The 55,017-nt window shown below is 70.0% G+C and carries 55 protein-coding genes, 2 pseudogenes and 1 riboswitch (1 of these 58 only partly in view); of the genes and pseudogenes, 28 read left to right on the top strand and 29 right to left on the bottom strand.

The window, feature by feature from the left end; genetic code table 11:
- The 3 genes from ABZX79_RS32500 to ABZX79_RS32490 all read right to left on the bottom strand — a co-directional run.
- A protein-coding gene (locus ABZX79_RS32500) for a winged helix DNA-binding domain-containing protein (protein WP_355265804.1) crosses the window boundary here: on the bottom strand, positions 1 to 1,207 show its 5' portion. It extends 2 nt beyond the left edge of the window; the window shows 1,207 of its 1,209 coding nt (coding positions 1-1,207); the start codon lies at positions 1,205 to 1,207; the stop codon is cut by the window's left edge — 1 of its three bases falls inside, at position 1.
- 11 nt (positions 1,208 to 1,218) lie between these two features.
- A complete protein-coding gene (locus tag ABZX79_RS32495; RefSeq protein WP_355265801.1) occupies positions 1,219 to 2,100 on the bottom strand; it encodes an NAD(P)H-binding protein in 882 nt (293 codons plus the stop codon).
- A 66-nt stretch (positions 2,101 to 2,166) separates the two neighbouring features.
- Positions 2,167 to 3,072, bottom strand: a complete 906-nt coding sequence (locus ABZX79_RS32490) for a DMT family transporter (RefSeq protein ID WP_355265798.1) — start codon at positions 3,070 to 3,072, stop codon at positions 2,167 to 2,169.
- A 70-nt stretch (positions 3,073 to 3,142) separates the two neighbouring features.
- Here ABZX79_RS32490 and ABZX79_RS32485 point away from each other — a divergent pair, with 70 nt between their 5' ends.
- Entirely contained in the window at positions 3,143 to 3,751 is a 609-nt protein-coding gene (locus ABZX79_RS32485; RefSeq protein WP_355265795.1) for a helix-turn-helix domain-containing protein, read from the top strand.
- A 15-nt stretch (positions 3,752 to 3,766) separates the two neighbouring features.
- On the opposite strand, the gene ABZX79_RS32480 is transcribed toward ABZX79_RS32485, so the two are convergent.
- Positions 3,767 to 4,729 (bottom strand): LysR family transcriptional regulator, encoded by a 963-nt coding sequence (locus tag ABZX79_RS32480; RefSeq protein WP_355265792.1) that lies wholly within the window; start codon positions 4,727 to 4,729, stop codon positions 3,767 to 3,769.
- A 196-nt stretch (positions 4,730 to 4,925) separates the two neighbouring features.
- Here ABZX79_RS32480 and snpA point away from each other — a divergent pair, with 196 nt between their 5' ends.
- Entirely contained in the window at positions 4,926 to 5,570 is a 645-nt protein-coding gene (gene snpA, locus ABZX79_RS32475) for a snapalysin (RefSeq protein ID WP_355265789.1), read from the top strand.
- Between the two features lie 83 nt (positions 5,571 to 5,653).
- Here the strand turns inward: snpA and ABZX79_RS32470 are convergent, their stop codons facing one another.
- Together ABZX79_RS32470 and ABZX79_RS32465 are read right to left on the bottom strand one after the other, a co-directional pair.
- Positions 5,654 to 6,367, bottom strand: a complete 714-nt coding sequence (locus ABZX79_RS32470; RefSeq protein WP_355265786.1) for a DUF6304 family protein — start codon at positions 6,365 to 6,367, stop codon at positions 5,654 to 5,656.
- A gap of 48 nt (positions 6,368 to 6,415) precedes the next feature.
- On the bottom strand, positions 6,416 to 6,994 hold the full coding sequence (locus ABZX79_RS32465) for a dihydrofolate reductase family protein (RefSeq protein ID WP_355265783.1): 579 nt from the start codon (positions 6,992 to 6,994) through the stop codon (positions 6,416 to 6,418).
- A 139-nt stretch (positions 6,995 to 7,133) separates the two neighbouring features.
- Here ABZX79_RS32465 and ABZX79_RS32460 point away from each other — a divergent pair, with 139 nt between their 5' ends.
- A complete protein-coding gene (locus ABZX79_RS32460; protein ID WP_355265780.1) occupies positions 7,134 to 7,709 on the top strand; it encodes a TetR family transcriptional regulator in 576 nt (191 codons plus the stop codon).
- On the opposite strand, the gene ABZX79_RS32455 is transcribed toward ABZX79_RS32460, so the two are convergent.
- The 3 genes from ABZX79_RS32455 to ABZX79_RS32445 all read right to left on the bottom strand — a co-directional run bounded on the left by ABZX79_RS32455 (position 7,684) and on the right by ABZX79_RS32445 (position 10,970).
- Positions 7,684 to 8,298, bottom strand: coding sequence for a GNAT family N-acetyltransferase (locus ABZX79_RS32455; RefSeq protein WP_355265777.1), 615 nt, complete (start codon positions 8,296 to 8,298; stop codon positions 7,684 to 7,686). The two genes, ABZX79_RS32460 and ABZX79_RS32455, sit on opposite strands and share 26 nt — an antisense overlap.
- 131 nt (positions 8,299 to 8,429) lie before the next feature.
- Entirely contained in the window at positions 8,430 to 9,473 is a 1,044-nt protein-coding gene (locus ABZX79_RS32450) for a family 2 encapsulin nanocompartment cargo protein polyprenyl transferase (protein ID WP_355265913.1), read from the bottom strand.
- A gap of 84 nt (positions 9,474 to 9,557) precedes the next feature.
- Positions 9,558 to 10,970, bottom strand: a complete 1,413-nt coding sequence (locus tag ABZX79_RS32445; protein WP_355265774.1) for a family 2B encapsulin nanocompartment shell protein — start codon at positions 10,968 to 10,970, stop codon at positions 9,558 to 9,560.
- A gap of 250 nt (positions 10,971 to 11,220) precedes the next feature.
- Between ABZX79_RS32445 and ABZX79_RS32440 the strand changes: the two genes are divergently transcribed.
- A complete protein-coding gene (locus tag ABZX79_RS32440) occupies positions 11,221 to 11,811 on the top strand; it encodes an N-acetylmuramoyl-L-alanine amidase (RefSeq protein WP_355265910.1) in 591 nt (196 codons plus the stop codon).
- Positions 11,812 to 11,833: 22 nt separating this feature from the next.
- On the top strand, positions 11,834 to 12,940 hold the full coding sequence (locus ABZX79_RS32435; protein ID WP_355265771.1) for a 1-aminocyclopropane-1-carboxylate deaminase: 1,107 nt from the start codon (positions 11,834 to 11,836) through the stop codon (positions 12,938 to 12,940).
- Here the strand turns inward: ABZX79_RS32435 and ABZX79_RS32430 are convergent.
- Positions 12,919 to 14,517, bottom strand: a complete 1,599-nt coding sequence (locus ABZX79_RS32430; protein ID WP_355265768.1) for a Na+/H+ antiporter — start codon at positions 14,515 to 14,517, stop codon at positions 12,919 to 12,921. The genes ABZX79_RS32435 and ABZX79_RS32430 overlap by 22 nt on opposite strands.
- 47 nt (positions 14,518 to 14,564) lie before the next feature.
- On the opposite strand from ABZX79_RS32430, the gene ABZX79_RS32425 reads away from it, so the two are divergent.
- The 3 genes from ABZX79_RS32425 to ABZX79_RS32415 all read left to right on the top strand — a co-directional run bounded on the left by ABZX79_RS32425 (position 14,565) and on the right by ABZX79_RS32415 (position 16,506).
- Entirely contained in the window at positions 14,565 to 14,825 is a 261-nt protein-coding gene (locus tag ABZX79_RS32425) for a UBP-type zinc finger domain-containing protein (protein ID WP_355265765.1), read from the top strand.
- A 227-nt stretch (positions 14,826 to 15,052) separates the two neighbouring features.
- The gene (locus ABZX79_RS32420) at positions 15,053 to 15,466 is read left to right on the top strand and encodes an anti-sigma regulatory factor (protein WP_214977859.1); all 414 of its coding nucleotides are present in this window, start codon (positions 15,053 to 15,055) and stop codon (positions 15,464 to 15,466) included.
- A 110-nt stretch (positions 15,467 to 15,576) separates the two neighbouring features.
- A complete protein-coding gene (locus ABZX79_RS32415; RefSeq protein WP_355265907.1) occupies positions 15,577 to 16,506 on the top strand; it encodes an RNA polymerase sigma factor SigF in 930 nt (309 codons plus the stop codon).
- 40 nt (positions 16,507 to 16,546) lie between these two features.
- Here ABZX79_RS32415 and ABZX79_RS32410 read toward each other — a convergent pair whose 3' ends face one another.
- The gene (locus ABZX79_RS32410) at positions 16,547 to 16,978 is read right to left on the bottom strand and encodes a hypothetical protein (protein ID WP_355265761.1); all 432 of its coding nucleotides are present in this window, start codon (positions 16,976 to 16,978) and stop codon (positions 16,547 to 16,549) included.
- 73 nt (positions 16,979 to 17,051) lie between these two features.
- Here ABZX79_RS32410 and ABZX79_RS32405 point away from each other — a divergent pair, with 73 nt between their 5' ends.
- On the top strand, positions 17,052 to 18,020 hold the full coding sequence (locus tag ABZX79_RS32405) for a diacylglycerol kinase family protein (protein ID WP_214977853.1): 969 nt from the start codon (positions 17,052 to 17,054) through the stop codon (positions 18,018 to 18,020).
- A 318-nt stretch (positions 18,021 to 18,338) separates the two neighbouring features.
- The gene (locus ABZX79_RS32400; RefSeq protein ID WP_004937597.1) at positions 18,339 to 18,596 is read left to right on the top strand and encodes a WhiB family transcriptional regulator; all 258 of its coding nucleotides are present in this window, start codon (positions 18,339 to 18,341) and stop codon (positions 18,594 to 18,596) included.
- Positions 18,597 to 18,774: 178 nt separating this feature from the next.
- Here the strand turns inward: ABZX79_RS32400 and ABZX79_RS32395 are convergent, their stop codons facing one another.
- Both ABZX79_RS32395 and ABZX79_RS32390 read right to left on the bottom strand, forming a co-directional pair.
- Positions 18,775 to 20,241, bottom strand: a complete 1,467-nt coding sequence (locus ABZX79_RS32395; RefSeq protein ID WP_355265905.1) for a PAS domain-containing sensor histidine kinase — start codon at positions 20,239 to 20,241, stop codon at positions 18,775 to 18,777.
- A gap of 269 nt (positions 20,242 to 20,510) precedes the next feature.
- Positions 20,511 to 20,639: pseudogene (locus ABZX79_RS32390) on the bottom strand (TetR/AcrR family transcriptional regulator); the annotation flags it as partial.
- 2 nt (positions 20,640 to 20,641) lie between these two features.
- On the opposite strand from ABZX79_RS32390, the gene ABZX79_RS32385 reads away from it, so the two are divergent.
- Both ABZX79_RS32385 and nagB read left to right on the top strand, forming a co-directional pair.
- Positions 20,642 to 20,917 (top strand): SDR family oxidoreductase, encoded by a 276-nt coding sequence (locus ABZX79_RS32385; protein ID WP_355265757.1) that lies wholly within the window; start codon positions 20,642 to 20,644, stop codon positions 20,915 to 20,917.
- Between the two features lie 153 nt (positions 20,918 to 21,070).
- Positions 21,071 to 21,856 (top strand): glucosamine-6-phosphate deaminase, encoded by a 786-nt coding sequence (gene nagB, locus ABZX79_RS32380; RefSeq protein WP_355265754.1) that lies wholly within the window; start codon positions 21,071 to 21,073, stop codon positions 21,854 to 21,856.
- Positions 21,857 to 21,914: 58 nt separating this feature from the next.
- Here nagB and ABZX79_RS32375 read toward each other — a convergent pair whose 3' ends face one another.
- The 4 genes from ABZX79_RS32375 to ABZX79_RS32360 all read right to left on the bottom strand — a co-directional run bounded on the left by ABZX79_RS32375 (position 21,915) and on the right by ABZX79_RS32360 (position 26,756).
- Positions 21,915 to 23,453 (bottom strand): glycoside hydrolase family 3 protein, encoded by a 1,539-nt coding sequence (locus ABZX79_RS32375; protein WP_355265751.1) that lies wholly within the window; start codon positions 23,451 to 23,453, stop codon positions 21,915 to 21,917.
- An 8-nt stretch (positions 23,454 to 23,461) separates the two neighbouring features.
- Positions 23,462 to 24,343 carry a carbohydrate ABC transporter permease gene (locus tag ABZX79_RS32370; RefSeq protein ID WP_355265748.1) on the bottom strand — a complete coding sequence of 294 codons (882 nt, stop codon included), beginning with the start codon at positions 24,341 to 24,343 and terminating at the stop codon, positions 23,462 to 23,464.
- The gene (locus ABZX79_RS32365; protein WP_355265745.1) at positions 24,340 to 25,347 is read right to left on the bottom strand and encodes a sugar ABC transporter permease; all 1,008 of its coding nucleotides are present in this window, start codon (positions 25,345 to 25,347) and stop codon (positions 24,340 to 24,342) included. Before ABZX79_RS32365 ends, ABZX79_RS32370 begins: the two co-directional genes overlap by 4 nt.
- 110 nt (positions 25,348 to 25,457) lie before the next feature.
- Positions 25,458 to 26,756 carry a sugar ABC transporter substrate-binding protein gene (locus ABZX79_RS32360; RefSeq protein WP_355265742.1) on the bottom strand — a complete coding sequence of 433 codons (1,299 nt, stop codon included), beginning with the start codon at positions 26,754 to 26,756 and terminating at the stop codon, positions 25,458 to 25,460.
- 327 nt (positions 26,757 to 27,083) lie between these two features.
- Here ABZX79_RS32360 and ABZX79_RS32355 point away from each other — a divergent pair, with 327 nt between their 5' ends.
- From ABZX79_RS32355 to ABZX79_RS32325, 7 genes are all read left to right on the top strand, one after another.
- Positions 27,084 to 27,854, top strand: coding sequence for a GntR family transcriptional regulator (locus ABZX79_RS32355; protein ID WP_355265739.1), 771 nt, complete (start codon positions 27,084 to 27,086; stop codon positions 27,852 to 27,854).
- A gap of 142 nt (positions 27,855 to 27,996) precedes the next feature.
- Positions 27,997 to 30,216 carry a carbon starvation CstA family protein gene (locus ABZX79_RS32350; RefSeq protein ID WP_355265736.1) on the top strand — a complete coding sequence of 740 codons (2,220 nt, stop codon included), beginning with the start codon at positions 27,997 to 27,999 and terminating at the stop codon, positions 30,214 to 30,216.
- A complete protein-coding gene (locus tag ABZX79_RS32345) occupies positions 30,213 to 30,416 on the top strand; it encodes a YbdD/YjiX family protein (RefSeq protein WP_215130562.1) in 204 nt (67 codons plus the stop codon). The genes ABZX79_RS32350 and ABZX79_RS32345 overlap by 4 nt, the downstream gene beginning before the upstream one ends.
- A gap of 333 nt (positions 30,417 to 30,749) precedes the next feature.
- Positions 30,750 to 30,881, top strand: a riboswitch (cobalamin riboswitch).
- 140 nt (positions 30,882 to 31,021) lie between these two features.
- Positions 31,022 to 33,424, top strand: a complete 2,403-nt coding sequence (locus tag ABZX79_RS32340) for a ribonucleoside-diphosphate reductase subunit alpha (protein ID WP_355265732.1) — start codon at positions 31,022 to 31,024, stop codon at positions 33,422 to 33,424.
- Complete coding sequence (locus tag ABZX79_RS32335) at positions 33,424 to 34,440, top strand: ribonucleotide-diphosphate reductase subunit beta (protein ID WP_355265729.1); 1,017 nt, start codon at positions 33,424 to 33,426, stop codon at positions 34,438 to 34,440. Before ABZX79_RS32340 ends, ABZX79_RS32335 begins: the two co-directional genes overlap by 1 nt.
- 148 nt (positions 34,441 to 34,588) lie before the next feature.
- Positions 34,589 to 35,425, top strand: coding sequence for a hypothetical protein (locus ABZX79_RS32330; RefSeq protein ID WP_355265726.1), 837 nt, complete (start codon positions 34,589 to 34,591; stop codon positions 35,423 to 35,425).
- Positions 35,422 to 35,751: a hypothetical protein gene (locus tag ABZX79_RS32325; protein ID WP_355265723.1), complete on the top strand. Its 330-nt coding sequence runs from the start codon at positions 35,422 to 35,424 to the stop codon at positions 35,749 to 35,751. Before ABZX79_RS32330 ends, ABZX79_RS32325 begins: the two co-directional genes overlap by 4 nt.
- 18 nt (positions 35,752 to 35,769) lie before the next feature.
- On the opposite strand, the gene ABZX79_RS32320 is transcribed toward ABZX79_RS32325, so the two are convergent.
- Positions 35,770 to 36,378, bottom strand: a complete 609-nt coding sequence (locus ABZX79_RS32320; RefSeq protein WP_355265720.1) for an NAD(P)H-dependent oxidoreductase — start codon at positions 36,376 to 36,378, stop codon at positions 35,770 to 35,772.
- 166 nt (positions 36,379 to 36,544) lie between these two features.
- Here ABZX79_RS32320 and ABZX79_RS32315 point away from each other — a divergent pair, with 166 nt between their 5' ends.
- Positions 36,545 to 37,399 carry a helix-turn-helix transcriptional regulator gene (locus ABZX79_RS32315; RefSeq protein ID WP_355265717.1) on the top strand — a complete coding sequence of 285 codons (855 nt, stop codon included), beginning with the start codon at positions 36,545 to 36,547 and terminating at the stop codon, positions 37,397 to 37,399.
- Positions 37,400 to 37,615: 216 nt separating this feature from the next.
- Positions 37,616 to 38,584, top strand: coding sequence for a helix-turn-helix domain-containing protein (locus tag ABZX79_RS32310; protein ID WP_355265714.1), 969 nt, complete (start codon positions 37,616 to 37,618; stop codon positions 38,582 to 38,584).
- Positions 38,585 to 38,593: 9 nt separating this feature from the next.
- On the opposite strand, the pseudogene ABZX79_RS32305 reads toward ABZX79_RS32310, so the two are convergent.
- The 9 genes and pseudogenes from ABZX79_RS32305 to ABZX79_RS32265 all read right to left on the bottom strand — a co-directional run.
- Positions 38,594 to 38,987 (bottom strand): annotated as a pseudogene (locus tag ABZX79_RS32305) (D-Ala-D-Ala carboxypeptidase family metallohydrolase); the annotation flags it as partial.
- Between the two features lie 123 nt (positions 38,988 to 39,110).
- Positions 39,111 to 39,752 (bottom strand): peptide deformylase, encoded by a 642-nt coding sequence (gene def / locus ABZX79_RS32300; RefSeq protein WP_355265711.1) that lies wholly within the window; start codon positions 39,750 to 39,752, stop codon positions 39,111 to 39,113.
- Between the two features lie 70 nt (positions 39,753 to 39,822).
- Complete coding sequence (locus ABZX79_RS32295; protein WP_028811741.1) at positions 39,823 to 40,809, bottom strand: hypothetical protein; 987 nt, start codon at positions 40,807 to 40,809, stop codon at positions 39,823 to 39,825.
- Between the two features lie 115 nt (positions 40,810 to 40,924).
- Complete coding sequence (locus ABZX79_RS32290; protein ID WP_355265708.1) at positions 40,925 to 42,199, bottom strand: HD domain-containing protein; 1,275 nt, start codon at positions 42,197 to 42,199, stop codon at positions 40,925 to 40,927.
- A 148-nt stretch (positions 42,200 to 42,347) separates the two neighbouring features.
- Complete coding sequence (locus ABZX79_RS32285) at positions 42,348 to 43,754, bottom strand: HD-GYP domain-containing protein (RefSeq protein ID WP_355265705.1); 1,407 nt, start codon at positions 43,752 to 43,754, stop codon at positions 42,348 to 42,350.
- Positions 43,755 to 43,911: 157 nt separating this feature from the next.
- Positions 43,912 to 44,292: a mycothiol system anti-sigma-R factor gene (gene rsrA / locus ABZX79_RS32280; protein WP_355265702.1), complete on the bottom strand. Its 381-nt coding sequence runs from the start codon at positions 44,290 to 44,292 to the stop codon at positions 43,912 to 43,914.
- A complete protein-coding gene (locus ABZX79_RS32275; RefSeq protein ID WP_069927024.1) occupies positions 44,289 to 44,951 on the bottom strand; it encodes a sigma-70 family RNA polymerase sigma factor in 663 nt (220 codons plus the stop codon). Before ABZX79_RS32275 ends, rsrA begins: the two co-directional genes overlap by 4 nt.
- Positions 44,952 to 45,185: 234 nt before the next feature.
- Entirely contained in the window at positions 45,186 to 45,806 is a 621-nt protein-coding gene (locus ABZX79_RS32270) for an alpha/beta family hydrolase (protein WP_355265699.1), read from the bottom strand.
- A gap of 345 nt (positions 45,807 to 46,151) precedes the next feature.
- Positions 46,152 to 46,967 carry an SOS response-associated peptidase gene (locus ABZX79_RS32265; RefSeq protein WP_355265696.1) on the bottom strand — a complete coding sequence of 272 codons (816 nt, stop codon included), beginning with the start codon at positions 46,965 to 46,967 and terminating at the stop codon, positions 46,152 to 46,154.
- A 49-nt stretch (positions 46,968 to 47,016) separates the two neighbouring features.
- Here ABZX79_RS32265 and ABZX79_RS32260 point away from each other — a divergent pair, with 49 nt between their 5' ends.
- The 4 genes from ABZX79_RS32260 (at position 47,017) to ABZX79_RS32245 (ending at position 50,625) form a co-directional block, all read left to right on the top strand.
- The gene (locus ABZX79_RS32260; RefSeq protein ID WP_355265693.1) at positions 47,017 to 47,739 is read left to right on the top strand and encodes a M50 family metallopeptidase; all 723 of its coding nucleotides are present in this window, start codon (positions 47,017 to 47,019) and stop codon (positions 47,737 to 47,739) included.
- 103 nt (positions 47,740 to 47,842) lie between these two features.
- On the top strand, positions 47,843 to 49,186 hold the full coding sequence (gene aroA / locus ABZX79_RS32255) for a 3-phosphoshikimate 1-carboxyvinyltransferase (RefSeq protein ID WP_355265691.1): 1,344 nt from the start codon (positions 47,843 to 47,845) through the stop codon (positions 49,184 to 49,186).
- Between the two features lie 14 nt (positions 49,187 to 49,200).
- Positions 49,201 to 50,211, top strand: coding sequence for a ribosome small subunit-dependent GTPase A (gene rsgA / locus ABZX79_RS32250; RefSeq protein WP_355265688.1), 1,011 nt, complete (start codon positions 49,201 to 49,203; stop codon positions 50,209 to 50,211).
- Positions 50,212 to 50,301: 90 nt separating this feature from the next.
- Positions 50,302 to 50,625 (top strand): multidrug efflux SMR transporter, encoded by a 324-nt coding sequence (locus ABZX79_RS32245; protein WP_355265685.1) that lies wholly within the window; start codon positions 50,302 to 50,304, stop codon positions 50,623 to 50,625.
- Here the strand turns inward: ABZX79_RS32245 and ABZX79_RS32240 are convergent.
- A complete protein-coding gene (locus ABZX79_RS32240; protein ID WP_355265682.1) occupies positions 50,591 to 51,292 on the bottom strand; it encodes a TetR/AcrR family transcriptional regulator in 702 nt (233 codons plus the stop codon). The two genes, ABZX79_RS32245 and ABZX79_RS32240, sit on opposite strands and share 35 nt — an antisense overlap.
- A 152-nt stretch (positions 51,293 to 51,444) precedes the next feature.
- Here ABZX79_RS32240 and hisN point away from each other — a divergent pair, with 152 nt between their 5' ends.
- Positions 51,445 to 52,239, top strand: coding sequence for a histidinol-phosphatase (gene hisN / locus ABZX79_RS32235; protein ID WP_214978159.1), 795 nt, complete (start codon positions 51,445 to 51,447; stop codon positions 52,237 to 52,239).
- 200 nt (positions 52,240 to 52,439) lie between these two features.
- Entirely contained in the window at positions 52,440 to 52,853 is a 414-nt protein-coding gene (locus ABZX79_RS32230; protein ID WP_355265678.1) for a CBS domain-containing protein, read from the top strand.
- A 64-nt stretch (positions 52,854 to 52,917) separates the two neighbouring features.
- Here the strand turns inward: ABZX79_RS32230 and ABZX79_RS32225 are convergent, their stop codons facing one another.
- Entirely contained in the window at positions 52,918 to 54,387 is a 1,470-nt protein-coding gene (locus ABZX79_RS32225) for a catalase (protein WP_355265675.1), read from the bottom strand.
- A gap of 124 nt (positions 54,388 to 54,511) precedes the next feature.
- Here ABZX79_RS32225 and ABZX79_RS32220 point away from each other — a divergent pair, with 124 nt between their 5' ends.
- Positions 54,512 to 54,928 (top strand): Fur family transcriptional regulator, encoded by a 417-nt coding sequence (locus ABZX79_RS32220; RefSeq protein ID WP_215130520.1) that lies wholly within the window; start codon positions 54,512 to 54,514, stop codon positions 54,926 to 54,928.
- Positions 54,929 to 55,017 lie beyond the last annotated feature (89 nt).

Raw genomic sequence — 55,017 nt, 5'->3', positions numbered from 1 at the left:
AGGCGGTCCCGGTCAGCTCCTCCTCCAGCCACGTCTTGCCCCGCGTGCGCGCAGTCAGGCGTACGCCCGTCAGCAGCGGGGCAAGGCGCTCGGCCTCCGCGCGAACCGCTGCCTCGGCGTCCCGGCCCACGTCCTCCAGGTAGCGGCAGACGATCTCGCCCTTGGCGTCCTGCGCCCAGCCGCCGACGATCCGGCCGTTCCACCACACGGAGGGGCCGATGTTGCCCGCGCGGTCGAAGAGGCGGGAGGCGTGCTCGCCGAGGTACCAGTCGCGTTCGTGCCAGCCCATCGGCGTCGAGTCCAGGGCGGGCAGCAGCGCGGCCCACGGCTCGGGGGCGGGCGTCGGATCGAGGTCGTCGGGGAGCAGCAGGCCGGTGCCGCCGCCCTCCAGGTCGGCCTCGACCGTACCGAGTTCGGCCAGGGCGCGCTTGACCTGCGTCTTGCTCCAGCCCGTCCACCAGCGCAGATCGTCCGCCGTACCGGGACCGAACGCGCGCAGCCAGCGCCTGGCCAGGTCGGTCTCGGCCTCCTGGGTGTCCAGTTCGGCCAGGCCGTCCGGACACCACCGGGTCAGGGGTGACCAGCGGTACTGGTGGGAAGTCCACGATCCGCGCGGCCTGCCCCGTACCGCGAGCCCTTCGGCAGCGAGCAGGAGCAGCAGGCGGCTGGCGACCTTCTGGCGGCCTTCGTAGGACTTTCCCTTGGACAGTACGATCTCGGTGCTCAGCCGGGGGTCGGCGGCCGCCAGTTCCGCCGCTGTGACCTCGCCACCGGCCTCCAAGGCGTCGAGCGCGGCCCGCTCGGCCCCGGCGATCCATTCCTCGACGCCGGCCGCGTCGGCGGCGACCCCCGTCTCGGCCAGGAATCCCGCCAGGTTGCGGCGCTCGCGCACGGCCACCGCGCGCGAGCACGCCGCCTGGACGACGGGGGCGACGTCGAGGGAGGTGACGAACACCGTGCGGCGCATGCCGAGCAGCCGCAGCAGCGAGCGGTCCTCGTACAGCGCGCGTTCGACGTCCGCGACGCCGCCCGCCCGCATCCGTACCAGCGCGCCGAGATGGACGGACGACGGGTCGGTGCCGTGCAGCGCCACCAGGTCGCGCGCGACCTCCACCGGGTCGTCCGACCTCGCCTCCACGGCCAGCCGGTGCCGCCACGCCAGACGTGCCCTGCGCTCGTCCGTGTCCACCCGCATCCGCGTCGCCATGGTCACGGACCCTAACGGACCAAGTGCCGGTAGCTGTCCGGGTTTTCGCCGAGAAAGTCGGCGAAGGCGGTCGCCGGGCGGCCGGCGAGCGTGGGCACGGCGTCGGAGACGGCTTCCATCTCACCGTTCGCGATGGCCTCGTACGACGTCACCCAGCCCTGGACCTCCCACGGCTCGGCGTTGTACCGCTCCCGTGAGGCGTATGCCTCCTCAGGCGACTGTGGTACGTAGGTGATCTCGCGACCCGTGGCCCGGCTCAGCTCCGCCGCGATCTCGGCGAACGACAGGGCCTGGGGGCCGGTCAGCTCGTACGTGGCGCCGTCGTGACTGTCGAGGTCCTCCAGCTCGGCGAGGAGTACGGCGGCTGCCGCGTCCGCGATGTCCTCGTGCGCGACGGCCGAGACGCGCCCCTCACCGCCCGGTCCGCGGATCACGCCGTCCTTGCCGGTCATGGCGGGGAGCGCGGCCTGGTAGAAGCTGTCGCGCAGGAAGGTGTGGCGCACGCCGGTGTTGCGGATGTACTGCTCGGTGTGCCAGTGGTCACGGGCGAAGGTGAACGTCGCGTCCGGTGCGGCGCCCAGCAACGACACGTACACGATCCGCTCGACGCCGGCCGCGACGGCCGCGTCCACGGCGGTCTTGTGCTGGCGCACCCGGCCGGGGTTCTCGTGCGCGGAGACGAGGAAGAGCGTTCCGGCACCGTCCACCGCGGCGCGCATCGCCTGCGCGTCGCCGTAGGAGGCGGGCGGCGCCTTGACCGCGCCGGGCAGGTCCGGCAGGCGGGCGGGGTCGCGGCCGAGGAGGAGCTGGGAGACGCCGGCGCCGGAGAGACGGCGCGCGAGCTGGCCGCCGATCCGGCCGCTCGCTCCGGTGACGGCGATTGCTGGGGCCATGGAGGTGTCCTTTGCTGCTGCGTCGTGCGCTGCCTGACGGTCCGGTGCCGACCGCCCTCTACAGCGTCAATGGACCGCGGCCGGGGAGCATTCCTTCGTACGGCCATTGGCACCATCGCTGCGGACGATCACCACGGCGGCGAGGCAGACCACCAGACCGGCGGCGGTCTGCGGGCCGAAGGGCTCGCCGAACATCAGCGCGCCCCAGACCGCGGTGACCGGCGCCATCAGGAACATGAGCGTGTTGACGGCGGTCACCCCGGAACGCCGCAGGACGAGCCAGTACAGGCCGTACCCGCCGAAGGTGGCGAGCACCACGAGCCAGCTGATCGCGAGCCAGAACGACGGTTCGGCGGGCGGCAGCGCCGCTCCGGAGGCCGTCGCGAGGGCGGTGAAGACGACGGCGCTGGTGGCGCAGTGGACGGTCATCGCGACGGAGGGTGCGACCGGTGCACGGGAACGGCCTTCGAGGAACGTCGCCGCCACCAGGCAGAGCATGCCGAGGAACGCAATGGCGTACGCCCACGGAACGACGCCGTCGACGGCCCCCGCGTCGGCCAGCGTGACGGTCGCGACGCCCACCACGCCGAGGAACAGCCCGACCCACTGCCTGCGCGAAACGTGCTGGTGCAGGAGCGGACCCGCGAGCGCTCCCGCCAGGAGCGGCTGCGTGCCGTCGATCAGGGCGGTCGTGCCGCTGGAAACGCCCAGCTGGATCGCGTAGTAGACGGTGAGCAGGTAGCCGCTCTGGGAGAGCGCGCCTATCGCCGCCTGACGGAGCAGGTCGCGGGCCGTCAGACCGCGCCAGGCGGCCCTGGTGAGGGTGGCGGCGACGACGGCCAGGACGAGGCCGAGCGGCAGGAAGCGCCACATCAGGATCGTCACCGCGTCGGCGCTTCCCGCACCCAGCTTCGCGCCGATGAAACCGGAGCTCCAGCAGAGTACGAACGCGGCGGAGAGCAGGACGTTCATAAGGGGCCACCCCTCCCATCGGGTATACAGATCGGTCTACTCCCTTACGACTATACAGATCGGTATACTGATGGGCATGAGCAGCAGCACCGCGGAGCCCCGCCGCATCACCATGACCCCCGGCGCGCAGCGCGCCCTGGACGCCGCCTCGCGGCTCTTCTACGAGCGCGGCATCCATGCCGTGGGGGTCGACCTGATCGCCGCCGAAGCGGACGTCACGAAGAAGACGCTGTACGACCGCTTCGGCTCCAAGGAACAGATCGTCGTGGAGTACCTGGCCGCCCGTGACGAGCGCTGGCGGGCCTTCCTCGCCGAGCGGCTGAAGTCCGAACAGCGACCCGCGGAAAGGATCCTCGCCGTATTCGACGCTTCCCGGGCATGGATGGAGGAGCACAGCCCCAGGGGGTGCAGCATGGTCAACGCCCACGCCGAGATCAGCGATCCGTCCCATCCGGCGTACGCGATCATCACGGGTCAGAAGAAGTGGATGCTCGCGCTCTTCACCGACCTGGCGAGGGGCATCGACGGACACCGGAGCCGGGGCGGCGCCGACCAACTCGGGCGTACGCTCATGCTGCTCCACGAGGGGGCGCTCGTCGCGCACGGCCTCGGCATCTTCAAGGACCCGGTCGCGCACGCCCGCGAGGAGGCGAAGCGCCTCATCGGGACAGGCGCGTAACCCGCCCCCCGCACATCACGCCACCGCGCTGCCCGACAGCAGCGGGCTCTCGTTGCGCAGCAGCCACTGCCGGTACCCGGGTGCCCGCATCGCCGCGTCGCGGTACGCCGCCTCCAGATCGGCGTACACCGCTGCCGCCTCGGTGAATCCCGGCCGCGACACCAGCAGCAGCCGTACGGCGAGCGGGTCGCCGCGCAGGGGCCGGATCGCCATGTCGTCGCGCGGCCCGGACGTCGGCTGGCAGGGTGCGACGGCCTCGCCCATCACGATCAGGGACATGGCGGTGTGGTAATCGCCGCGCAGTACGGGCGGATTGAGGCCGACGGCGCCGAAGACGCGCTGCACGCCGTCCCATTCGCCGTCCACCGTAGGGTCGACCATCCACCGGTCGCCGGCCAGGTCGGCCAGCTCCACCACGGAACGGCCTGCCGCCGGATGGTCCCGTGACATCGCGATGAACTGCGGCTCCCGCTCGACCAGTACGCGCTGTTCGAGCCCGGCGGGCACCCGCAGCGCCGCCCCCTCCACCTCGTGCACGAAGGCGACATCGAGTTGCCCGGCCGCGAGCAGCCGGAGCAGCGTACGGGCCGATACGTCGACATGCAGGGAGGTGTCGGTCTCCGGCAGCCGCGTACGGAGCCTGCGCAGCCACCCGCCGATGACGCGGCTGGCGGTCGCTCCGATGCGCAGTTGCGGGCCTTCCGCGGAACGGGCCGCGGCCGCTCTCGTGTCGGCCACGAGAGCGCTCATCTGCTCCACGAGCGGACGCGCCCTGCTGAGCACCGATCGCCCCAGCGGCGTCGGCCGGCAGCCGGTGCGCTCGCGCGAGAACAGTTCGGCGCCCAGCGAGTTCTCGATGCGGCGAAGCTGCGTGGTCAGCGAGGGCTGGCTCATTCCGAGCGTACGCGCGGCCTTGTGCAGGCTGCCGGTGTCGGCGATGGCGCACAACGCACGAAGGTGCCTGACCTCGAGCTCCATGCCTCGACACTAAGGCGGGTCACTGGGGCCACACCAGACGTCATAAGCACAGGAATCACCTCTGATTCGAGCGGAGTTGGCCGAGGTGATGCGCTCGCGCTATCACCGGCTGACATCATCCGCGGCCGGCCAGCACGTCGGACACTCTCCCTACCCAACCGTTTGACATGAACGGAACGAGTAGGAGCCCCCCCACATGGCCACACGGAACCCCAGAACCCTTCTCGCCGCCGCCCTCGGCCTCGGCCTCGCCGCCGCGACCCTCGGCGCCGCACCCGCGACCGCGGCGCCTTCCGCCCCGCACAACTCGCACGTCTCGTACATCTCGTACGAGAAGTCCAAGGAGAACGCCGCCGCCAACAAGGCCTTCTTCGACGCCGTGAAGAAGTCGGTCGCCCACAAGCGCGCCGCGAACCCGGACGCGCTGGCCGTCACCGTCGTCTACTCCGCGGCGAACGCGCCGACCTTCCGCACCCAGATAGCGAGGAGCACCCAGATCTGGAACAGCTCCGTCACCAACGTGAAGCTCCAGGAAGGCTCGAACCCGGACTTCGTCTACCGCGAGGGCAATGACCCCCGCGGCTCGTACGCCAGCACCGACGGCCACGGCAGCGGCTACATCTTCCTCGACTACCGCCAGAACCAGCAGTACAACTCGACCCGCGTCACCTCCCACGAGACCGGCCACGTGCTGGGCCTGCCCGACCACTACTCGGGCCCGTGCAGCGAGCTGATGTCCGGCGGCGGCCCCGGCACCTCCTGCCAGAACGCCACCCCGGACCAGCGGGAACGCAGCCGCGTCAACCAGCTTTGGCAGAACGGCTTCGCGCCGGCCTCCTGACTGCCCCAGACCCCGCGCCTCAATCGCCGGAAGGGCCCCATAGGAGCCCGTCCGGCGATTGAGGCCCCCGGCAGCGGCCCTGGCTAGCCCACCGCCTCCGCGGCCACCGGCTCCTCCCGCACATAAGGAAACGCACCCCGGTACCCCGTCCCCGGGCCCTTCCCCGGCCGGCGCTCGAAGTCCGCGCACGCCCAGGTCTCCTGCACGAACCCGGACCGCACGTCCCACAGCCCAAGCAGCGCGTCCTTGCCCTCGGCCGCCCGGTACTCGTCCTTCGCACCCCGGAAGCAGGCAAGACTCCCGAACAGCCCGCCGGCCATCGGGTGGTAGTCGGAGAAGGCACACGAGATGCAGGCCCGCAGATACGCACCGGCCGGCAGCCGGCGTTGAATCACCGTCAGCGCGTGCTCGAAGTCGTGCTCCGCCCGCTCCGACTCGTACGCCGCCCCGTCGAAGTGCAGCGTCAGCGCCAGGTGTTCGCGATCAATCGCGCCTCCGGGAAGGGGCTTCCCGAGCGCGAGCAGGCAGCTCAGGGTGGCCCGGTGCACCCGTCCGTCGGCGTACACCGGCATCGGGATGTCCCACTCGAGTACGCAGTCGCACAGCGATCCGCCCGACAGCGCGAAACCCCCACCCTCGGACGGCGGCCCGGCCACCGGTTCGAGCGCGTCGAAGCTGTCGCCCTCGAAGTCGACTCCCCTGATGCGGGTGCGCAGCCGCTGCCCGTCCGCCGTGATGGTGACGGCGACGGAACCCTCGCGGTCGCGGTACCAGCCGGCCCATGGCTCTCCTGTCATGGGCCGGACTTTAGCCCGTTCGGGCGTACGCCCCGAACAGTCCCTCGCTCACCGCTTCTTGCTGTACGTCAGGACAATGGTCCCGTTGTCGAAGGTCCGGCTCGATTCGAGCGCGAAGTCGAGCACGCCGAACTCGGCGGAGAACACGGGGACGCCAGAACCGGTCGCGATCGGGTAGACCTTGAGGACCAGTTCGTCGATCTCCTCCAGCAGCTGCCCCGCGAGATGCGCCCCGCCCGCGAGGTAGATGCCGAGGCCGTCCTCCTGCTTGAGGTCGCGGACCTTGGCGGCGACATCGCCGGAGATGACTTCGACATCGGGGTCGATCGACTTGTCGACGCTGTTCGACACGACGTACTGACGCAGATGCTTGTACGGGCTCGTGATCCCGAGCTCCAGGGCCGCGTCGTACGAGGCGCGCCCCTGAAGCATCGTGTCGAAGTGCTTGTTCTCCAGGTCGTCCACGCCCAGGTGCTGTCGCGCATGGGTGGGGAGACAGTCCGGATACTCGCCGATGAGGAAGTCCTTCATGAAGGACTCGCTCAGTGGAAAGAAGTCGAAGGTGCCGTCGGGCGCCGCGATGAAGCCGTCGATGGACATACCGACGTAATACGTGAGCTTGCGCAAGCTGATCCTCTGTTTGGAAGACAAGGGGGGCGCGGCAGGGGGAAACGTGCACCCCCGCCCGCAACCACGACGGCTATAGTGCTTCACCTGTAGTGGTTGCGCAAGCCCCTTTTTGGAAAAGGGAGTTGGGAAGTGCCCGATGGTCCGTAATCCCGAGCGAAGGACCGCCCTGGTCGACGCCGCGATCGAGGTGCTCGCACGCGAAGGCGCACGCGGGCTGACGTTCCGCGCCGTCGACGCCGAGGCCGGCTGCCCGGTCGGCACCGCGTCCAACTACTTCACCGGACGCGACGATCTGCTCACCCAGGCCGGGGGCCACATCTACGTACGCATGACCCCCGACCCCACCAGGGTCGCCGAGGCCATGCGCCCCGCCCCCTCCCGCGAGCTGGTCACCGAGCTGATGCGCTGGCTCGTGCAGCGGCAGACGGACGAGCGCACCAGCTACCTCGCCATGCTCGAACTACGCCTGGAAGCCACCCGCCGCCCGGCCCTGCGGGCGGAGCTCACCGCCGCCGTCCGCGCCACGCTCGACGCCAACATCCGCTTCCACCTCGACGCGGGGCTGCCGGGCGAAGCCGACGACGTGCTGGTGCTGTATCTCGCCATGACGGGCCTGCTGCTCGAAGTCCTCACACTGCCCGGGATCCTCCCCGAGGACGAACTGGGCGCACTGGTCGAGAAGGTGGTCACCCGTTCGCTGCCGCCGGCATGACTCTCGGCTCGCGCCACATGGGCCACATGTGGGGACCGCCGGGCAGGTCGACCGTACGGCCGGTGAAAGCGAAGCCGAGCCGCTCGTACAGCTTGCTGCTCCGCTCGCTGCTCGCCTCCAGGTATGCCGGTACGCCGTCGCGGTCGCAGCGGTCGAGGACCGGCTGGATCAGCGCCGTGCCGAGCCCCTCGCCCTGGCGGTCCGGGGAGACGGCGATGAGCAGCAGATACTCATGAGCCCGGTCGTGCGGATGCGCTTCGCCCGTCAGCCGGCCGACGAGCTCGGCGCGTTCGTTGTCCGGATCGGCGGTCTCCCTCATCCGAGCGGGCGTGTCGTCCTCCTCCTCCGGCAGCCCGGCCGGCACCTGCAGCCAGAGGGCCGTGGCCGATCCGTCCTCGGTTACGTCGACCCGCCCCTCGCCCAGGGCCACGTCGAGGAAGACGCCGAGGAATGTGCCGTGCACGCGGGCGCGGTGGGCCCGGTCGGGGAAGACCCAGCTGCTCACCGGGTCGTCCATGAAGGCCGCGTCCAGCAGCCGTACGAGCGCCTCGCGATCGCTCGCCCCCGCCTGTCGTATCTCCACACCCACGGTCCGGCCTCTTCTCTCCAGGATCAGGCTCTGTCATCTGAACTGACCTGAGCGATCCTAGAGTTGACGCCGCGCGAGAGGGCGGGCGCCCAGGGTTTTCCCCGGACGCCCGCCGTCGTCAGCTCCCCCGGTCAGCGTGTTCTGCGGGTGACGAATTCGGCGAGCGAGAGCAGGTCTCCCGCCGCCGCCAGGTCGGGCACCGCCCGCGACAGATGGTGCACGGCCCGGGCCATCCGGTCCGCCGCGTGCCCCTGCGCCCAGTCCCTGCCGCCCGCCCGGTCGACGGCGTCGGCCGCGCGGTGCACGGCGGCCCCGTCCAGCGGACCCGCGTACAGGCCGGCGAGCTCGGCCGCGGCCTCGGTGTCCGACGTCAGCGCCGCCACCACCGGGAGGGACTTCTTGTGGGCCGCCAGGTCGGCGCCCGCCGGTTTGCCCGTGTGGGAAGGGTCGCCCCAGATCCCGATCAGGTCGTCGATGAGCTGGAAGGCCAGGCCGGCCTCCCTCCCGAAGGCGTCCATGGCCGCGACCTCCTCCTCGTCCGCGCCCGCGTAGAGCGCGCCGAGCGCGCACGCGCACCCGAGCAGGGCTCCGGTCTTGGCCTCGGCCATGGTCAGGCACTCGTCCAGCGACACCTCCCGCGGCCCCCGCCGCTCGAATTCACAGTCGGCCTGCTGTCCCGCACACAGCTCGATGACGCAGGCGGCGAGCCGCGCCGACGCCCGGGCGGCTGCCGGGTGCGGATCCTCGGCGAGCAGCCGCAGCGCGAGGGCGCACATCGCGTCCCCGGCGACGATCGCGTCCGGGACGCCGAAGACCGCCCAGGCGGTGGGCCTGTTCCTGCGGGTCGCGTCCTCGTCGATGACGTCGTCGTGGAGCAGGGTGAAATTGTGCGTGAGCTCCACGGCGGCCGCCGCCCGTACGGCCCGCTCCGGATCCCCGCCGAGCGCCTGGGTGGCGGCCAGGACGAGGGCGGGCCTGATCGCCTTGCCCGCCTGTCCCCCGTCCGGGGTGCCGTCGGCCTGTTCCCAGCCGAAGTGGTACATCGCGATCCGCCGCATGGAACCCGGCAGGCTCTCCACGCCCGTGCGTAAATGAGGGTTGACGACGCCGCGGGTCCGTTCGAGGAGGTCCGCCGAGTCGTGTCCCTCGGTGGCGGCCGCTTCCGCTCTGGTCATGGTCACGGTCACTTCCTCCAGGGTTGTGCTTGCACGGTGCCCTCCGGCCGGGGGCACGGACCCGCCTGGCGAGTGCCCGGCAGCTCAGCGCCACCTGCCGATCTCGACGTTCTCCAGGACACCGAGCGCGTCCGGCACCAGCACCGCCGCCGAGTAGTACGCCGTGACCAGGTAGCGGATGATCGCCTGCTCGTCGATGCCCATGAAGCGCACCGACAGGCTCGGCTCGATCTCGTCCGGAATGCCGCTCTGCTGGAGCCCGACGACGCCCTGCTCGGCCTCGCCCGTACGCATGCAGATGATCGAGGTCGTACGGGCGTCGCTCACCGGGATCTTGTTGCACGGGAAGATCGGGACGCCGCGCCAGGTGGGCACCCGGTTGCCGCCGATCTCGATGCTTTCCGGGTTCAGACCGCGCTTGTTGCACTCGCGTCCGAAGGCGGCGATGGCACGCGGGTGGGCCAGGAAGAGCTTGGAGCCGCGCCGCCGCGAGAGCAGCTCGTCCATGTCGTCCGGGCTCGGCACGCCGTCGTGCGGCTGGATGCGCTGCCCGTAGTCGCAGTTGTTGAGCAGCCCGAACTCACGGTGGTTGATGAGTTCGTCCTCCTGGCGCTCGCGCAGCGCCTCCACGGTGAGCCGCAACTGCTGCTCGGTCTGGTTCATGGGCTGGTTGTAGAGGTCCGCGACCCGGCTGTGGACCTTCAGCACGGTCTGCGCGACGCTCAGTTCGTACTCGCGCGGCGCCGCGTCGTAGTCGACGTACGTGTGCGGGACGACGGCCTCGCCGACGTGGCCCGCGGACAGGTCGATGGGCGCCTCGCCGTATTTGTTGGTGCGCTGGCGGGGCAGCGTCCGTACCCGCGTGAGGTGGTCGCGCAGCGATTCCGCCCGGTCGGCGAGCGTCAGCACGTCCTGCCGCGACAGGGTCAGGACGGTGCACGCGGTCTGCGCGCGGGCCGTGTACCCCCAGGTGCCGTTCTCCTCGACGAGGGCCTGGTCGCCGAGGTAGGCCCCGTCGGCGAGGACGCCGAGCACCGCCTCGTCGTCGTACGGGCCGTCGCCGACCTTCTCGATCCGGCCGTGCGCCAGCAGAAGGACCGTTTCGGCAGCGTCGCCGGCCGTTGCCAGCACTTCACCGGCCGCGTACTCGCGCTGTGCGCACCGCTGCGCCAGCTCGGCGAGCACCGCTTCGTCGCCGAAGGTGCGCAGCGCGGGCAGTTCGCACAGCTCGCCCGGGATGACCTGGACGCGGTCCCCGGTCTGTACGAACGTCACTCGCCCGTCGCCCACGGAGTAACTGAGCCGGCGGTTCACCCGGTACGTACCGCCCTGGACCTGGACCCACGGCAACATCCGCAGCAGCCACCGTGAGGTGATCTCCTGCATCTGCGGTGCGGACTTGGTGGTGGTCGCCAAGTTCCGCGCGGCGGCCGTACCGAGACTCTGCTGCGGTTGTGCCTGCTCTTCGCGGATCTCGGAACCTGCCTCGACCGACATCTGACTCCCTCTCGATCATGTGCTGCCTTGCGTCAAAAACCCTTACAGCGAGGGAGCCGGGGCGCCATTACACAAACGAGTGTGACTAGATCACCGGCGGGCGGGGCAGGTCGCACGGCCGCAAGGCCGAGGACCGGCGCGGAAGATGACCGAATCGGCTCGCACGCGACCCGAACAGGTGGTCGTGGCAGCGGAGTTCGGGTACAAGCAGCGGTACGAGATGATGCGCGACTCACCTAAGGAGGCGGCCATGGCCTCACCCATGTCCGCGAGCAGATTCCTCGACGTACTGAGAGACGAGGGCATCAAGGTCGTCCAGGTCGGCGACTGGCGTACACACAACCGCAACCACAAGGGCCCCTGGGGCCCTGTGCACGGCGTGATGATCCACCACACCGTCACCTCCGGCACGTCCAAGACCGTCCGAATCTGCCGCGACGGCTATCCGGGACTCCCCGGTCCGCTCTGCCACGGCGTGATCGCCAAGAGCGGCTCCATCCATCTGGTCGGGTACGGCCGCGCGAACCACGCGGGGCTGGGTGACGACGACGTACTGCGCGCTGTCATCGCGGAGAGGGCGCTGCCGCGCGACAACGAATCCAACACCGACGGAAACCGGCACTTCTACGGCTTCGAGTGCGAGAACCTCGGCAACGGCGAGGACCCGTGGCCGGAGGCGCAGCTCGAAGCGATCGAGCGGGCGGCGGCCGCGGTCTGCCGGCACCACGGGTGGAATTCGCGTTCCGTGATCGGCCACCTCGAATGGCAGCCGGGGAAGGTCGACCCGCGCGGCTTCTCGATGAACACGATGCGTGGGCGCATCCAGGACCGCCTGAATTGACGCCTGCGCCGACAATGGGTGCATGACCCACGAAGCGCTCGACCTCTCCCGCCTGCGGCCGCGGCTGCCGTCGCCGCTGTGGCAGGCCGAGGACGAGCGCTTTACCCGTCGGGGCGTACGGCTGCTGCTCAAGCGCGACGATCTGATCCACCCGGACCTGCCGGGCAACAAGTGGCGCAAGCTGGAGCTGAATCTGCGGGCCGCGGCGGGGCGTGCGGTGCTCACGTTCGGTGGCGCGTACTCGAACCATCTGCGGGCTACGGCCGCCGCCGGGCGGCTGCTGGGCTTCCCGACGATCGGCGTCGTACGGGGCGACGAGCTGGCCGGCCGGCCCCTGAATCCCTCGCTCGCCCGTTGCGTGGCGGACGGCATGCGGCTGCACTTCGTGGACCGGGCGACGTACCGGGCCAAGGACGACCCCGGGGTCCTCGACACCATCGTGGCCGAGGCCAGTGCTGCCGCTGCGCGGGGCCTTTTCCCCGACCCGCCCCTTCCCGAACTGGGGCAAGCCCCAGCCCCCAGACCACGCAGACGCCCTCCGGGCGTGTCCTCAAACGCCGGACGGGCTGGATTTGCCGCTCAGGAGCGGAGTCTGGGGCAGCGCCCCCACGCGGCGGAGCCGCAAAATGTCACAGCGGGGAGGGGCGCGGTGGGGGAGCTCTACCTCGTTCCCGAGGGCGGCAGCAACGCCCTCGCCGTCCAGGGGTGCACCGCACTCGGGCGGGAGTTGCGTGGGGTCGCCGACGTCATCGGGGTCGCCTGCGGCACCGGCGGGACCATCGCCGGGCTCGCGGCGGGGCTGGGGTCCGGGCAGCGCGCCATCGGGTTCCCGGTGGTGAAGGGCGGCTTCCTGGGCGACGAGATACGCTCGCTCCAGGGCGCGGCCTTCGGCAGCCCGGTCGGCGACTGGACCCTGGACGACCGCTTCCACTGCGGCGGATACGCCCGTACCACCCCGGAACTCGAAGCGTTCGCCGCGGACTTCGAGGACCGCCATGGCCTGCCCGTGGAGCGGCTCTACGTCGCCAAGATGCTGTACGGGCTCACCACCCTCGCCACCGACGGCGCCTTCCCGCCCGGCACCACCGTCGCGGCCGTCATCACGGGTCAGCCGGACTCCGCCCGGTAGGCCGCCGCCTCCTCCAGGTCCAGCCTGCGCATCAGGCTGCGCAGCATCTCGTCGTCGATGCGCCGCTGGTCCCGCAGCTCCACGAAGACTGACCGTTCCGCGGCGATCATCTCCCCAGCGAGCCGCCGGTACGTGTCGTCCGCCGATTCCCCGGTCTCCTCGTTCACCGCGCCCAGCCGTTCCCACACGGCGTTTCGGCGCCTCTCGAGAACGGTCCGAAGCCGGTCCGCGAGCGGCTGCGGCAGTGCGTTCCGGGGATCGGCCAGCAGCTCCTCCAACCGCGCCTCCGCGGCCGACGAAGCCTCGCTCTGGGCCTGAGCCTCGGCGAGCGTCTCGGCGTACACATCACGCTTGGGCAGCTTCAGCAGGCGGATGAGCGGCGCGAGAGTGAGCCCCTGGACGACCAGCGTGGCGATCACAGTCGTAAAGGTGAGGAAGAGGACCAGGTTCCGCGCGGGGAACGGTTCCCCGTGTTCCACGGTCAGCGGGATCGAGAACGCGATGGCAAGGGAGACGACCCCGCGCATGCCGGCCCAGCCGACGATCACGGGTGACGTCCAGGTGACACCCGGCTCGCGTTCGCGGATGCGCCGCGACATGATCCGCGGCAGATACGTCGCCGGGAAGACCCACACGAAGCGCACCAGCACGACCGCCACGAACAGAGCGGCGGCGTACCAGACGGCCCGACCGCCCCCATAGGGACCGAGTCCGCGCAGGACGTACGGCAACTGGAGCCCGATCAGAGCGAACACGACCGATTCGAGGATGAAGGAAACCATCTTCCATACGGCGTGTTCCTGGATCCGGGTCGCGAAGTCCACCTGCCAGGAGCGATGTCCGAGGTAGAGGGCGACGACCACGACCGCGAGCACTCCGGAGGCGTGTACGTGCTCGGCCGCGGCGTACGCCACGAAGGGGATGAGGAGGGAGAGAGTGTTCTGCAGGAGTGGCTCTCTCAGGTGCGTACGCAGCCAGTGCAGCGGCACCATCAGCAGCAGCCCGACCCCCACCCCGCCGACCGCCGCGACCGCGAACTCCGCGATCCCGCCGAGCCAGCCGATGCTCTCGCCGGCCGCGGCCGCCAACGCGACCTTGAAGGCGGTGATGGCGGTGGCGTCGTTCACGAGGGACTCGCCCTGGAGGATCGCGGTGATGCGAGGGGGCAGTCCGACGCGGCGGGCGATGGTGGTCGCGGCCACCGCGTCGGGCGGCGCGATGACCGCACCGAGGACCAGCGCGGAGGTGAGAGTGAGCCCGGGAACGACCAGATACGCGAAGTAGCCGACGATCACGGTCGCGAACAGCACATAGCCGACCGAGAGGAAGGCGACGGGTCTGATGTTCGCCCGCAGATCGAGGTACGAGCTGTCCACGGCGGCCGTATACAGGAGCGGCGGCAGCAGCAGCGGCAGCACGATGTCCGGGCTCAGGGTGTAGTCCGGCACGCCCGGGATGTACGTCGCCGCGAGCCCCGCGGCGACCAGCAGCAACGGCGCCGGTACGGGCGTCCTGCGGGCCACGCCGGCGACCACCGCACTGCCCGCGATCAGGACCAGCAGTGGCATTGCGTCCATCGGTTCCGGCCCCGCCCTGTCGGCTCGTGCGTCGTAACCTGGCAATCATGACCGAGTGCCCCCACGTCGCCGAGCTGGCGCACCCCGAGCCGGTCCCGCTGAGTGACACCTGCCCGGAGTGCCTGGCGGTCGGCAGCCATCCCGTACAGCTGCGGCTGTGCCTGGGATGCGGGCACGTGGGGTGCTGCGACTCGTCGCCGCACCGGCACGCGTCCGCGCACTCCAAGAGCGAGGGCCATCCGGTGGTGCGCAGCTTCGAGCCGGGCGAGAACTGGCGTTGGTGCTATGTGGACGGTTCGATCGTCTGACGCGTGGGTACGTCAACCCGGCGCCGGTAGTTTCCAATTGGGCGCCGCAGACCCCTAGCCACTGTGCGTACTCATGTGCTTACCATGAGTGACGGTCCCGGGTGGGACCCGGGCGACAGGGCAGAATGGATCGCGATAGCGTCACCGGCGAACGACGTACCGCGTGGCTCCGGGGGGATGCTCCCTCCCGGTCCCCCGAAAGAGCTTGTGCCACCTTGGAGGTGAGGGTGTCCCAGATCGCAGGCGAGCCCGGGACCCAGGACTTCGTGGAAGTCCGGCTGCCCGCTGCAGGTGCCTACCTGTCCGTGCTGCGTACGGCCACGGCCGGACTCGCGGCGCGCTTGGACTTCACCCTCGACGAGATCGAGGATCTGCGCATCGCAGTCGACGAGGCCTGCGCGATCCTGCTCCAGCAGGCCGTGCCGGGTTCCGTCCTCAGCTGTGTCTTCCGGCTCGTCGAAGATGCACTCGACGTCACGGTCTCGGCCCCCACCACCGACGGACGCGCTCCGGAGCGCGACACCTTCGCCTGGACGGTGCTCTCGGCACTCGCGGGCAAGGTCGACTCCACGGTCGCCGAGGACCGTACGGTCACCATCAGCCTGTACAAACAGCGCGGCGCGGGACCCGGGCCGGCGTGAGGAACGGGGACGGGCCGGTGCGTAACGAGGAGCTCAGCCCACAGACGCCCACGGGAGGGCGCGCGGTCCCGGCCGAGCCGGCCGAGCCGGCGACGCCCGCCCCCGCGGACATCCCGGAGCAGCAGGCCCGGCCCCACCCGGTCGATGAACCTGTCGACGGGCCGGCGGAGGTGGGGGGCCTGGTAGGCACGGCGGTGGCGGCGGCGGAGCAGGCAGAGCGGGCGGGCCATATGAGCGAGCACGGGCAGCACTCCATGGAGCACGCGGAGCGCGGGCGCCACGATCCGCACGATCGCAGTCATGCGCGCTCGATGTTCATCGAGCTGCGCAAGCTGCCGGACGGATCGGCCGAGAAGGCGGAGCTGCGCAACCGGCTGGTGCGCATGCACCTGCCGCTGGTCGAGCACCTGGCGCGCCGCTTCCGCAACCGTGGCGAGCCGCTCGACGACCTCACCCAGGTCGCCACGATCGGCCTGATCAAGTCGGTGGACCGGTTCGACCCGGAGCGCGGCGTCGAGTTCTCGACGTACGCCACCCCGACGGTCGTCGGTGAGATCAAGCGGCACTTCCGCGACAAGGGGTGGGCGGTCCGGGTGCCCCGGCGCCTCCAGGAGCTGCGGCTGTCGCTGACGACGGCCACCGCCGAGCTCTCCCAGCAGCACGGCCGGTCCCCGACCGTGCACGAGCTGGCGGAGCGCCTGGCCATCTCGGAGGAAGAGGTCCTGGAGGGCCTGGAGTCCGCCAACGCGTACAGCACGCTGTCACTGGACGTGCCGGACACCGACGACGAGTCGCCGGCGGTCGCGGACACGCTGGGCTCCGAGGACGAGGCGCTGGAGGGCGTGGAGTACCGGGAGTCGCTGAAGCCGCTCCTCGAAGACCTCCCGCCGCGCGAGAAGCGGATCCTGCTGCTGCGTTTCTTCGGGAACATGACGCAGTCGCAGATCGCACAGGAGGTCGGCATCTCCCAGATGCACGTCTCCCGGCTGCTGGCGCGCACGCTGGCTCAGCTCCGCGAGAAGCTTCTGGTCGAGGAGTAGCCCGTACGCTCCATACGCCCCTGCGGCTGTCCCTGCGGCGTTACGCGTCGCGGGGACCGCGGATGCCCAGCGCCCGGTTCGTCTCGGGGTTGATCAGCAGCACCAGCGCCGCCACGGCCACCGCCGCGAGGGCGATGCCGGCCGGGATCAGCAGCGAGCCCTTGGAGTTCAGCAGGGTCCAGGCCACCGGCAGCGCCATGATCTGCGTGATGATCGCGGGCCCGCGGCTCCACGCGCGGCACTTGAGCAGCCCGCGCGCGGCCAGCAGCGGCAACAGCGCCAGGACGATCAGGGTCAGGCCGCCCATCTCCGCCTGCTCGGGCTTGTCGGGGCTGCCGAGCATCCCCATGACGAGCATGTACGCGCCACCTGCGACGAGGGCCAGGCCCTCCAGCGCGGCGAGCCCGGCGGCGGCGGTCAGCCGGCTGGGGCGGGGTCCGGCGGCGGATTCGGGAGTCTGCTCATTGCTCACCCCTGCAGCGTAACGGCCTGCCTCCGCGGACCAGGTCTGGGCCACGTACTCCCTACTGGGTAGTCTGGCGCTCATGCGTGCACTCCTCGTGGTCAATCCGGCAGCTACCACCACCAGCGCACGCACCCGCGATGTCCTGATTCATGCGCTCGCCAGCGAGATGAAGCTGGAAGTCGTGACCACCGAGTACCGCGGTCACGCCCGAGACCTGGGCCGGCGGGCGGCGGAGAGCAAGGACATAGAGCTCGTCGTGGCGCTCGGCGGCGACGGGACCGTGAACGAGGTCGTCAACGGTCTCCTGCACGAGGGCCCGGATCCGGACAGGCTTCCGCGCCTCGCCGTCGTCCCGGGCGGCTCCACGAACGTCTTCGCGCGCGCCCTGGGCATCCCGAACGACGCGGTCGAGGCGACCGGCGCCATCCTGGACGCGCTGCGCACCCGCAGTGAGCGCACGGTCGGTCTCGGTCTGGCCGCGGGTACCCCGGGTACGGAGGACGAATCAGTTCCGGCCCGCTGGTTCACGTTCTGCGCGGGTTTCGGCTTCGATGCCGGAGTGATCGGAAGAGTCGAACAGCACAGGGAGCGCGGAAAGCGTTCGACGCACGCCCTTTACGTGCGCCAGGTGGTACGCCAATTCCTGACCGAACCGCACCGCCGCCAGGGATTGATCACCTTGGAGCGCCCCGGGCACGACCCGGTCGAAGATCTTGTGCTGTCCATAGTCTGCAACACCTCTCCCTGGACCTACCTGGGCAATCGTCCGATGTACGCGTCCCCCGAGGCCTCTTTCGACAAGGCCCTGGACGTGCTCGGGCTGAGTAAGTTGTCCACCCCCGCCGTAGCCCGTTACGCGACCCAGTTGCTGACCTCGACGCCCGAGCGCGGGCCGCACGGTAAACATGCGGTGACATTGCACGACCTGACCGACTTCACCTTGCATTCGAAGGCCCCGCTGCCCTTCCAGATGGACGGCGACCACCTAGGACTGCGTACGAGCGTGACGTTCACAGGCGTTCGCCGTGCACTGCGTGTGATTGTGTGAGCGGAACGCGCAAAAGTCCTTTAACTCGAACGTACGGGCTGGGTTACACCCCATAGAAGTACGGCTGTGACCTACCCGACACCGAGGAATCAAAAAAAACTTTCCAGAAGGGGTTGTATCCGCTGCCGAGGTTTGCGAATCTCTACATGGCGATCGGGACGGCCCGCAACACCAGCCTCCGCTGAAAGCCAGAACCCCTCCTCACACACAGGACCCACACCAGGCGACTGGCAGTCGGCCCTTCACTTGCGGGGGGATTCGTGAAAGCGTTCACATTCACAAGCAACCTGCTTGTAATACCAAGGAGAGGTAGCAGCCATGGACTGGCGTCACAACGCCGTTTGTCGTGAGGAAGACCCGGAGCTGTTCTTCCCCATCGGCAACACCGGTCCTGCGCTGCTGCAGATCGAGGAAGCCAAGGCCGTCTGCCGCCGCTGCCCCGTCATGGAGCAGTGCCTGCAGTGGGCGCTCGAGTCCGGCCAGGACTCCGGCGTCTGGGGTGGCCTCAGCGAGGACGAGCGCCGCGCGATGAAGCGCCGCGCCGCCCGCAACCGGGCGCGTAACGCGACCGCCTGAACCACCACCCCGCACGAGCCTGAGCTTGGCGGCGCGTACAGCGTGTACGCACCACCCGCCCCCGAGCCGCAGCGCGCAGTACCCCCGATGCGCATAGCAACGTGAGCTTTGAGCCCCGGACCGTACCCTCGGTCCGGGGCTCGCCGCTTTTTCCGCTGCCGTTACTTGTCCGCTGCCGTTACTTGTCGGCGCGTACGGGAACGTCGAGAACGACCCGGGTTCCGCCCTCGGGACCTGGGACCATGTCGAAGGTCCCGCCCAACTCGCCTTCCACCAGCGTCCGTACGATCTGCAGCCCCAGATTGCCGGTGCGCTTCGGGTCGAATCCCTCGGGCAGTCCGCGGCCGTCGTCCTGGACGGTGATCAGCAGCCGGGCGTCCTTGCGGTCGCCGCCGCGCACGGCGGCCACCTCGACCGAGCCGTGCTCGGCCGGCGCGAAGGCGTGCTCCAGTGCGTTCTGCATCACTTCGGTGAGGACCATCGCCAGCGGGGTCGCGACCTCGGCGTCGAGTATGCCGAAGCGGCCCGTACGGCGGCAGTTGACCTTGCCCGGCGAGATCTCGGCGACCATCGCGATCACCCGGTCGGCGATCTCGTCGAACTCCACGCGCTCGTCGAGGTTCTGCGAGAGCGTCTCGTGGACGATCGCGATCGACCCGACCCGGCGCACGGCCTCGTTGAGCGCCTCGCGGCCCTGCTCGGAGTCCATCCGGCGGGCCTGGAGCCGCAACAGGGCAGCCACCGTCTGGAGGTTGTTCTTCACCCGGTGGTGGATTTCCCGGATGGTCGCGTCCTTGGTGATCAACTCCCGCTCGCGGCGGCGCAGTTCCGTGACGTCCCGGCACAGTACGAGCGAGCCGATCCGCGTTCCCTTCGGCTTGAGCGGGATCGCGCGCAGCTGGATGACCCCGCTGTTTCCCTCGACCTCGGTCTCGCGCGGGGCGTAGCCGCTGGCCAGTTTGACCAGGGCTTCGTCCACGGGGCCGCGGGACGGGGCGAGTTCGGCGGTGGCCTGGCCGAGGTGGTGGCCGACGAGGTCGGAGGCGAGGCCGAGCCGGTGGTACGCGGAGAGGGCGTTCGGCGACGCGTACTGGACGATGCCGTCCGCGTCGAGCCGGATCAGCCCGTCGCCGGCGCGCGGCGAGGCGTCCATGTCGACCTGCTGGGCGGGGAAGGGGAAGGACCCGGCGGCGATCATCTGGGCCAGGTCGGAGGCGCTCTGGAGGTACGTCAGCTCCAGGCGGCTGGGGGTGCGTACGGTCAGCAGGTTCGTATTGCGGGCGATCACCCCCAGGACGCGGCCTTCGCGGCGTACGGGAATCGACTCGACCCGGACCGGGACCTCCTCGCGCCATTCGGGGTCGCCCTCGCGCACGATCCGGCCCTCGTCGAGGGCGGCGTCGAGGAGGGGGCGGCGGCCGCGCGGGACGAGGTGGCCGACCATGTCGTCCTGGTACGAGGTGGGGCCGGTGTTGGGCCGCATCTGCGCGACGGAGACGTAGCGGGTCCCGTCGAGGGTGGGGACCCACAGGACGAGGTCGGCGAAGGAGAGGTCGGAGAGCAGTTGCCACTCCGAGACCAGCAGGTGAAGCCACTCGAGGTCGGTTTCACTCAGAGCGGTGTGCTGGCGGACGAGGTCGTTCATGGAGGGCACATGTGCGAGCGTACCTTCGCTCCGGCAACCCCATGGCCGCGGCGCCTGGGAGGGACCCTCAGCCCTCCTGGCACCGCAGCCCGGAGCTGCTACGGCCGAGCGCGGGTGTGCGGTCCCGCGCGGCCGCCGGAGGCCACGACGCAGTCAGGGCAGAGAGCGCCGGTGCCTCGTTCCACCCTCCTGTGCGGGGAGGGAGGAGGCTTTACCTGTTCATTGTGGACTAGACCATTACGGTATGTCTACGGCCGTGCCCAGTCAGATTAACGCTCAGTTGCCACCACGGGCGACCAGGCACGCATAGCTTGCCCGGCCACGGCCTCCAGCTCCTCCTGCATAGCGCCGTCGCGCGCCTGCTGTGACATTCCCTGGATCACCGCGCCACTGAAGCGCGGTGAACGCACTGACCCGCTCGCTCGCCGCCGAACTCGCCGCGCGCGGGATCACCGTCAACTCGGTCGGGCCCGGCATCACCGAGACCGATCTGAACGCGGGCTGGCTCGCCGATCCGCAGGCCCTTGCCCACGCGTCCTCGCGGTCGATCTTCAACCGGATCGGCACATCCCAGGAGGTCGCGGACGTGGTCGCCTTCCTGGCCTCCCCCGACGCCCGCTGGGTGACCGGCCAGCACCTGAACGCGACCGGAGGCCTCCAGCTGGCACTTCTGTAGCCAGTACGAAGCGAAAAGGTGACGACCGGCGGGGCTCGGCCGACCATGGAAATACGGGCATCCGCTTGACGAAGACCACCGGGCAGACGGCGCAGCCTCTGCTAGATTGGTCTATACCACAATCGGTCCCCCTCTCAGATCGGCAGGCTCAGCGTGGAAGTTGTCATCGTTCCGGACGCCAAAGCGGGCGGCGAGCTCATCGCGGCGGCCATCGGACGGCTGCTGAGCCACAAGCCCGACGCGCTGCTCGGCGTGGCCACCGGTTCTTCCCCGCTGCCCATCTACGAGGCACTGACGGCCAAGGTCCGGGCAGGCGCCGTCGACGCGTCGCGCGCCCGGATCTGCCAGCTCGACGAGTACGTCGGCCTGCCCCTGGGGCACCCCGAGTCGTACCGCTCCGTCGTGCTGCGCGAGGTCGTCGAGCCGCTCGGTCTGACCGAGGCGTCCTTCATGGGCCCGGACGGGACCGCCGAGGACATCGAGGGCGCGTGCGCGGCGTACGACCGCGCGCTCAGCAGGGCCGGTGGCGTGGACCTCCAGCTGCTCGGCATCGGCACCGACGGACACATAGGCTTCAACGAGCCGTGCTCCTCGCTCGCTTCCCGCACCCGGATCAAGACGCTGACCGAGCAGACCCGCGTCGACAACGCGCGTTTCTTCGACAACGACATCGACCAGGTGCCCCACCACGTCATCACCCAGGGCATCGGCACCATCCTGGAGGCCCGCCACCTGGTGCTGCTGGCCACCGGCGAGGGCAAGGCCGAGGCCGTGGCGCAGACCGTCGAGGGGCCGGTCGCCGCGCTGGTTCCGGGCTCCGCGCTCCAGCTGCACCCACACGCGACGGTGGTCGTCGACGAGGCGGCGGCGTCCAAGCTGAAGCTCGCCGACTACTTCCGCGCCACGTACGCGGCCAAGCCGGCCTGGCAGGGTCTGTAAAACTGCCGGAGCGCAAAGTGCCGGGGTCCCCCCAGTGGACCCCGGCACTTTCCGTATGTCAGAGGCCCGCGATGACCTCGGCCGCAGCCAAACCGCACACCCGCGCGGCGCCGTGCGTCGCGATGTACAGGCCCCCGCGCGGCTGCGCCTGCGGTACGCCCATCTCCACCACGACCGTGTCGGGCCTGGCGGCGGTCAGCGCCTCCAGCGCCACCCCCATCCACGGGTGGCGGTGGGCATCGCGTACGACCGCGACGATCCGGCGCTCCCCGGCGGCCCGGATCACCTGCTCCGGTGTGAAGCCGCCGCTGATGTACGTGTCCGTCGCGGTGCCCGGCAGCAGGCGCGCCAGCTCGGCGGCCACCCCCCACGGCGTCTCGTCGCCGACGGCGATGTTCGCGACGGGGGTGAAGGCAGCGACGTACGGGGCACAAGTGACGGGCTCGAAAGCGGCGCCCCGCGTGATCCGCAGCGCCCGCCGCGCGGCCACCAGGCCGACGTCCGCGCGAAGGCCCGTGCCGGCGCCGGGCGCGGTCCCCTCCTGTGAAGCCGCGCCCGGCCCCGGGGCCCGCCGGGCCCCCCTGGTCTCCCGCGTCCAGCTCGCGAGCGCGCGCACGCGCGCGGCCGCGTCGGCCAGTCGCTCCTCCGGCAGTGCGCCGTCCCGCACGGCCGCGACGAGCGCGTCGCGCAGCCGCAGCACGGTCTCGTCGTCCGCCAGGCCGCCACCCACACAGATCGCGTCGGCGCCGGCGGCGATCGCCATGACGCTGCCGAGCTCGATTCCGTACGTCGCGGAGATCGCCTGCATCTCCATGCCGTCCGTGATGATCAGCCCGTCGTAGCCGAGCTCCTCGCGCAGCAGACCGGTGAGGATCCGCGGGCTCAGAGTGGCCGGACGGGCCGGGTCGAGCGCAGGAAGCAGGATATGCGCGCTCATGACAGATTTGGAGCCCGCGGCGATGGCCGCCCGGAAAGGCACCAGCTCGCGGGCGTGCAGTGTGTCCAAGTCCACGTCGATGGCGGGCAGCGCGTGGTGCGAATCGACGGCGGTGTCGCCGTGGCCCGGGAAGTGCTTGGTGCAGGCGGCGACACCGGAGGCCTGGAGGCCTTCGACGTACGCCGCCGTGTGCCGGGCCACGAGCTGCGGGTCGGCGCCGAAGGAGCGTACGCCGATGACCGGATTGCCCGGGTTGGAGTTGACGTCGGCGGACGGCGCCCAGTTGAGGTTGACGCCGCATTCGGCCAGTCTGCGGCCGAGTTCGCGGGCGACGTCCCGGGTGAGGCCGGTGTCGTCGACGGCGCCGAGCGCGAGGTTGCCGGGGAACGACGAGCCGTGCTGGACCTCCAGGCGGGTGACGTCACCGCCCTCTTCGTCGATCGCGACGAGCACGTCGTCCCGCTCGGCGCGCAATTGCGCCGTGAGTGCGGCCAGTTGTGCCGGGGACGCGATGTTGCGGCCGAACAGGCCGACGGAGGTCAGGCCCTCGCCGACACGGCGCAGCAGCCAGTCGGGGGCGGCGGTGCCGAGGAAGCCGGGCTGGAGGACGGCGAGCGCGTCGCGCGTCAGCGTGTCAGTGCCAGGTGCGAAGGTCGTCATGGGAGGCGTTAACCCTTCACTGCGCCGGAGGTGAGACCCGAGGCCATCTTCTTCTGGACGATCATGAAGAAGACGACGACCGGGATGGCGATGAGCGTCGAGGCGGCCATCAGGGCGCCGTAGTCCACACCGCGCGAGGTGGTGAAGTTCATCAGCCACACGTTGAGGGTGTACTTGTCGTTGTCCTGGAGGACGACGTACGCGAGCAGGTACTCGTTCCAGGCGTTGATCAGCGAGAAGATCGAGGCCGCGGCGAGGCCGGGGGCAAGCAGCGGGAAGATGACGCGCCAGAAGGCGCCCATCCTGCTGCAGCCGTCCACCATCGCGGACTCCTCCAGCTCCTTGGGGATGTTGATGACGAAGCCGCGGATCATCCACGTCGCGAACGGCAGCGTGGAGACGAGGTAGATGATCGTCACGCCCCAGTACTCGTTCAGCCCGCCCAGGTCGTTGAGCTGGATGTAGATGGGGATGAGCATCGCGGTCGGCGGCAGCAGCTGCACGACCAGCAGCACCATCATGAAGGCCTTGCGGCCGAAGAAGTGGAAGCGGCCGATCGCGAAGGCCGCGATGGTGGAGAGCACCATGGCGCCGACGACGGCGGTGACGCAGATGATGAGGCTGGACTGGATCGCCGTGCCGAAGTTCGGCATGTCGACGGCCCGTTGGAAGTTGTCCAGGGTGATCGACGAGGGCCACAGGGTCTGGTCGTAACTGCGGATCTCGGCGTTGGGCCGCAGTGCGCTGATGACCAGCCAGTAGACCGGGAAGGCCATGGCGACGAAGGCCAGCAGCCCCACGACGTTGAAGACCGTCCGGTGCTTCTTGCGGTCAGGTCGCAGGACCTGGGGCGTCACCTGGGGCGTCACCTGGGGGGCGGAGGTGCTCACTCGACCTCTCCGATCTTGAGCAGCTGGCGCAGGTAGTACACGGCGACGCCGGACAGCAGCAGGACCGTGATGAGGGAGATCGCCGCGCCCTGGCTGAAGGAGTTGGACTCGAAGGCCTTCTCGAAGGAGTAGAGGCCGAGGAGCGCGTACTCCGGTTCCGGCTTGTTGCCGCGGATCAGGAAGACCTGGCCGAAGACGTTGAAGTCCCAGATCACCGACAGGGTCGCGACCATCTGGAAGACCGGTTTGATGACCGGCCAGGTGACGTAGCGGAATACGCCGACGGTGCCGGCGCCGTCGAGGGACGCGGCCTCTTCGAGCTCCTGCGGGACCTGGGTGAGGGCGGCGTACAGCGTGATGGTGACGAAGGGGACGGCGCCCCAGACCACGACGGCGCCGATGATCGTGAAGCCCTGGGTGGAGTCGAGGAACCAGTTGTGGCCCTGGAAGTCCAGGCCGAGGTACTTGCTCAGGACCATGTTCAGTACGCCGTAGTCGGAGTCGGCGAACCAGCGGAAGATCGAGGTCGCCACGAGCAGCGGCATCGACCAGGCGGCGATGAGCGCGGCCGTCAGCATCAGCCGCGCCCAGGTGGACATGCGCTGCATCACCATGGCGAGGCCGAGGCCGATCACCATGGTGGTCACGACGCAGGCGGCCATGAAGACGATCGTGCGTACGACGACGGCCCAGAACTCGCCGTCGCCGAGGATCTCGGTGAACTGGTCGAATCCCACCCAAGGGGCGGCTTCCCCGGTCCACAGCTCGCGGCGGCCCACGTCCTGGAAGGACATGATCACCGTCTTGACGAGCGGCCACAGGAAGACGGCAGCGATCGCGACGAACGCTGGGGCTATGAGGAGGTACGGCAGCAGGGCGCCGGCCTTCCGCGGCCTGCGTCCCGGGGCCTGCTTCATGGTTGCCGGGGGGTCTGCTGCCCGCTTGTCGGGCCGGGAGTCCGGGGGTGGCCCCCCGGGAGATTGCAGCATGTCGGCGGCACTCAATGTGCTGGCCTTCCGTTCGGACCGGGTACCGGAGTACGGGGGCGGCGGACCCCGAAGGAACCGCCGCCCCCGTCAGCGATCAAGGAACTCTGAGACCCTGGGTGGCTGGCTCAGGACTCTTCGTTGATCAGCTTGTCGATCTCCGCGTCGGCCTTCTTGGTGGCCTCCTCGACCGACTTGCCCTTGATGATGTCGAGCAGCATGACCTCGAGAATTTCCTTCTTCTCGATGGCGGTCCAGCCCGGAGCGATCGGCGTGAACCAGGCGTCGGGAACGGCGTTGGCGATCGGAGCGGTCTCCGGCTTCGCCTTCAGCGGCTCAAGCTGCTTGGTGTTGTTGGGCAGGATGTTCTTGGAGGCGAGGACCTCCTGCGACTTCGCGCTCGTGAACATCGAGATCCACTCCTCGCCGAGGTCCTGGACCTTGGACTTGGAGATGGTGGCGAGGTCGGAGCCGCCGATGAAGGACGGCAGTGCCTTGCCGTCCGGGCCCGGCATACCGGCGACGACGATCTTGTCCTTCAGCTTGGCGTTGCCCTGGGCCTTGGGGTCGATCACGCTGCCGGCTTCCCAGCCGTTGCCGTAGAGAAGAGCCGTCTTCTCGTTGGCCATGACGTTGGCGTGGTCCTGCTCGTCCTTGGTCTTGTCGCCGTTGTTGTACTTCTCGACCAGGTCGGTGAAGTGCTTGATGCCCTTCTGCGCCTCGGGGGTGGAGAGGCTGGACTTCCACTCCTTCGTGCTCTCGTCGTACTTGGCTATCTGGCCGCCGTACGCGGCGACGTACGACATGGCGGCGTACCAGTAGCGGCCCGGCAGGTAGAGCGGCGAGAACGCCTTGTCCTTGCCGTACTTCTTGCCGACCTTGTCCAGGGCCTTGGTCAGCTCGGCCTCGGTCTCGGGGAGCTTGTCCGAGCCGGTGCCGGCCTTGAACATGTCCTTGTTGTAGAGCGCGACGCGCGCACCCGCGTAGTAGGGGACGCAGTACTGCTTGCCCTCGAAGGAACAGGTGTCCTTGAGGCCCTTGATCCAGGTGTCCGAGTTCTCGTACTTCTTCGGGTCGATCTCGCCGAGAGCGCCGTTGAGGATGTACGTCATCGTCTCGGTGTTGCCGAGCTCGACGACGTCCGGGAACTTGTCACCGGCGAGCGCGGCGTCCAGCTTCTTGGCCTTGTCGCCCCACTGCTGGTACTGGACGTTGACCTTTGCCTTCGGGTACTTCGCCGTGAACTGGGCGTTGACGTCCTTGACGAGCTCCGGCCAGGTGCTCTGAGCGTCGACCATCAGCCAGACGGTGAGCGTCTCGTTGCGCTCCTTGGGGTCCTTGGAAGCGTTGGAGTCTCCGGAACCACACGCCGCGACCGAAGCCATCATGGCCGTCGCACCAATTGCCGCGATGAGCTTGCGCTTCACGCCACCCTCCTCAGGGATGCAAGAGAATCCCCACACCGCCCGGGAGTTGCGTCGAATCGCGGCTCGGAAACCCGTATCGGAAACCAAGTCGCTGCGCAGGGATTGCCCGTGGGGCTGGGACCCGGTCTTTAATGGTTTAGACCAGTACCGGGAGCTTGGCCTAGACCTTTAGGGGTGTCAAGGGTGTATAAGAAGGGCTCTCGCGTCCGTTATCGGACCGACACCTGAGCAAGGGCGACGACCAGTGACGAGGCCGTGCCACCATGTGAGCCGCGACAGTCGGAGGAGCCGGTGACGGCAGGAGCACAGAAGTCGGGAAGGCGGATCATGGCCACGGACGGGGGCGGTACGGAGACCGAGGGCGGGGCGGCGGCAAGCCGCACCGCGCGCGTGCCCAAGTACTACCGGCTCAAGCGGCATTTGCTGGACATGACGGAGACCATGCCGCCCGGGACCCCGGTCCCGCCGGAACGGACCCTTGCGGCCGAGTTCGACACCTCTCGTACGACGGTGCGCCAGGCGCTCCAGGAGCTGGTCGTCGAGGGCAGGCTGGAGCGCATCCAGGGCAAGGGCACGTTCGTGGCCAAGCCGAAGGTCTCGCAGGCGCTGCAACTGACGTCGTACACCGAGGACATGCGGGCCCAGGGCCTGGAGCCCACCTCCCAGCTCCTGGACATCGGTTACGTCACGGCCGACGACACCCTGGCCGGCCTGCTCGACATCTCGCCGGGCGGGCGGGTCCTGCGGATCGAGCGGCTGCGGCTCGCGAGCGGCGAGCCGATGGCCATCGAGACGACGCACCTGTCGGCGAAGCGCTTCCCGGCGCTGCGCCGCTCGCTCGTCAAGTACACCTCGCTCTACACGGCGTTGGCGGAGGTGTACGACGTACGACTGGCGGAGGCCGAGGAGACGATCGAGACGTCACTGGCCACCCCGCGCGAGGCGGGACTGCTCGGTACGGACGTGGGCCTGCCGATGCTGATGCTGTCCCGGCACTCGATCGACGGGAACGGCGAGCCGGTGGAGTGGGTGCGTTCGGTGTACCGGGGCGACCGCTACAAGTTCGTTGCCAACCTGAAGCGGCCGACGACGGACTGAGAGACGACCTCTGGTACGGCCCTGACCTGCGGTGGTCGGGCCGTATCCGTACCGATATGCGGACAGGGGGTTACGGACGGCGGTCACAGGACCTAGATTTCGCGCACGTTACGAGAAAGATCGCGCGAGGGGACGGATCGTCATGCCGGAGTCGCAGTCGACAACGCCAGCCCAGAGACAACGGGCCCTGTCCCCGAAGTCCATAGCCATATGGGCCTCGGTGGCTCTCGTCGGCGCCATCGCCTGGGCCGTACTCGCCCTCTCGCGGGGTGAAGAGGTGTCGGCCGCGTGGATGCTGGCGGCGGCCCTCGGCTCGTACGCCATCGCGTACCGCTTCTACTCGCGGTTCATCGCCAACCGGGTCCTGAAGGTCGACAAGAACCGGGCCACTCCCGCCGAGCGGCTCGACAACGGCGTCGACTTCCACCCCACCGACCGCCGCGTCCTGTTCGGGCACCACTTCGCCGCCATCGCGGGCGCGGGGCCGCTGGTCGGTCCCGTACTCGCCGCGCAGATGGGTTACCTGCCCGGCACGATCTGGATCATCGTCGGCGTCATCCTCGCCGGCGCCGTCCAGGACATGGTGACGCTCTTCTTCTCCACGCGCCGCGACGGCCGCTCGCTCGGCCAGATGGCGCGTGACGAGATCGGTCCGTTCGGCGGCGCGGCCGCGCTGGTCGCCGTCTTCGCCATCATGATCATCCTGCTCGCGGTGCTCGCGCTGGTCATCGTGAACGCGCTCGCGCACTCGCCGTGGGGCGTCTTCTCCATCGGCATGACGATCCCGATCGCCCTCTTCATGGGCGTCTACCTGCGCACGCTGCGCCCCGGCCGGGTCAGCGAGGTCTCGATCATCGGCGTCGCGCTGCTGCTGCTCGCGATCGTCTCGGGCGGCTGGGTCGCGGAGTCCTCGTGGGCGGACACGTTCACGCTGGAGCCGGGCACGCTCGTCATCTGGATGATCGTGTACGGCTTCCTGGCCTCGGTCCTCCCGGTGTGGCTGCTGCTGGCGCCGCGCGACTACCTCTCCACCTTCATGAAGGTCGGCACGATCGGGCTGCTCGCGGTCGGCGTCTTCATCGCCCTGCCGACGATGAAGATGCCCGCGCTGACGGACTTCGCGACCAGCGGCACAGGACCGGTCTTCGCCGGCTCGATGTTCCCGTTCGTCTTCATCACCATCGCGTGCGGCGCGCTCTCCGGCTTCCACTCCCTGGTCTCTTCGGGCACGACGCCGAAGATGGTCCAGAAGGAGACGCAGATCCGGATGATCGGTTACGGCGCGATGCTGACCGAATCGTTCGTCGCGGTGATGGCGATGATCACGGCGTGCATCATCGACCCCGGCCTGTACTTCGCGATCAACTCTCCGGTCGGCGTGATCGGCGACAACGTCCAGGCGGCGTCACAAGCGGTGACGAACCTGGGCTTCTCCATCTCCCCCGAGGCGCTGGCCCAGGCGGCGAAGGACGTCGAGGAGCAGAGCCTGCTGTCGCGCACGGGTGGCGCGCCGACGTTCGCGCTCGGCATGGCGGAGATCTTCTCCGCTGTCGTCGGCGGCACGGCCATGAAGGCGTTCTGGTACCACTTCGCGATCATGTTCGAGGCGCTGTTCATCCTCACCACGGTGGACGCCGGCACCCGCGTCGGGCGCTTCATGCTCCAGGACATGCTCGGCAACGTCTACAAGCCGTTCCGCCAGGTCAGCTGGAAGCCGGGCGTCTGGTTCGCCAGCGCGGTCGTCGTCGGCGGCTGGGGTTACTTCCTGTGGGTCGGCGTACACGACCCGCTGGGCGGCATCAACCAGCTCTTCCCGCTCTTCGGCATCGCGAACCAGCTGCTGGCCGCGGTCGCTCTCGCGGTCTGCACGACCCTCCTGGTCAAGTCCGGCCGCCTGAAGTGGGCGTGGGTCACAGCGGTCCCGCTCGCCTGGGACGTGGCGGTCACACTCACCGCCAGCTGGCAGAAGATCTTCTCGGACGACGTGAAGGTCGGCTTCTTCGCGCAGCGCGACAAGTACCAGGCCGGCATCGACGCGGGCCAGGTGCTGCCGCCTGCCAAGAACATGGACCAGATGCACACCGTCGTCACCAACTCGACGGTCGACGGCGTGCTGTGCGCGCTCTTCGCGGTCCTCATCGTGGTGGTGCTCGCCGACGCCGGCCGGGTCTGCCTCAAGGCGATCAGCGACCCCGAGAGCGTGAAGCTCCACGAGGCGCCGTACGTCGAGTCCAAGTTGGTCGCCCCCGCGTCGATCATCGCGACGAAGGAAGAGAAGGCCGAGCTGGTCGCGGCAGGCGTCGGGCCGGAGGGCGGCAACAGCAAGGAGACGGCGCCGACGGGTACGGGGACGTCCGCATGACCCTGACGGACGTACGGCGCGCGGCGGGCCGCATCCGCTGGTACGTCCGCGAGTTGACCGGCGAGTCGGCGTACGACCGGTACGTCGCCCACACGAGGTCCTGCGACCCTGGGGCGCCGGTCATGACCCGCCGCGAGTTCGAACGCAGCCGCACGGACGCCCGCGAGGCGGACCCCCGCGAGGGCTTCCGCTGCTGCTGAACGGTGCAACACGGGCCGCCGGTCTCCCCTGGGGAGGCGGCGGCCCGTGCGCGTGGGGTACGGGTGCGGGCGGGCCGCTGCGCGGGGCTTGTTCCCCTACCCGCCCCTTCCCGAACTGGGGGCGAGCCCCCAGTCCCCCACACAGACGCCCTACGGGCGTGTCCTCAAACGCCGGACGGGCTGGATGTTGCCGGGCGGGGCTGGATTTGCCGCGCAGCGGCAACTCTCAGCCCCTCCGGCGTTTGAGGAGCGGGGTCTGGGACCCTCGGCACAGGACTCCGGTGCCCTTCCCGCGTGACACAACATGTGGGGGCTGCACCATCCAACCGCCCCCACATGTATGCTCATGCTCGCTGTCGCCGCAGGGGAATCCGGTGTGAATCCGGAACTGTCCCGCAACGGTGTGATCGGTGTGCTTTTGCGCACCCAGGAGTCCGAACACCTGCCGACGGCGTATCCGGCTCGACCGAACCGGATACCGACACGTCCGGGCCTCGCGGTTGGGCCGGTGGACGCTACGCGGTGTGCCGCCCTTCAGGGGTGACGTGTGCCCGTACGCCCCCGCCTCCCCCGCCGGCCCCGAGCCGAGCGAGGGAGAGCACCGCGTGACCATCGCGCCAGCCGATCCGGCAACTGCCACGGAGTCGACGGAGTCGTCGGAGTCGTCTGAAGGAGCTGGGACCGCACTTCTGCGGACCCTGACCGACCTCACCGCCGACCTCACCGACACCGACCCGGGCAGAGTCGCCGCAGCCGCACTGCGCGGCCGCAACGCGGCGTCGGACGCAGCGGAGCTCCGGGGTCTCGCCACCGACGCCGCCGCCGGGCTGATCTCCGAGGACCCGGCGTACTCCCGCCTCGCGGCCCGCCTCCTGACCCGCACGATCCGGGACGAGGCGGCGACGCAGGGCGTCCGTACCTTCTCCGAGTCGGTCTCCGTCGGCCACCGCGAGGGCCTGATCGCCGACCGTACGGCCGACTTCGTGACCGCCCACGCGGCCCGCCTGGACGCACTCGTCGACACCGCGGCCGACGACCGCTTCGGTTACTTCGGCCTGCGCACGGTCTACAGCCGCTACCTCCTGCGCCACCCGATCACCCGTCAGGTGATCGAAACGCCCCAGCACTTCATGCTGCGCGTCGCGTCCGGCCTGGCGAAGGACGAGTCGGCAGCGGCCGCCGACGAGGTCGCCGCGCTGTACCGCCTGATGAGCCGCCTCGACTACCTCCCGTCGTCGCCTACGCTCTTCAACTCCGGTACGCGCCACCCGCAGATGTCGTCCTGCTACCTGCTGGACTCGCCGCTCGACGAGCTCGACTCGATCTACGGCCGGTACCACGAGGTCGCGCGCCTCTCGAAGCACGCGGGCGGCATCGGCCTCTCGTACTCCCGCATCCGCGCCCGCGGCTCCCTGATCCGCGGCACGAACGGCCACTCCAACGGCATCGTCCCCTTCCTGCGCACCCTCGACTCGTCGGTCGCCGCCGTCAACCAGGGCGGCCGCCGCAAGGGCGCGGCCTGCGTCTACCTGGAGACGTGGCACGCGGACATCGAGGAGTTCCTGGAGCTCCGCGACAACACGGGTGAGGAGGCGCGGCGTACGCACAACCTGAACCTCGCGCACTGGATCCCCGACGAGTTCATGCGCCGCGTCGACGCGGACGCCGACTGGTCGCTGTTCTCGCCCTCCGACGTTCCCGAGCTCGTCGACCTGTGGGGCGACGCTTTCGACGCGGCGTACCGCAAGGCGGAGGCGGACGGACTGGCCCGTACGACGATTCCCGCGCGCCAGCTGTACGGCCGGATGATGCGCACCCTGGCGCAGACCGGGAACGGCTGGATGACGTTCAAGGACGCGTCGAACCGTACGGCGAACCAGACGGCCGAACCCGGCTCCGTCGTCCACTCCTCGAACCTCTGCACCGAGATCCTTGAGGTCACGGACGACGGCGAAACGGCCGTCTGTAACCTCGGCTCGGTCAACCTCGGTTCGTTCGTTCTCGGGAACGGCGAAATCGACTGGGAGCGGCTGGACGAGACCGTCCGTACGGCCGTCACCTTTCTCGACCGCGTAGTCGACATCAACTTCTACCCGACCGAGCAGGCCGGCCGCTCCAACGCCAAGTGGCGTCCGGTGGGCCTCGGCGCGATGGGTCTCCAGGACGTCTTCTTCAAGCTGCGCCTGCCCTTCGACTCCCCCGAGGCACTGGCCCTCTCCACGAAGATCGCCGAGCGCATCATGCTCGCCGCGTACGAGGCGTCCTGCGACCTCGCCGAGGTCAGCGGCCCGCTCCCGGCCTGGGAGAAGACCCGCGCGGCGCGCGGTGTCCTGCACCCCGACCACTACGGCGTCGAGGTCACCTGGCCGGAGCGGTGGGACGCGCTGCGCGCCCGTATCGCCAAGACCGGAATGCGCAACTCCCTGCTCCTCGCGATCGCGCCGACCGCGACCATCGCGTCGATCGCGGGCGTGTACGAGTGCATCGAGCCGCAGGTTTCCAACCTCTTCAAGCGCGAGACGCTGAGCGGTGAATTCCTCCAGGTCAACGCCTACTTGGTGGAGGACCTGAAGAAGCTCGGCGTGTGGGACGCCCAGTCCCGCGAGGCGCTGCGCGAGGCGAGCGGCTCCGTCCAGGGCTTCAGCTGGATCCCCGAGGAAGTACGGGCCCTCTACCGCACCGCGTGGGAGATCCCGCAGCGCGGACTGATCGACATGGCGGCGGCCCGTACGCCGTACCTCGACCAGTCGCAGTCCCTGAACCTCTTCCTGGAGACGCCGACCATCGGGAAGCTCAGCTCGATGTACGCGTACGCCTGGAAGAAGGGGCTGAAGACGACGTACTACCTGCGCTCGCGCCCAGCGACCCGCATCGCCCGCGCAGCCGGCTCCGGCGCGACCGCCGCCGCCCCCATCCCCGTACAGCAGACCACGACCGCCACCGCTCCCGACGCGGACGCGATCGCCTGCTCCCTTGAGAACCCCGAGTCCTGCGAGGCCTGCCAGTAATGTCGACCAATACCGAAAAGAACCTGCTCGACCCGGGCTTCGAGCTGACTCTTCGCCCCATGCGCTACCCGGACTTCTACGAGCGCTACCGGGACGCGATCAAGAACACCTGGACAGTGGAGGAGGTAGACCTCCACTCGGACGTCACCGACCTCGCCAAGCTCTCACCCGGTGAGCAGCACATGATCGGCCGGCTGGTCGCGTTCTTCGCGACGGGCGATTCGATCGTCTCCAACAACCTGGTGCTGACGCTCTACAAGCACATCAACTCCCCCGAGGCGCGCCTCTACCTCTCGCGCCAGCTCTTCGAGGAAGCCGTACACGTCCAGTTCTACTTGACCCTCCTGGACACCTACCTCCCCGACCCGGACGACCGCGCGGCGGCGTTCGACGCGGTGGAGGAGATCCCCTCGATCCGCGAGAAGGCGCAGTTCTGCTTCAAGTGGATGGACTCGGTCGAGAAGATTGACCGCCTGGAGTCGAAGGCCGACCGCCGCCGCTTCCTGCTGAACCTGATCTGCTTCGCGGCGTGCATCGAGGGGCTGTTCTTCTACGGTGCGTTCGCGTACGTCTACTGGTTCCGCTCCCGGGGCCTGCTGCACGGCCTGGCGACCGGCACGAACTGGGTTTTCCGGGACGAGACCATGCACATGAACTTCGCGTTCGAGGTCGTGGACACCGTCCGCAAGGAGGAGCCGGAGCTCTTCGACGACGCCCTCCAGCAGCAGGTCACGGACATGCTGAAGGAGGCCGTCGAGGCTGAGCTGCAGTTCGGCCGCGACCTGTGCGGTGAGGGCCTGCCCGGGATGAACACCGAGTCGATGCGCGAGTACCTCCAGTGCGTCGCCGACCAGCGTCTGGAGCGCCTCGGTTTCGCCCCGGTGTACGGCTCGGAGAACCCGTTCTCGTTCATGGAGCTCCAGGGCGTCCAGGAGCTGACGAACTTCTTCGAGCGCCGCCCGTCGGCGTACCAGGTCGCGGTCGAGGGCTCGGTCGCCTTCGACGACGACTTCTGATCCGTCCTCAGGGTGTGGGCTGTCTCGCATGCGTGCGGGACAGCCCACACTCGTCTTTCCGGCTGTCTCGTTCACGCTCCACCGTCCACCCTCCACCCTTCACCGGCGACGCCCCACCTGCTCTACTGAAACGGTGGGGGACGAAGGCATGGACGATCTCCGGGCACTCGCCGACGCAGGCGACTGGATCGCGGGCTGCCGGCTGGCCGAGCTGCTGGCCGAGCAGGACCGCACCGAGGAGGCCATCGCCGTAGTGCGCGCCCTCCCGGTCGGGTCCGGCACACGCAAACTGCTGGTCCGCCTGCTTCTCCAGTCGGGCCACATCGAAGAGGTACGGGCCCGGGCCTACGAAGGCGATGTCTACGCCCGCTCCCGGCTGGCGGAGCTGTTCGCCGAGCAGGGCCGCGTCGAGGAGCTGCGGTTACTGGCCGTCGGCCGCGCCCACACGTACGTCGCCAGGCTGCTGGCCCGGACGCTGGCGGGGCAGGACCGCGTCGACGAGGCGGTGGCCGTCATGCGGGCGCGCGTCGACAGCGGCGACCCGGACGCTTTCGACTGGCTCGTCGACCTGCTGATCGAGCAGGGGCGCGTCGAGCAGGCCGTCGCCGCACTGCGTACCCGGGCCGACGCATACGACACGGACGCCGGTTACCGGCTCGCCAGTTGCTGGCGGAGCACGGACGTACCGACGAGGCCATCACCGTCCTGCGGACGCGCACCCGCGCTCCCGCCCGGCTGGCGGAGCTGCTGGCCGCACAGGGCCGTATCGACGAGGTGGTGGCCGTGCTCGACACCGAGGCGGCCGCCGGTCACCGGTACGCCATGGAGTTGCTGGTCGACCTGCTGGCCGACCAGGGCCGGATCGACGACCTGCGCGCCCGCGCGGAGGCCGGCAACAGCGCAGCCGCCGGGCGGTACGCCGACTGGCTCGTCGCACACGGCGCCATCGACGAACTGCGCGCCCGCACGGACGCCGGGGACGTGATCTCCTCGGTACGTCTCATCCCTCTCCTGGCCAGGCGCGGCCGTACCGCCGATCTGCGCGAACTCGCCGACGCGGGCAACACCTACGCGGGCCTGATGGCGCTGTTCACCGAACTGGGCCAGGTCGAGGAGGCCCTGGACATCATCCGGGCCGGCGGCAACGACTGGCACATGCACGGTCGCCTCTCCGACAGGATCGTCGAACTGCTGGCCGTGCGGGGCCGGACCGAGGAGGCCATCACCGTCGCGGAAGCCCGCGCCGCCGAGGGCGACGAGGACGCCGCGGCCTGGGTGACACGGCTGCGGGCCGTCGAGGGCGGAGCATGAGACAGGCCCGCCGGATCCTCAGACCGCGAGCGGGTACTCCCGCCTGGCGTAGTGGAGGACCTTGCCCCACCACAGAAGCTGGTCGAGCAGGACCTTCGCGGCGCCGTTCGGCTCCTCGGGGTTCTTCAAGCTCCCGTCGGGGCTGAACAGCTCGTAGTAGCGGGGGAACGAGACGTAGTCGCGGACCGTGTGGGCGTGCAGCTCGTTGAAGACCTGGCGAAGCTGTTCGATGGCCAGGAGGCCGCCGCTGGCGCCGCTGTAGCCGACGAACCCGATCGGCTTGGCCTGCCACTCGGTGTAGTGCCAGTCGATCGCGGCCTTCAGCGAGGCCGGGAAGCTGCGGTTGTAGTCCGGCGTCAGTACGACGACCGCGTCGGCCGCGGCGAGCCGGCGCGTGAGGGGCTCCATGCTCGCGGGGCGGGGCAGGTTCGGCTCCATCGCCGGTGGGACGGCCGGCAGCTCCAGCGGGATCGGCGTGTCCGCCAGGTCGATGAGGTCTACGTTGAACCGCCCGTGCTGCTGGGCCTGTTCGACGAACCAGTTCGCTACGACCGGGGCGAACCGGCCCTCCCTGACGCTCCCGATGATCACGGCGAGGTTGAGGGGGGTGGTGGTCTCACTGGGCATGGCTGTGCTCCCTGTCCGACGTGCGAAGTGCGAAGTGTGGAAGTGACCCGCGTTCCGGGGTCATGTCCATCAATCTGCCGGGCGGAGCCAGGACCAGGAAGGCCGGGCCGAGACTGGTAGTGCCAGGGCCACGATCCGTGTCGTACGCCGGTGTTACGTTCACCGGGTGAGCGACAACGAGCTGGGTCTCTTCCTGCGCATCCGCCGCGAAGCCGTCACACCCGCCGAGGTGGGACTGCCCACCGGCGCCCGCCGCCGCACACCGGGCCTGCGCCGCTCCGAGCTGGCCACGCTCGCGGGCGTCAGTGTCGAGTACGTGACGCGTCTTGAGCAGGGGCGCGACCGCCGGCCCTCCCCGCAGGTGCTGTCCGCGCTGGCCGACGCGCTGCGGCTGCCGCCGAGCGAGCGCATCCACCTGCACCGCCTCACCAAGGCGGCCGACGCGGGCTTCAACTGCATGGGCGGCGCGTCACCCGCCCGTACGGTGCGCCTCACCGTGCGGGCCCTGCTCGACCGCCTCGAACCCGCCCCGGCCGTGCTGATCAACCGGATGAGCGAGATCCTGGCCTGGACGGAGGGTTACGAGCGGCTGGCGGGCCCGGTCGGCCTGCTGGACGGCAGCCCGCCGAACCTCGCCCGCTTCGTGTTCACCGATCCCCGGGCGCGTACGGCGTACCCCGACTGGGACCACGCCGCCGACGAGCAGGTCGCGGCCCTCAAGCAGGGACCGTTCCGGGCGGACCGCCATGTCGCCCTGCTCGCCGACGAGTTGAGCGTAACCGCCGGTTCGGACTTCACCGGGCGCGTGGACACCGTGCCCGGCCTCCCGAAGTCCAGCGGCGTCACGCGGTTCGCACACCCTGAGGTGGGTGAGCTGAGGCTGGCGTACGAGACGCTCGAACTGCCCGCCGACGACGACCTGCGGCTGATCGTTCACCTGCCGGCCGACGACAGCACGGCGGCCGCGCTGGACCGCCTCACCGGCCGCCGGCCGGGCGCGCTGCGGGCGGTTTCTGGCTGAGGTGACCGGCGGGGGTTTTCGGCATCGCGCAGTTGCCGGTCGATCCGGCGTTCCCTGGCGTGGCCGATGAACGACGGGAGGGTGAGGAGGGTGAAGACGACGACGACTGCGAGGTAGTTCAAGAAGGTTTCCATGGCCTCCACTCTGGTCTTCGGGGCCAAGAAAAGTCAGTGGCAGGACTGTCATGGAACCTCGAATTACTGCCACACTGGCCGCATGCTGAAAAACGTGGCCGTAGCCCTCGTCGACGGAGTCAATCCCTTCGAACTCGGCGTTGTCTGCGAGGTGTTCGGGATGGACCGGAGCGATCAAGGGCTGCCGGTCTACGACTTCGCGGTCTGCGCCGCCGAACCGGGCCCGATCGCCGCCCGTTCCGGCGCCTTCTCCATCTCCGTACCGCACGGACTCGACCGGCTGGACAGCGCCGATCTCATCGCCATCCCCGCCGACCAGCACTGCGAGGCCCGCACCTACCCCGAGCCGCTGCTCGACGCACTGCGCCGGGCCGTCGACCGCGGTGCCCGCGTGCTCAGCGTCTGCTCGGGCGCGTTCGTGCTCGGCGCGGCGGGGCTGCTGGACGGGCGCCGCTGCACGACCCACTGGCGGCACTCCGCCGAGCTGGCGCGCCGCCATCCGCGGGCCAAGGTCGAGCCCGATGTGCTGTACGTCGACGAGGGCTCGGTCATCACGTCGGCCGGGACCGCCGCCGGGATCGACGCCTGCCTGCATCTCATCCGCCAGGAGCACGGGTCCGAGGTCGCCAACACCATCGCCCGCCGCATGGTCGTCCCGCCGCACCGCGACGGCGGCCAGGCGCAGTACATCGAGCGGCCGCTGACGCACGTGCGCTGCGACACGGTGGGCGAGGTGCTGGCCTGGATGGAGCGGCATCTGGACCAGGAGATGACCGTGGAGCAACTGGCGGACCGGGCGCACATGTCGCCCCGGACGTTCGCTCGGCGCTTCCTCCAAGAGACGGGCACGACGCCGTACCGCTGGCTGCTGCGCCAGCGGGTGCTGCTGGCGCAGGAGTTGCTGGAGGCGACGGACGATACGGTGGACGCGATCGCGGGCCGCGCCGGGTTCGGGAACGCGGCGGCGCTGCGTCATCAGTTCGTACGGTCACTGGGGACGACCCCGAACGCGTACCGCCGTACGTTCCGGGGGCCGGCGCTGGCCGCGTAGGGCCTTGGCCGGGCCGAGAATGCCGTTGGAGCCGTGGTTACGGGCCTGCTTGGCCAGCGTGCACAGGGAGTGCGGGCCGGATCCGAGGTCGGCGGCGTCGCCGTACAGGTGGCGGCCGCTCGACGCCCCGCCGACCGCGTCGTTGCACGCGTGCGAGCGGAAGCCGCGGCTTCCACATGGTGCGCAGGGCGTTGGACTTGGCGGTGGCGGCGGTGGTCGCGGGGCCGTAGTCACCGTCGATCGCGGGAACCGCGCCGTAGCCCGGGCAGCCGCCCAGCCGGATTTAGAGCTGGGTGACGTCGCCTCCGGTGGCGCCCTGGGAGAGGGCGCGGGACCAGGTGGAGCAGCCGTCGGCGTGCGCGGTGCCGGCGGTGGCGACCGTACCGGCCGGCGTGGCAACCATGAGGAGCGGACGAGCTGCGGTACGCCCGAGACTGACGCGCCGGTCGACGCGCGCCAACAGGACGACTGCCAGGGTCGTTTGTCGGACCAATGGCGGTCGCCCCGTCGGCAACGGCGGAAAGGATCAGTCGTTCGGGACGGTCTCGTAGCGCGCCGTGCCCTCGGCCATCTGCTTCAGCGCGTCCTTGCGGTCGCGCTTCGAGAGGCGGTCGATGTACAGGTAGCCGTAGAGGTGGTCCGTCTCGTGCTGGAGGCAGCGCGCGAAGTAACCGGTGCCGCGCACCTTGATCGGGTTGCCCTGGGCGTCCTGGCCGTGCACCACCGCGTAGTCGGGGCGGGCCAGTTCGGCGTACGCCGTCGGAACGGACAGGCAGCCCTCATTGGCCTCGTCGAGCTGACGCTGGTCCTGCGGAAGCTCCTGGAGGACCGGGTTGCAGACCACGCCGACGTGGCGCACACCGTCGTCGTCCGGGCAGTCGTACACGAAGACCTTGAGGTCGACACCGATCTGGTTGGCGGCCAGGCCGACACCCTCGGCCGCCCGCTGGCTGGCGAACATGTCGTCGATCAGCGCGGCGAGCTTGTCGTCGAACTCCGTGACGTCCTTGCACTCCTTGTGGAGCACCGGGTTCCCGACGACGGTGATGGGGCGGGCGGTGCCGCGCTCGCGGTACGCCTGCTCGCGCTCCTCGGTGTTCTCCGTGTCCACGACGAACCCGTCGTTGATGACCTGCTGGTCCGTCTGGTCCGTCTCCTGCTGCGACATGTCCGCCGTACGCCTTCCTCAAAAACCCCGAAAACTTCAATCCAATGCCCGTACAGCCTACGGCCAGGCTTCAGCAGACTTCCTCGAGATCCCGCCACTCACGGCTGTCGGGGTTGTCGGCCACCCACCCGTCGAGCAGCCCCCGCACCAGCCCGGCCGGCGCCGCGATGCCGCACTCGCGCTCCGGCAGCCACAGCTCGCCCGCACCGGCGGTGCGGTGGCCGAGCGGTCCCGGGTGGCCGGGCTCGCTGTGGTCGTGCGGGTCGAGGTGCTCGCCGTCGCCCTCGTCGCTGGGCATCTGCGACTCGGAGCAGGACCGGCACAGCAGCCGTACGGACGACGACCAGTCCTCGGCCGCAAACCCCGCGTCGGCGGCCAGCCGCTCCAGGGCGTCCCGGTCGGCCTCGGTGGCAGCCTCAAGGAGAACCACCCAGGTCGGCACCGGCGAGGGAGCCCACAGCTCGATCTCGTCGAATACGGGGAATGACGGGCCCGCGGCGGTGACGCGCTCGCCGTGCGGTACGCCGTCGTGCAGGACCACCTCGCCCCAGCGCCGCCCGGACGACGGCAGCGGAATAGAGAGCACCTCTATCCGTGCTGGGTCGAGCCTGCGGCCCCACACCACCTCGGCCTCGCCCTCGGGCGAGAGGCGGACGGCGGCGCTGCCCAGCTCCATGCCGTGCGGCTCGCCGCTCTCGGTGGGCTCGCCGGGCACCTTCAGTCCGTACGCCTGCCAGGCCCGGCGGGCCAGCGGCCAGTCCTGGAGCGCGGTGGCCGCGATGCCGACGTTCCACCAGTCCGGGGCGCCGGTCTCCCGGTCGAGGAGGGCGACGGCGCGCAGGCCGGCGGAGCGTGCCTGCTCCCAGTCGTGCCGGAACTTGTGCAGAAGCGCGAGGTTGAACCAGGACTCGGACAACCACGGCTCGAGGTCGGCCGCGCGTGTCAGCAGCGCTCCCGCGTCCTCGTACCGACCGTCGCCGATCAGCGTGAACGCGCGGTCGGTGGCCTGCCGCCACGAGGCGGATGGCCGATGCCGTACCTTCCCGAAGATCTTCACGATTCCCGCCTGTCCCGCCTGCCGGTCGCTGAAGGTCAGTCCCCCCGGACGCCCTCTTCTTCCTCTTCTTCGCATCCAACCATGCCGGGTCACGGGGCCGCTCATTACCCATGGGTTACCCAGGTGGGGACGGGGTCAGACCGCCCCGGGACAGGACACGCGCCAGGGATTCCACGACCTCGGGCTGATAGTCGCGGCCGGTGCCCAGACGCAGCTGTTCCAGGGCGCTGAGCGGCCCGCCCAGTCCACCCCCGCTTTCCCCCGACAGATCGTCGTATGCATTGACGGCGCGGACGATCCGGGCGGAAAGCGGCTGCTCCCGGTACGGATCCGCCTGCCGCTCCACGACCACCGCGACCTCGGCGGGGACTCCGGTCTGGCGTACGACCGCTCCCCCGAGGAGGGCGATACGGCGCTGCTCGGCGGCCGGGAGGGAGGCGGTGGCTCCGCCCTGCACCGGGTCGAGGAGGGAGAGCTGCCCGATGTCGTGCATGAGGGCGGCGTACTCCAGGACGGTGAGATCCGGCTCGGAAAGCCCCAGCTCACGCCCCACGGCGCGGCTGAGCAGGGCGACGCGGCGGGCGTGGCCCTGGGGGGTGTAGCCGGCGATCTCGGTGGCGCGGGCGAGCGAGGTGATGGTCTGGCGGTACGTCGTACGGACGGCGGCGTACCGGCCGAAGGACAGCTGGGTGAGCAGCAGCGGCACGCAGAAGACGGGCAGCGCCCAGAGCCCCGCGACGGCGACACCGAGCGCCATGACAGCCCCCGTCGCACAGACGGCCGACCCGATCCCGAGCAGTGCCCGCAGCTCGTCGCGCAGAAGCGGCCCGTACGGGTAGCCGGTGCGGGCGCGCGCCATGGTGGCGGCGAGGACGGCGTCGCAGAGAGCGGTGAGCACGAGGAGGAGAAGGAGGAAGAGCGCGTGGTACGGGCCGTGGCCGACCCACTTCCCCCACAGCCCCAAGTTGTACAGCGGCTGGAAGCAGACGGCGGCGAAGGCGACGGTGAGGACACGCCGGGCCACGTGATCGAGGACGGGCCCGTGCCCGGCGGCGATGTGCGGCACGGCGCCGGCGAGGGCGGCCGCGACGACGACGGCGACGACCTGGAGGACGCCGTGGGTGGTGGCCTGCCCGGCGATCTGGCCGAGCAGGGCGTACGCGAGGGCGCCGGCGGCGCCGAGCGGCGCGGGCTCCCGCTCGGCGGGCAGCGCCGACGGACGACCCCGTACGCCCCACCGGGAGAGCTCACCGAGGGTGATGAGCGCGCCGAAGGCGAGGGCGACGCCGGGTTCGGTGATGCCGTGCCAGAGGGTGTCGCCGAGCGCGTACGCGGTGAGCACGGCTGCGGAGCCGTACACGAGCCCGAAGGAAAGCGCCGCCCCCCTCACGCGACACGCTCCGCGCACGGAGGGCGTGAGGAGCGGGGTCTGGGGCAGCGCCCCCACGCGGCGGAGCCGCACATGTCACAGCCGGGAAGGGGCGGGTAGGGGAAAAGCTCCGCTGGACACCACCCGGGCCCGGTGACCGGGGCGGCGCTCACCCGGGCCCGCCCGGGGCCTGGGGCCGGCCGGCGGCAGCGGGAGGAGCAGCGAGATCCTCGCCCGTACGCGCTGCCGGGACGTTTCCTCTGAGGTCGGACTGTTCGTCCGAAGTGACCCGGGGGTGCCACCCCTGCCGGGCCAGCGCCCGCGTCAGCGCCTGCACCATCAGCGGATCGAACTGCGTCCCCGCACACCGTTCCAGCTCCCGCAGAGCCGTCCCCACCGGCCGCGCCCGCCGGTACGACCGCGTGGACGTCATCGCGTCGAACGCGTCCGCGACAGCGACCACCCTGGCGAACTCCGGGATCTGGCCGCCGGCCAGCCCGTACGGATAGCCGCTCCCGTCCAGCCGCTCGTGATGGTGCAGGATCGCCGCCCGCGCCTCCCCGAGAAAACCGATCCCCCGGACCATCTCGTGCCCGTACTCGGGATGCAGCTCGATGACCCGGCGCTCCTCGGGCGTCAGCGGCCCGTCCTTGCGCAGCAGTCGCGTCGGGACGCCCAGCTTGCCGACATCGTGCAGGATCCCGGCAAAGCGAAGCACCTCGATGCGGTCCTCCTCCATGCCGAGCTCGCGCGCGATCATCACGGACGCGCGGCCGACGCGTTCGCTGTGCCCGCGCGTGTACTGGTCCTTGATGTCGACAGCCTGCACGAGGGCGCGGATGGTGGCCTGGTGGGCGGCGCGCTCGCGGTGGTACTGCGCGAAGACCCAGCAGGAGATGTACATCGGCAGCAGCACGAAGAGCGCGGCGAGCGCCCCGTACGGACTCCTCCACAGCACGGCCATCATCAGCCCGGCCAGCCCCTGCACACAGTGCGGCGGAACGGACCGCAGCAGCAGCCCCCGCCAGGCCGTGCGCGCGGGCAGCCGCTCGGCGGTGGCGAGGATGCCTCCGTCGAGGGCGGTCAGCACCAGGCAGAAGGCGAGGACGGCGGCCCCGGCCGGCAGCAGGACGTACGGAAAATGGGGCGCGGCCGACGGCCCGGCCACTCCCCCGCCCAGCGACGCACCGCCGTCCAGGAACACGCAGACATGCGCCGCGCACCACGCGGCAAGCGCGAGCTGAGCCGCCCGCCACGCCCGCCGCACCGCGCGCGGCCGCCGCTCGACATGGCCGACGAGCGCCCCCGGTACGGCGACGAGCGCGGCGGCCGACGGCGGCAGCAGCAGCACAGCGGCGAGCAGCACCGGAAAGAACGAGCCCGCCCCCACCCGCACAGCGCTCACGAGAAACGGCCGGCGCCCGAGCAGCTCGCAGGCGGCGTAGAGCGCGGCGAGCAGCGCGGCGGTGCCCCACGGGGTGCCGGCGCCCGGCAGCAGGGCGGGGAGCGCACAGCAGGCGGCCGCGAGCAGCGCACACAGAATGTACGCGCGCGCCGCCACCGAAAGGGCTCTCACCAGCTGACTCCTGTTGTCCCGCGTCCACCCGCCACAATTCGTGCGCCAGGCTAGCGAGTTGAGCGGAGCCGGAGACGACGAAGCGGCCGATTAGCACCTTCGAGTGATAATCGGCCGACTTCGCGACAAGCGGTGAGAAGGGGGAAGAGCGGGGAGGCTACGCCTCGTTGGCGGCGGCCGGCAGATCGGCGGCGGCCGCGGCCGTAGTCGGCGTCGTCGGCCCAGTGGGCGCAGTGGGCGCAGTGGGCGCAGTCGCCGTAACGTCCTGCTCGGGCACGGCCTGCCCCGACCGGATCAGGTCAATCCGCCCCATGACCTTGGACCGCAGGTCGGCCGGTACGTCGTCACTGCCGCAGCAGCGCTTCACCAGCTTCTTCACGGCCTGTTCGAGGCCGTATTTCTCCAGGCACGGGGAGCACTCCTCGAAGTGCACCTCGAACTTGGTGCAGTCACTGTCGGGCATCTCGTGGTCGAGGAACTCGTAAAGATGATCCAGGACCTCTGAGCAGTCAGTCTCGTGCGGCTCTCCGCAGCTCATGAGCCCGAACCTTTCCCGTCGTTCGACTCTCCGGCACCCGCCGGAACCAGCCCGCGGTCACGCGCGTAGTCCTCGAGCATGCCGCGCAGTTGACGGCGGCCCCGGTGCAGCCGGGACATCACCGTGCCGATGGGTGTTCCCATGATGTCCGCGATCTCCTTGTACGCAAAGCCCTCTACATCCGCGAGGTAGACCGCGATGCGGAACTCCTCGGGAATCGCCTGCAGCGCGGACTTGACGTCCGAGTCGGGCAGGTGGTCGAGCGCCTGCGACTCGGCTGAACGCAGGCCGGTCGACATGTGCGACTCGGCGCGCGCGAGCTGCCAGTCCTCGATCTCCTCGGCGCCACTGCGCTGAGGCTCCCGCTGCTTCTTCCGGTACGTGTTGATGAAGGTGTTCGTCAGAATGCGGTAGAGCCACGCCTTCAGATTCGTACCTTCACGGAACTGGTGGAAGGACCCGTACGCCTTGGCATACGTCTCCTGCACCAGGTCCTCCGCATCGGCCGGATTGCGCGTCATGCGCAGCGCGGCCGAGTACATCTGGTCGAGGAAGCCCAGGGCGTCGCGCTCGAAACGCGCGTTGCGCTCGACGGTGCTCTCCTCCGCCGCCTGGCCACCGTCGTCGGTCCCTGTGTCGGTCCCAGTGACCGGACCCACCTCCTCCAACGCCGTGGCGGGGCCGAATGCGGACCCGCTCGAATCGGAGGATAGACGACGATCCTGCCCGGCCGCCGCCCGACGAGGGGCGGTCTTGGCCGCAGTGAGCACCGTCCACTCCAGGTCAGCGGTGTTCGAGCGGCTCGGGCAGATGGTCGATCCCATGCGACGGACTCCCTCTCCACGTACGTGCGGTGTATGTCGACGCACGCAATAACAGAGGTGTCGCGCGCATCATTCCCGCAACCGGTCGATCCAGTTCCCCACGGCGTCCGTGATCGTCTCCACGACCTGTTCCGGACTGACCCCTGCCTTCTTCGGTACGGCGAACCCGTGGTCCCCGTACGGGACCTCCACGAGGTCGTACGCCCCGTCCGGGAACTCCTCGGGCTTACCGAAGGGATCATTCCCTCCCTGTACGACCAGGGTGGGGACCCCGGCGCCCAGCAGCTCCTCGGCCCGGGACTTCTCGGGCCGCCCGGGCGGGTGCAGGGGGAAACTCAGCGCGAGTGCTGCGTGCGCGCCGAGTTCCACGGCGGTACGGCACGCGACGCGCGCCCCGGCGCTGCGTCCGCCGGCCACGACGGGCAGGCCGGGCTTGACCAGCGCGGGCCACAGCCCACGCCACCCGGCGTCCAGCGTCTTGGGCGCGGGCGCCACTTTCTTCCCGGCCACCCGCCAGGGCTGCTCCACGAGAGCAACACTCACCCCGCGAGCGGGCAGCGCGGCCGCCAGGCCCTGAAGATCCCGGGCCCCGATGCCTCCGCCGGCCCCATGACTGACGGCCAGCACGATCCAGGCCGCCTCGGCCTCGACCCAGGTAATCCGCGCCTGCCCAGCTTCGGTATCAACCATCTCACTCCGCGTCACGCCCCCATCCTGCCGGACGGCCCCAAACGGCGCCTGCGGCGCTTTTCCCCACCCCGCCCCTTCCCGCTGTGACACTTTGCGGCTCCGCCGCGTGAGGGGCTCCGCCCCAGACCCCGCTCCTCAAACGCCGGAGGGGCTGGATGGTGCCGCTCGGTGGCAATGTGGCCCGCTGAGCGGGAATGTTCCCGCTCAGCACGCAAATCCAGCCCGTCCGGCGTTTGAGGACACGCCCGCAGGGCGTCCCGGGGGGCCTGGGGGCTTGCCCCCAGTTCGGGAAGGGGCGGGTCGGGGAAAAGCCCGCGCAGCGGCACCCACCCGCACCCACCAGGATCAGAACAACGTCTCCACCTCCGGCGCCGCCAGCTCCTCCACCAGCTCCGGCCCGTTGTTGCGGACGTTGCTCACAGCCGTGGCCACCGGATACGCCCGCATCAGCCCACCCGCCGGCGGCGCCAGCAGCGACCGCACCTCCTCGACATCCGTACGGCCCGGATCCAGCCACGCATCCCACCGGTCCGGCGTCAGCATCAGCGGCATCCGGGGGTGGATATCGGCCAGCGATCCCGGCCCGGCGGCCGGCGCCACCGCGAGCGGCGACTTCTCCGCCTCGGTCGTGATGACGGAGCACGTCACCCACCACGCCTGCGGATGACCGTCCGGCAGCGTCGGGTCGCGCCAGAAGTCGTACAGCCCGGCCATCGCCATGACCGACCCGTCCGCCGGCGTCACGAAGTACGGCTGCTTTAGCGGCCGCTTCTTCTTCCCCTGCTCCTCCAGCTGCCGCTCGTCCACCCCGGTGACCCACTCGTAGTAACCGTCGGCCGGAACAAGACAGCGCCGCGAGACGAGCAGCTGCCGGAACGACGGCTTCTCGTGCACCGTCTCCGCCCGCGCGTTGATCATCCGCGCCGCGCCCTCGGGTGATTTCGACCACGAGGGCACGAGCCCCCACTTGAGCGTTCTCAGCTGCCGAACCGGACCCTCGTCCCGTGCGTCCTTAACAGGACGCTCCAGAACCACGTGGACTTCCTTCGTGGGAGCCACGTTCCAGTCCGGAGCGAGTGCCTCCTTCGGGTCCCACTTCCGCACATCGAACAGCCCGACCAGATCCTCGGGCCTCCGGCTCGCCGCATACCGTCCGCACATAAGTGCCAGACTGCCACGACTGCCCAGACCTCAAGGAGCCGCCCGGAAAATGGACAGCACCCAGCTCGGCGACCTGTGGGTCGGCGCTCTCGACGTATTCGGCACGCAGCCCGATCCCGACCAGTGGCTCGTGATCGCGACCGCCCTCGTCGCACTCGCCGTCGTCCTCCCGCGCGTCATATGGCGGGTGGCGCGCAACGCCATCACCATCGCCCACGAGGGCGGCCACGGCCTGATCGCGCTGCTCACGGGCCGCAGCCTGGACGGCATACGTCTTCACTCCGACACCAGCGGTCTGACCGTCAGCCGGGGCAAGCCGACCGGCATCGGCATGATCCTCACGGCCGCCGCCGGCTACACCGCCCCGTCCCTCCTGGGCATCGGCGGTGCCTGGCTGCTCGCCGCGAACCACATCACGCTCTTCCTCTGGGTCGCGACGGCTCTGCTGCTCGCGATGCTGGTGATGATCCGGAACGCGTACGGCGCCCTGACAGTGATCGTCACCGGCGCGGCCTTCCTCCTCGTCTCCTGGCTGACGACCGCCGAGGTCCAGGCCGCCTTCGCGTACGCCGCCGTCTGGTTCATGCTCATCGGCGGTGTGCGTCCCGCCTTCGAGCTCCAGTCCAAGCGCCGTCACGGCGGCGCCCCCGACTCGGACGCCGACCAGCTGTCGCGCCTCACACACGTACCGGCCGTGCTGTGGCTGTTCTTCTTCCACACGGTGTCGGTCTGCGCACTGCTGGGCGGCGGCCGCTGGCTGCTCGGGCTGTAACGGCCGTCACTGCTCGTCAGACGCTGTCAACACTGAGTTACGCCCGGGTTTCGCCACATTTGATCAAGATCCGGGTTCGCCGCGAGCCACTAAAGTGATGGCCATGACCGAAAGCCCCGTGCACCCCGCCCTCTGGCCCGCCCCGCGCGCGGGCGAAGCCGTCGACGCGACCGTCACCGTGCCCGGATCGAAATCGGTCACCAACCGCGCTCTCGTCCTGGCGGCCCTCGCCGCCGAACCCGGATGGCTTCGCCACCCGCTGCGCTCCCGCGACACGCTGCTGATGGCGGACGCGCTGCGCGCGATGGGCGTCGGCATCGAGGAGACCGTGTCGTCCAGCTCCTCCGCCACGGGCGAGCTCGACGGCTCCGGCGAGGCCTGGCGCATCATCCCGGCGGGGCTGCACGGCCCGGCCACCGTCGACGTCGGCAACGCCGGCACGGTGATGCGCTTCCTGCCGCCCGTCGCGGCGCTCGCCGACGGCGACATCCGATTCGACGGCGACCCCCGTTCGTACGAACGCCCGCTCGGCGCCGTCATCGAAGCGCTGCGCACACTCGGCGCCCGTATCGACGACGACAGCCGCGGCGCGCTCCCGCTGACCGTGCACGGCAGTGGCGCCCTGGACGGTGGAGCGGTCGACATCGACGCGTCCTCCTCCTCGCAGTTCGTGAGCGCGCTCCTGCTGTCCGCCCCCCGCTTCAACCAGGGCGTGGAGGTACGTCACACCGGCGCCACGCTCCCGTCCATGCCGCACATCCTGATGACCGTCGACATGCTGCGCGCGGTCGGCGCCCAGGTGGACACCCCCGAGTCCGGCGGTGAGCCCAACGTCTGGCGGGTCTCCCCCGGCGCCCTGCTCGGCCGCGACCTGACCATCGAGCCCGACCTGTCCAACGCGCAGCCGTTCCTCGCCGCCGCGCTGATCACCGGCGGCCGCGTCACCATCCCCGACTGGCCCGAGCGCACCACCCAGCCGGGCGACGCGCTGCGCGAGATCTTCACCGAGATGGGCGGTTCCTGCGAGCTCACCGAGCAGGGCCTGACGTTCACCGGTACGGGCACGATTCACGGCATCGACGTGGATCTGGGGGACGTCGGCGAGCTGACCCCCGGCATCGCGGCGGTCGCCGCGCTGGCCGACTCCGAGTCCGTACTGCGCGGTGTCGCGCATCTGCGCCTGCACGAGACGGACCGGCTGGCCGCTCTCACCCGGGAGATCAACGCGCTCGGCGGTGACGTCACCGAGACCGAGGACGGCCTGCGCATCCGGCCGCGCCGCCTGCACGGCGGGATCTTCCACACGTACCACGACCACCGCATGGCGACCGCGGGCGCGATCATCGGCCTCGCCGTCAAGGACGTACAGATCGAGAACGTGGCCACGACCGCCAAGACACTGCCCGACTTCCCGCAGATGTGGACCGGAATGCTCGACGGAAACTGACGGGGCCTGACGACATGCGCCGCTACGGCAAGAACCCCGACGAAGACGACATCCGGACCCGCCCGAACCCCAAGGGCAACCGGCCTCGCACCCATACCCGCCCCAAGCACGAGGACGCCGTCGAAGGCTTCGTCCTGACCGTCGACCGGGGCCGCATCACCTGCCTCGTCGGCGACCGTACGGTCGTCGCGATGAAGGCCCGCGAGCTGGGCCGCAAGTCCGTCGTCGTGGGCGACCAGGTCGCCATCGTCGGCGACCTGACAGGCGACAAGGACACGCTGGCCCGCATCGTCCGCGTCGAGCCGCGACGCTCGGTGCTGCGCCGCACCGCCGACGACGACGATCCGTTCGAGCGCGTGGTCGTCGCCAATGCCGACCAGCTCGCGATCGTCACGGCCCTGGCCGACCCCGAGCCGCGCCCGCGCATGATCGACCGCTGCCTGGTGGCGGCGTACGACGCGGGGCTCACGCCGCTTCTCGTGCTGACGAAGTCGGACCTGGCCTCGCCGGAGCCGCTGCTCCAGGCGTACCGCCCGCTGGGTGTCCCGTACCTCGTGACCAGTCGCGAGGAGCTGGAGAGCGGGGCGGCGACCGAGCTGGTCCGCGCGCAGCTCGACGACCACGTCACGGCGTTCGTCGGCCACTCGGGTGTCGGAAAGACGACGCTGGTCAACACGCTCGTACCGGAGGAGCGGCGGCGTACGACCGGTGTGGTCAACGCGGTCACGGGGCGCGGCCGGCACACCACCACATCGGCCCTCGCACTGCCGCTGTCGGAAGGCAAGGGCTGGGTGGTCGATACGCCCGGCGTGCGTTCCTTCGGGCTCAACCACGTGGATCCCTCGCGCGTCATCCTCGCCTTCCCCGACCTGGAACCGGGGACGGAGAGCTGCCCGCGCGGCTGCAGCCACGACGAGGCGGAGTGCGCGCTGGACCAGTGGGTGGCCGACGGTCACGCCGATCCGGCCAGGCTCGACTCGCTGCGCCGGCTGCTCGCCACCCGGGAGCGACGCGAAGGCGACTGACCGCGTCACGTTTGCCGCCGCCCACTCCTGGTAAGTGCATAATCGCACCAAGTCAGACGAAGCAGTCACCGACGCGGGAGGGCACCGACCATGGCGTGGCTGCTGGTGATAGTGGCAGGACTGCTGGAGACCGGTTTCGCGGTGTGCCTGAAGCTGTCCCACGGCTTCACCAGGCTCTGGCCGACGGTGGCCTTCGCCGCGTTCGCGCTGGGCAGCTTCGGCCTGCTGACGCTCGCGCTGCGGAAGCTCGACGTGGGTCCGGCGTACGCGGTGTGGACCGGCATCGGCGCCGCGGGCACCGCGATCTACGGGATGGTCTTCCTCGGCGACGTGGTCTCGACGCTGAAGCTGATCTCGATCTCGCTGGTGATCATCGGCGTCATCGGGCTCCAGCTCTCGGGCTCGGCCCACTGACACTCGGCCCGCTGACAGTCGGCCCACTGAGGGCAACCCGCAAGAGCCGCGCGAAGTCCTCCCCGGAAGCCGGGGGCGCGACAACGTACGAGAGCGCGAGCCGCACGGTCAGCTCGCAGCGGTACGCGATGTCCGCGGCCTCCTCTTTCGTACGTCCTCTCCCGAGCGCGGCGAGCGCCCTGTCCCGTACCGCCGCGGCCAGCTCGGCGGGCCCCGGCGAACCGGCGTCGGCGCGGCGCTGGGCGGGCACCGGGGAGACCGAGACGGTGCGGACGGTCCTGGCGGGGTGCGGTGCGGGCAGCTTTTCGCCCCAGCAGCCGGTGAGCAGGGCGCGTACGAGCGGATTGGCGCGGGCGGCGGCGACGGTCCACTCGGCGACGGCGACGAGCCGGTCCTGGATGCCCGCGCCCGGACCGGCCGTCCCGGCCGCACCGGCCGCACCGGCCGTCCCGCCGGCCAGCGCCCGCTCGACTCCCGCCAGATAGCCGTCGGCCTCGCGGCGCACCAGCGCGCGGGCGAGGCCGTCCTTGCTGCCGAACTCGTTGTAGAGGCTCTGCCGCGAGACGCGGGCCGCGGCGGCCACGTCGACCATCCGCACCCCGGGCCACGGACGGCCCGCGAGCGCGGTAAAGGCGGCGTCCAACAAGGCTTCTCGCGCTGTGGGCATCGTGGCGTTGCCTCCCCGGCTGCTCCGGTTTCAGAGTTGACGCGCCGCCGGGCACTGTCAATGGCCCGTACGTCGCTGCGTAGGGCCAGGGGACCACGCCCGCACAGCGAGACCATGTGGTTTGTACAGAACGCGGTCGATACTGTTCAGTCATGCCCGACTATCACGATGATCTGCGCTTTGCCCATGTCCTCGCGGACGCCGCGGACGCCACGACGATGGAGCGCTTCAAGGCGCTTGATCTCAAGGTCGAGACCAAACCGGACATGACACCGGTGACGGAGGCCGACAAGGCCGCCGAGGAGCTGATCCGCAGCCACCTGCACCGCGGCAGGCCGCGTGACGCCGTTCTGGGCGAGGAGTACGGGCTCCAGGGCACGGGCCCGCGCCGCTGGGTGGTCGACCCGATCGACGGCACCAAGAACTACGTGCGCGGGGTGCCGGTCTGGGCGACGCTGATCTCACTCATGGAGGCCGGCGAGCACGGCTTCCAGCCCGTGATGGGCGTCGTGTCGGCGCCCGCGCTGGGCCGCCGCTGGTGGGCGGCGAAGGGCGCCGGAGCGTACACCGGGCGCAGCCTCACCTCTGCGACGCGCATCCACGTCTCCAAGGTCGACGAGATCGCGAACGCGTCCTTCGCGTACTCCTCGCTCAGCGGCTGGGAGGAGCAGGGCCGGCTCGACGGCTTCCTGGACCTGACCCGCGACTGCTGGCGGACGCGCGGGTACGGCGACTTCTGGCCGTACATGATGGTCGCCGAGGGTTCGGTGGACATCTGCGCGGAGCCGGAACTGTCGCTGTGGGACATGGCCGCGAACGCGATCATCGTCCAGGAGGCGGGCGGCGTCTTCACGAGCCTCGAAGGAGTGACGGGACCTCACGGCGGCAATGCCGCGGCGTCCAACGGCCTGCTCCACGAGGAGATGCTCGGCTACCTCCGCGGCTGACAGCTACGCCGCGCACGGACGCGCACGGACGCGCACGGACGAAACGGGCGCGTGGAGGCGCGCGATCATGCGAATCGCCTCCCGCGCCCTCTTGTTGCCTTGCCTCCTGGCTGCCACTCTGACAGTCCCCCCACTTGTGAACTTGTGAATCGGTTCTCGTATCTCTCGATGCCCGCTTCACCAAGGAGGTGGCTCTGTCCATGCTCGTCCGTGACGCCATGAGCACGGTGGTCCTCACCATCGGCCCCGCCCACACGCTCCGCCAGGCAGCCCGCCTGATGGCAGAGCGCCGCGTCGGGGCGGCCGTCGTCCTCGACACCGACGCCGACGGACTCGGCATCCTGACCGAACGCGACATCCTCGTCTCCGTCGGGTCGGGCCAGGACCCCGACCTCGAAACGGCAGGCACCCACACCACCACCGACGTCGTCTTCGCGGCGCCCTGCTGGACGCTCGAAGACGCCGCCGACGCCATGGCGCACGGCGGCTTCCGGCACCTGATCGTGCTGGACGGCGACGGCCCCGTCGGGGTCGTCTCCGTACGCGACATCATCCGCTGCTGGGCACCGATCCGCAGGCAGCAGCGCTCCCAACCGACCGCCCTCGTGAGCTGAGCGCGAAAGAGGGCCGGACTCCCCTGGGGGAATCCGGCCCTCTGCCTACGACAAGCGGTCCGTACTAGCCGCGCAGGGCCTGGACCGCGGCCTCCAGCCGCTTGCCGAAGTCACCGTCGGCCTGACGGAAGTTGTTGACCGCGCGCTCCGCGATGTCGTCGCGCGACACCTTGGAGATGAACCCGGCGAGGTTCTCGATCAGGCGGCCCTTCTCGTCCTCCGACATCATCCGGTAGAGGTTCCCCGCCTGGACGAAGTCGTCGTCCTCGGCGTGACGCGGGGCCTCGTGGTTGCCCGTGCCGCCGGTGACGGGGACGGGCTCCCACAGCGGCCGGCCCGTCTGCTCGGGGCCGCCGAAGCTGTTGGGCTCGTAGTTCTTGGTGCCCTTGTGGCGGCCGTCGTACAGGTAGCCGTCACGGGAGTTCGTCCGCGCCTCGGTGGCGTGCGGGCGGTTCACCGGCAGGTGGTCGGCGTTGATGCCGACGCGGTAGCGGTGGGCGTCGCCGTACGCGAAGAGACGGCCCTGGAGCATCTTGTCGGGGGACGGGCCGATGCCCGGCACGAAGTGCGCGGGGCTGAAGATCGACTGCTCGACCTCGGCGAAGATGTTCTCCGGGTTGCGGTTGAGCTCCAGCTTGCCGATCTCGATCGGCGGGTAGTCCGCGTGCGGCCAGACCTTGGTCAGGTCGAACGGGTTGAAGCGGTACGTCGCCGCCTCGGCCGCCGGCATGATCTGCACCTGCACGGTCCAGGACGGGAAGTCACCGCGCTCGATGGACTCGCGCAGGTCGCGCTGGTGCGAGTCGGGGTCGACGCCGGAGAGGCGGTTGGCCTCGTCGGTGGTGAGGTTCTTGATGCCCTGGTCGGTCTTGAAGTGGTACTTGACCCAGAAGACCTCGCCGGCCTCGTTGTTCCACTGGTACGTGTGCGAGCCGTACCCGTTCATGTGGCGCAGCGTCGCCGGGATGCCGCGGTCACCGAACAGCCAGGTCACCTGGTGCGTCGACTCGGGGCTCAGGCCCCAGAAGTCCCACACGTTGTCGGCTTCCTGCGAGCCCGTGTACGGGTCACGCTTCTGCGTGTGGATGAAGTCGGGGAACTTGATGGCGTCCTTGATGAAGAAGACGGGCGTGTTGTTCCCGACGAGGTCGTAGTTCCCCTCCTCCGTGTAGAACTTCAGCGCGAAGCCACGGGGGTCGCGCACGGCGTCCGCGGAGCCGAGGTTGCCCGCGACGGTGGAGAAGCGCAGGAAGGTCTCGGTCTTCTTGCCGACCTCGGAGAGGAACTTCGCCCGGGTCCACTGCGAGACGTCACGGGTCACGGTGAAGGTGCCGTACGCACCGGCGCCGCGCGCGTGGACTATGCGCTCCGGGATGCGCTCGCGGTTGAAGTGGGCGAGCTTCTCGAGCAGCGCCTGGTCCTGGACCAGAACGGGGCCGCCTACGCCAGCGGTCTCGCTGTTCTGGTTGTCGGCGACCGGCGCGCCGGCCTCCGTGGTAAGCGGTCCCTGCGTCACGTGCGCCTCCTGCGTCATACCTGCAAGTCCTGTCCCTTGGCGTTTGCCGTTCCCGATCCTACAATGGACATTGTCTAAGTCAAGCAAACATCCAAAGTCACATCCGTTCGGGACCTGGGTCCCCCACTGTTAGGCTGGTCCCATGAGTGACCTGTTGGAACGACTGCGCGGACGCGGCTGGCGTATGACCGCTCAGCGGCGCGTCGTGGCCGAAGTCCTTGACGGGGACCACATCCACCTGACCGCCGACGAGGTGCACGCGCGCGCCGTGGCGAAGCTGCCGGAGATCTCCCGGGCGACCGTCTACAACACGCTGGGCGAGATGGTCTCCCTCGGCGAGGTGCTGGAGGTCTCCACGGACCGCCGGGCGAAGCGGTACGACCCGAACGCGCACACCCCGCACCAGCACCTGGTCTGCGCGCGGTGCGGCGCCATCCGGGACGTACACCCGGTGGGCAATCCGCTCACGGACCTGCCGGACTCCGAGCGCTTCGGCTTCACGATCTCGGACGTGGAAGTGACCTACCGGGGCACGTGCCCCAACTGCGCGTCCGCCTGACGCCGGCACGAACGAACGACGCGGAGGGGCCGGCCGCCTCGCGGGGTTCCCGCGCGTGGGGCTGGGCGCGATGGTCGAGTCCGTGCTCG

Origin of the sequence: Streptomyces sp. NPDC002994 (assembly GCF_040611155.1) — a bacterium.
In the GTDB taxonomy this organism is placed as follows: Bacteria; Actinomycetota; Actinomycetes; order Streptomycetales; family Streptomycetaceae; genus Streptomyces.
This window is presented reverse-complemented; position numbering and strand designations above follow the sequence as displayed.

What these genes read in the sequence shown, in the direction of transcription:
- ABZX79_RS32495 (WP_355265801.1), bottom strand. Translation starts at nt 2,100, where the DNA reads ATGGCCCCAGCAATCGCCGTCACCGGAGCGAGCGGCCGGATCGGCGGC.
- ABZX79_RS32490 (WP_355265798.1), bottom strand. Translation starts at nt 3,072, where the DNA reads ATGAACGTCCTGCTCTCCGCCGCGTTCGTACTCTGCTGGAGCTCCGGT.
- ABZX79_RS32485 (WP_355265795.1), top strand. Translation starts at nt 3,143, where the DNA reads ATGGGCATGAGCAGCAGCACCGCGGAGCCCCGCCGCATCACCATGACC.
- ABZX79_RS32480 (WP_355265792.1), bottom strand. Translation starts at nt 4,729, where the DNA reads ATGGAGCTCGAGGTCAGGCACCTTCGTGCGTTGTGCGCCATCGCCGAC.
- snpA (WP_355265789.1), top strand. Translation starts at nt 4,926, where the DNA reads ATGGCCACACGGAACCCCAGAACCCTTCTCGCCGCCGCCCTCGGCCTC.
- ABZX79_RS32470 (WP_355265786.1), bottom strand. Translation starts at nt 6,367, where the DNA reads ATGACAGGAGAGCCATGGGCCGGCTGGTACCGCGACCGCGAGGGTTCC.
- ABZX79_RS32460 (WP_355265780.1), top strand. Translation starts at nt 7,134, where the DNA reads ATGGTCCGTAATCCCGAGCGAAGGACCGCCCTGGTCGACGCCGCGATC.
- ABZX79_RS32450 (WP_355265913.1), bottom strand. Translation starts at nt 9,473, where the DNA reads ATGACCAGAGCGGAAGCGGCCGCCACCGAGGGACACGACTCGGCGGAC.
- ABZX79_RS32445 (WP_355265774.1), bottom strand. Translation starts at nt 10,970, where the DNA reads ATGTCGGTCGAGGCAGGTTCCGAGATCCGCGAAGAGCAGGCACAACCG.
- ABZX79_RS32440 (WP_355265910.1), top strand. Translation starts at nt 11,221, where the DNA reads ATGGCCTCACCCATGTCCGCGAGCAGATTCCTCGACGTACTGAGAGAC.
- ABZX79_RS32435 (WP_355265771.1), top strand. Translation starts at nt 11,834, where the DNA reads ATGACCCACGAAGCGCTCGACCTCTCCCGCCTGCGGCCGCGGCTGCCG.
- ABZX79_RS32430 (WP_355265768.1), bottom strand. Translation starts at nt 14,517, where the DNA reads ATGGACGCAATGCCACTGCTGGTCCTGATCGCGGGCAGTGCGGTGGTC.
- ABZX79_RS32425 (WP_355265765.1), top strand. Translation starts at nt 14,565, where the DNA reads ATGACCGAGTGCCCCCACGTCGCCGAGCTGGCGCACCCCGAGCCGGTC.
- ABZX79_RS32405 (WP_214977853.1), top strand. Translation starts at nt 17,052, where the DNA reads ATGCGTGCACTCCTCGTGGTCAATCCGGCAGCTACCACCACCAGCGCA.
- ABZX79_RS32400 (WP_004937597.1), top strand. Translation starts at nt 18,339, where the DNA reads ATGGACTGGCGTCACAACGCCGTTTGTCGTGAGGAAGACCCGGAGCTG.
- ABZX79_RS32395 (WP_355265905.1), bottom strand. Translation starts at nt 20,241, where the DNA reads ATGAACGACCTCGTCCGCCAGCACACCGCTCTGAGTGAAACCGACCTC.
- ABZX79_RS32375 (WP_355265751.1), bottom strand. Translation starts at nt 23,453, where the DNA reads ATGACGACCTTCGCACCTGGCACTGACACGCTGACGCGCGACGCGCTC.
- ABZX79_RS32355 (WP_355265739.1), top strand. Translation starts at nt 27,084, where the DNA reads ATGGCCACGGACGGGGGCGGTACGGAGACCGAGGGCGGGGCGGCGGCA.
- ABZX79_RS32350 (WP_355265736.1), top strand. Translation starts at nt 27,997, where the DNA reads ATGCCGGAGTCGCAGTCGACAACGCCAGCCCAGAGACAACGGGCCCTG.
- ABZX79_RS32345 (WP_215130562.1), top strand. Translation starts at nt 30,213, where the DNA reads ATGACCCTGACGGACGTACGGCGCGCGGCGGGCCGCATCCGCTGGTAC.
- ABZX79_RS32335 (WP_355265729.1), top strand. Translation starts at nt 33,424, where the DNA reads ATGTCGACCAATACCGAAAAGAACCTGCTCGACCCGGGCTTCGAGCTG.
- ABZX79_RS32330 (WP_355265726.1), top strand. Translation starts at nt 34,589, where the DNA reads ATGGACGATCTCCGGGCACTCGCCGACGCAGGCGACTGGATCGCGGGC.
- ABZX79_RS32320 (WP_355265720.1), bottom strand. Translation starts at nt 36,378, where the DNA reads ATGCCCAGTGAGACCACCACCCCCCTCAACCTCGCCGTGATCATCGGG.
- ABZX79_RS32310 (WP_355265714.1), top strand. Translation starts at nt 37,616, where the DNA reads ATGCTGAAAAACGTGGCCGTAGCCCTCGTCGACGGAGTCAATCCCTTC.
- def (WP_355265711.1), bottom strand. Translation starts at nt 39,752, where the DNA reads ATGTCGCAGCAGGAGACGGACCAGACGGACCAGCAGGTCATCAACGAC.
- rsrA (WP_355265702.1), bottom strand. Translation starts at nt 44,292, where the DNA reads ATGAGCTGCGGAGAGCCGCACGAGACTGACTGCTCAGAGGTCCTGGAT.
- ABZX79_RS32270 (WP_355265699.1), bottom strand. Translation starts at nt 45,806, where the DNA reads ATGGTTGATACCGAAGCTGGGCAGGCGCGGATTACCTGGGTCGAGGCC.
- ABZX79_RS32265 (WP_355265696.1), bottom strand. Translation starts at nt 46,967, where the DNA reads ATGTGCGGACGGTATGCGGCGAGCCGGAGGCCCGAGGATCTGGTCGGG.
- ABZX79_RS32260 (WP_355265693.1), top strand. Translation starts at nt 47,017, where the DNA reads ATGGACAGCACCCAGCTCGGCGACCTGTGGGTCGGCGCTCTCGACGTA.
- aroA (WP_355265691.1), top strand. Translation starts at nt 47,843, where the DNA reads ATGACCGAAAGCCCCGTGCACCCCGCCCTCTGGCCCGCCCCGCGCGCG.
- rsgA (WP_355265688.1), top strand. Translation starts at nt 49,201, where the DNA reads ATGCGCCGCTACGGCAAGAACCCCGACGAAGACGACATCCGGACCCGC.
- ABZX79_RS32245 (WP_355265685.1), top strand. Translation starts at nt 50,302, where the DNA reads ATGGCGTGGCTGCTGGTGATAGTGGCAGGACTGCTGGAGACCGGTTTC.
- ABZX79_RS32240 (WP_355265682.1), bottom strand. Translation starts at nt 51,292, where the DNA reads ATGCCCACAGCGCGAGAAGCCTTGTTGGACGCCGCCTTTACCGCGCTC.
- hisN (WP_214978159.1), top strand. Translation starts at nt 51,445, where the DNA reads ATGCCCGACTATCACGATGATCTGCGCTTTGCCCATGTCCTCGCGGAC.
- ABZX79_RS32230 (WP_355265678.1), top strand. Translation starts at nt 52,440, where the DNA reads ATGCTCGTCCGTGACGCCATGAGCACGGTGGTCCTCACCATCGGCCCC.
- ABZX79_RS32225 (WP_355265675.1), bottom strand. Translation starts at nt 54,387, where the DNA reads ATGACGCAGGAGGCGCACGTGACGCAGGGACCGCTTACCACGGAGGCC.
- ABZX79_RS32220 (WP_215130520.1), top strand. Translation starts at nt 54,512, where the DNA reads ATGAGTGACCTGTTGGAACGACTGCGCGGACGCGGCTGGCGTATGACC.